Below are 45677 nucleotides of genomic sequence, written 5' to 3'. Positions count from 1 at the left end.
CTGCCTATCTCCTGGCCACCCCCCCCGCCGAGTACCAACACTCGTCCGTCGCGGTGGGCCACACAGCCACAGCCGGACGCGGCCCCGGGCCGCCCCGCCCCGAGCAGCGTCGCGGCCCGCGGCCATTCCTGAGCATCGTGGAGAACACCCGGGAGGATCAGGCCTCGGACTGACCCACCCCGGCCTTCACCACCGCCGGGTGCTTCGGGCAGATCTGCAACGCCCTCGCCCGCGCCTTCACGTACGCGGACCGGACGTGCTTCTTGTCCGTGCCCCAGGCCCGCGCCTCCGTCTGCGCGGCGAGCCCCGGCCGGTGCTGCGCCTCGTACCGCGCCGGCGAGGTGGTGTAGCCGTCCTCCCACTCCCACACCCACACCTCACGCAGCTCGTGAGCGTCCGGCGTGGTGGCCTGCTGCTCGCCGTCAGGGCCGTAGACAGCCGGCCCGAGGGCCCAGACCTTCACACGGCCGGGCATGGCCGGGTGGACGCCGTCCAGGCTTCCGTGGCGGGCCTCCCACAGCGACGCCGACCGCTCCTCAACACGTACCTCCTGGCGCCGCTCCAGCTTCCACACATCGGCGACCAACCGCGCGAAGACGTCCTGCCAGAACGCCTCTTGGTGACCGCCCGGGAACACCGCGACGTATACCGTGCTGCCCGGCGCGGCCGGGGCCACGGGAGGTTTCGGGCCGCCGCCGGGCGAGCGCTGAGCTGGCGGCCTGTCGCCGCCGGTTCCCCCGCGGTTCAGTGAGCGGTCGATGGCCTCCATCGCCTCGTCGTCGGCCTCCGGCAGCAGGTGCCCGTACGTGTCCGACGTCGTCTTGATCGACTCGTGGCCCAGCCGCCGCTGGACGTACGTGAGGCCGCGCCCCTCCGACAGCAGCACGGCCGCGTGGCTGTGACGAAGGTCGTGCGGGGTCGGGCTCTTGTGGCTCGGCAGCAGCCCGAGCGCCTTCGCCCGGTGCACCGCCCGCTGCCACCGGTCGTAGAACGTCGAGTAGTGCAGCCGCTTGCCGTGGTCGCCGGTGAAGAACAGCCGGCCCGGCTCGTCGTTGTCCTCGCCGCCCAGCTCCTCGACGGCGTCCACCACGACCGAGGACACCCGCAGCGTGCGCCGGCCGCGACGCGACTTCGGCGCCCCGATGTAGTAGCCGCCGTTGCCGTCTTTCTTCCAGGCCCGCTTGACCCGGATCTTCGGCTTGTCCGCGCGCCAGTCGACCAGGCACTCCGGTGCCAGCGCGGAGATCTCGCCCCACCGCATGCCGGTGCCGTACTTCACGATCGCCAGCAGCTGGTCGGCACGGCGCTCCATGCAGGAGATGACCCCGTCGACCTCGTCGGGGGTGAGGAACTCGATGTCCTCGCCGCCGTCCGCGCCATCGTCGTCCGTACGCGGCAGCGACGTCAGCTCGCAGGGGTTGCGCGAGCGCAGCGGCGGCTCCGAGTTCACCGCCTTCTGCAGCACGGCCGACACCAGGCCGTGCAGGTTGCGGATCGTCTTGGGCGACATGGGATGCAGCTTCGGCGTGCCGTTCTTCGGCGCCCGCCCCTTGTGGACCTTGGTCTTCTCCAGCTGGCGCACCCACGCCTGCACCGTGTCGTGCGAGAAGTGCTCAGGCGAGCGGACGTCGCAGTGGCCGAACGTGGGGAAGACGTACCGCTCCAGGTCGCGGACGCAGTCCTTGCGGTACTGCTCCTGGATGCCCGTCTTGTTGTCGAACATGGCCAGCGCGTACGTCCGGAACCGGTAGCGGTCCTCGTCGGGGACTTCCGCGTCGGGGGCGATGTACCCCTGGCCCTTCACCCAGCCGAGGGGCCACTGCTGCCCGGCCTCGTTGACTGCCTCGCAGAACACCTCGGCCGCCTTCTCGCCGGCCTCGTCTCCGTCGAATCTCTCGCTCTGCCACTCGCCGTCTCTGGCGCCCCCGAGGCGCCAGCGGACGCGGTGGCTCGTGACCACCCCATCCGCGTTCTTCATCGGTTTCACGTATGCCATGAAGAGCAAGTTAGAGAAGCGGTGCGCCAGCGGTGCGCCAGCGACACGAAAGAGCGACCACGAGTCCCGGACTTTTCACCAGGTCAAACCGCATTTGCGGTTCAGCGCCCGGAGCCGGACTCGAACCGGCACGCCCGCGAAGGGGCAGCGAGGTTTAAGCTCGCCGTGTCTGCATTCCACCATCCGGGCAGGCCATGGGCTCCGCTTCGAGGTTCGAGCCTATCGGGACCCATCCCCCGAACAGCGGACGGGCGGACCGATGTTGTCTTATTTTATTGACGTCTGAGGGAGCATCAGCCGACGGTACGCGCCATCCGCACTTGCCAATAGCGTGACGTGACGGCTGTGCGCGCGTACGCGAAATGACGGAATTTCACCGTCCGAACGAGGGCGGTCCACCTGTTCTCTGCAAGCTCTCCGTGCGCGACGGGAGTCAGGGTCGCCCGTCCTCCCCAGGTATGACACCGGGCCGCTCCGTCCGACCCGAGTCGCCCTCCGGAACCGGAACAGCGGCTGACTACACGCGCGTCTCGCGCCGAGACGATGGAGCGGTCCCCAGGAACACACGTCATCCCGACAGGAGCACCCTCCCGTGACCACCACACCCACCGCCGGCCGGACCACCGCCGTGGCCGCACGCGCCACGGAGCTGTCGAAGATCTACGGGCAGGGTGAGACCCGGGTGGTCGCCCTGGACCGGGTCTCGGTCGACTTCCGTGCGGCCGAGTTCACCGCGATCATGGGCCCGTCCGGCTCCGGGAAGTCCACGCTGATGCACTGCGTGGCCGGACTGGACACCTTCTCCTCCGGGTCCGTCCGCATCGGTGACACCGAGTTGGGCTCCCTGAAGGACAAGCAGCTCACCAAGTTGCGCCGGGACAAGATCGGCTTCATCTTCCAGGCGTTCAACCTGCTGCCGACGCTGACCGCCCTGGAGAACATCACCCTCCCGATGGACATCGCCGGCCGGAAGCCGGACAAGGCGTGGCTGGACCGGGTCATCCAGATGGTGGGGCTGTCCGGGCGGCTCGGCCACCGGCCCGCGCAGCTGTCCGGCGGCCAGCAGCAGCGCGTCGCCGTGGCCCGGGCCCTCGCCTCCCGGCCCGAGATCATCTTCGGTGACGAGCCGACCGGAAACCTGGACTCGCGCTCCGGCGCCGAGGTCCTCGGCTTCCTGCGCAACTCCGTGCGCGAGCTGGGCCAGACGGTGGTCATGGTGACCCACGACCCGGTGGCCGCCGCCTACGCGGACCGCGTGATCTTCCTGGCCGACGGGCGGATCGTCGACGAGATGTACGCCCCGACGGCCGACTCCGTCCTCGACACGATGAAGCAGTTCGACGCGAAGGGCCGTACCAGCTGATGTTCCGCACCGCCCTGCGCAACGTCCTCGCGCACAAGGCCCGGCTGCTGATGACCGTGCTCGCCGTCATGCTCGGCGTGGCCTTCGTCTCCGGGACGCTCGTCTTCACCAACACCATCTCCGACGCCTACCAGAAGAGTTCCGCCAAGGGCTTCGACCGGGTCGACGTCGCCGTACAGCCCGAGTACCAGGACTCCAAGGGCGACCAGGTCGGCAAGAACCCCGAGCTGACCCAGGCCCTGCTGAAGAAGGCCGCCCGGGTTCCCGGCGCCGCCTCCGCCACCGGTGTGGTCACCGGCTTCACCGCCGTCGCCGACAAGGACGGCAAGCTCGTCGGCGGCGACTGGCAGTCGGCCGGCGGCAACTACTGGGGCTCGAAGGACCCCCGCTACCCCCTGGTCGGCGGCCACGCCCCGCACGGCAGGGACGAGGTGCTGATCGACTCCGCGACCGCGAAGCGGGCCGGCTACCGGGTCGGCGACACCGTCCGCCTCTCCGTCGACGGTCCCGTCCTCACCCCGACCGTCAGCGGCATCTTCACCACCGACGACGGCAACGTGGCCGCGGGCGGCAGCCTCACCCTGTTCGACACCCCGACCGCGCAGGCCCTGTTCGGCAAGAAGGGCACGTACGACGAGATCGACGTGCAGGCCGCGCCCGGCACCAGCCAGACGGCGCTCAAGGCCGAGCTGGACAAGGCGCTGCCGGCCGGGCTCGTGGAGACCACCACCGGCAAGCAGCTCGCCGACGACCAGGCGCGGGCGATCTCCTCGTCCATGAGCAGCCTGAAGCAGCTGCTGCTGGTGTTCGCCGGTATCGCCCTGTTCGTCGGCACGTTCATCATCGCCAACACCTTCACCATGCTGGTCGCCCAGCGCACCCGCGAGCTGGCCCTGATGCGGGCGGTCGGCGCCTCCCGCCGGCAGGTCACCCGCTCGGTGCTCATCGAGGCGTTCGCGGTCGGCGCGGTCGCCGGTGTGACCGGTCTGGCCGCCGGTGTCGGCATCGGTGCGGGGCTGCGGTCCCTGCTGGGCTCCTTCGGCGAGAGCGTGCCCGACGGGCCGCTGGTGATCAGCCCCGGCACGGTGGCCTCCGCGCTGGCCGTCGGCATCGTCGTCACCATGCTGGCCGCCTGGCTGCCCGGCCGCCGGGCCGCGAAGATCCCGCCGGTGGCGGCCATGAGCAGCGTGCACGCCAAGGCGACCACCAAGTCGCTGGTGCTGCGCAACACGCTGGGCTCGCTGTTCGCGGCGGCCGGCGTCGCGGTGGTCCTCGCGGGCACGAGGATGGAGGCCGACACCGGCCAGGGCGCGCTGGGCATCGGCGCGGGCCTGCTCATCATCGGCGTGTTCGTGCTGACCCCGCTGCTGTCCCGCCCGCTGATCGCCGCAGCCGCACCGGTGCTGCGTGCCTTCGGGGTGTCGGGCAAGCTGGCCCGCCAGAACTCGGTGCGCAACCCGCGCCGGACCGCGGCCACCGCCTCCGCGCTGATGATCGGCCTGACCCTGATCACCGGCATGACGGTGATGGCGGGCAGCCTGCAGAAGTCCATCGACAAGATGGCCTCCTCGGCGATCCGCGCCGACTACGTCGTCTCGATGGCCAACCGCGGCCCGCTCTCCCCCGAGGTGGAGAAGAAGCTCGCCGGCGCCGCCGGGGTCACCGAGAGCAGCCCGCTGCGCAACGGCGAGTCCCGTATCGACGGCGAGACGGAATACCTGACCGGCGTCAACGGCGCGGCGATCGGCAAGCTGACGGACCTGAAGGTGACCGACGGTTCCTTCACCGTGGGCGGCACGCGGGTGGTCGTGGACGAGGACCGGGCCAGGTCGTTCGGCTGGAAGGCCGGTTCGCGCTTCACCGCGCACTTCGAGGACGGCAGGGCCGAGCGGCTGACGGTCGCGGGGGTCTACGAGGGCAACGACATGCTCAACGGGATCATCCTCGACAACAAGGTCCTCACCCCGCACCTGACCGACCCGGCCGACATGCAGGTCATGGTCAAGACCGCCGACGGCGCCTCCGACGGGGCCAAGGACGGGCTGGAGAAGGCCCTCGGCTCCAACCCGGCGATCAAGGTGCAGGACAAGCAGGACATCTCCCACGAGATCGGCAAGATGTTCACGCAGGTGCTGAACATGGTCTACGGCCTGCTCGGCATGGCGGTGATCGTCGCGGTGCTCGGCGTCATCAACACGCTGGCGATGTCCGTCTTCGAGCGCGCCCAGGAGATCGGCATGCTCCGCGCGATCGGCCTGGACCGCCGGGCGGTCAAGCGGATGGTCCGCCTGGAGTCCCTGGTGATCTCCGTGTTCGGAGGGGTGCTGGGCATCGGTCTGGGCGTGTTCTTCGGCTGGGCGGCCGGTGAGCTGCTGGGCACGAAGATGTCGACGTACGAGCTGGTGCTGCCGTGGGGCCGGATGGCGGTGTTCCTGCTGCTGGCGGGCACGGTGGGCGTCCTGGCCGCGCTGTGGCCGGCCCGCCGGGCGGCCCGGCTGAACATGCTGGCGGCCATCAAGGCCGAGTAGGCGGCCGTACGACGGCGAAGGGGGCCCCGCGGGACGGGGCCCCCTTGTGCCGTGCCGTACCGCTGTCAGCCGTGCCAGGTGCGGGGCCGCAGCGGGAGTCCGGAAGTGCCGGACTCGGGGGTGCGGACCGCCAGGACCTGGTTGACGCCGATGCGGTTGCCTTCGAAGGCGAGCGCGCAGGCGGCCATGTACAGCCGCCAGACCCGGGCGCGGCCGGGGCTGGTCAGCCGGACCGCGCGGTCCCAGTCGGCCTCCAGGTTGGCGACCCAGCGGCGCAGGGTGAGGGCGTAGTGCTCGCGGATGGACTCCACGTCCCGGACCTCGAAGCCGGCCCGCTCCAGCTGGGTGACGGTGGTGCCGACGGGGGCGAGTTCGCCGTCGGGGAAGACGTAGGAGTCGATGAACTCGTCCACCTCGTACGCCGACTCGTCCCGCTGCGGGCGGCGGCCGATCTGGTGGTTGAGCAGCCGGCCGCCGGGCTTGAGCAGGTCGTACAGCTGGCGGGCGTACTCCAGGTACTTCTCGGCGCCGACGTGTTCGGCCATGCCGATGGAGGAGATCGCGTCGAAGGGGCCGTCCACGACGTCCCGGTAGTCCTGGACCCTGATCTCCACCCGGTCGGTCAGCCCCTCGTCCGCGACGCGCTTGCGGGCGTACGCCGCCTGCTCCTGGGACAGCGTGACGCCGACCACGCCGACGCCGTACTCGCGGGCCGCGTGGATGGCCATGGAGCCCCAGCCGCAGCCGACGTCCAGCAGCCGCTGACCCTCCTTCAGGCCCAGCTTGGCGCAGATCAGTTCGAGCTTGTCGCGCTGGGCGGTCTCCAGGGTTCCGGCCTCCTCCCAGTAGGCGCAGGAGTACACCATGGAGGGGCCGAGGACGATCTCGTAGAAGTCGTTGCCGACGTCGTAGTGGTGGCTGATGGCCCGCTTGTCGGTGCGGCGGGTGTGCAGGCGCCGGCGGGGTCTGCGGATCTCCTCGCGCGGTGGCGCGGGCGGGATCGGCGGGCCGGCCAGTTTCAGCAGCTCCCGGGCGGCGGCCCGGACCTCGGGGTCGCGCACGGCCTGGAGGAGGCCGCGGGCGTCCTCCCCGCGCTCCCAGACCAGGCCCGCCAGCACGTCGAGCGCGGCGTACAGGTCGCCCTCGATCTCCAGGTCGCCGGAGACCCAGGCGCGGGCCAGGCCCAGTTCGCCCGGTCTGAACAGCATGCGGCGCAGGGCGCGGCGGTTGCGCACGACGAGCGCCGGCGCGTCGGGCGGGCCGGCCTGCGACCCGTCCCAGGCTTTCAGGCGCAGCGGGAGCGGGGCTCCCAGCATCTGCTCGGCAAGACTCCTCAGCCGCGACGCGGCGTCGGCCATGGCGCACACCTCCAAGACGACGATCCCGGATGCCGGATACCACGTAAACATCACGCGTCCGTCGGCGCAGTCCCGCAAAGGAGTTACGACTGGGCAAAACGGTTGCAGAAACCATGCGGATGGGTGCCCGGAAACGCCGGAAGACCTCCCGCACCACGGATGGCGGGAGGTCTTCCGAACCGGTCGGTGACCGGAGGGACTATCGGTGACCGGGAGTCAGGAGGCCTTGGCCTTCTCCTCGGACTTGCTCGCGGCGGCGACCGGCGCGGGCTTGGCGGCCTCGTAGAACTCCTCGCGGGGGTTCTCCATGGCGCCCAGGGAGACGACCTCGCGCTTGAGGAACATGGCGAGGGTCCAGTCGGCGAAGACGCGGATCTTGCGATTCCAGGTCGGCATCGCCAGACCGTGGTAGCCACGGTGCATGTACCAGGCGAGGCGGCCCTTGAGCTTGATCTTCATCTTGCCCATGACGATCATCGCCACGCCCTTGTGCAGGCCGAGACCGGCGACCGCACCCTTGTTGGCGTGCTCGTACTCCTTCTGCGGGAAGCCCCGCATGCCGGAGACCACGTTGTCGCCGAGGACCCGGGCCTGGCGCAGCGCGTGCTGGGCGTTCGGCGGGCACCAGGCGTTCTCGTTGCCCGCCTTGCGGCCGACGAGGTCCGGGACCTGCGCGTTGTCGCCGGCGGCCCAGATGTAGTCCGTGCCCTTGACCTGGAGCGTGGGCTCGCAGTCGACGTGGCCGCGCGGGCCGAGGGGCAGGCCGAAGCGGGCGAGGGCCGGGTTCGGCTTGACGCCGGCGGTCCACACGATCGTGTTGGAGTCGACCTCCAGCCCGTTCTTCAGCACGACGTGGCCGTCGACGCAGGACTCCATCGAGGTGGAGAGGTAGATCTCCACACCGCGGCCCTCGAGGTGCTCCTTGCCGTACTGGCCGAGCTTGGGGCCGACCTCGGGGAGGATCTTGTCGGCGGCGTCGACGAGGATGAAACGCATGTCCTCGCGGGACACGTTCTTGTAGTACTTGGCGGCGTCCCGCGCCATGTCCTCGACCTCGCCGATGGTCTCCGCACCCGCGAAGCCACCGCCGATGAAGACGAAGGTGAGCGCCTTGCGGCGGATCTCCTCGTCGTTCGTGGAGTCGGCCTTGTCCAGCTGCTCCAGGACGTGGTTGCGCAGGCCGATGGACTCCTCGATGCCCTTCATGCCGATGCCCTGCTCGGCGAGGCCGGGGATCGGGAAGGTGCGGGAGACCGCGCCCATCGCGATGACCAGGTAGTCGAAGGGCAGCTCGTACGCCTCGCCCACCAGCGGGGCGATCGTGGCGACCTTGCGGTCCTGGTCGATGGTGGTGACCCGGCCGGTGAGGACCTCCGCCTTCGGCAGGACGCGTCGCAGCGGGACGACGACGTGCCGAGGGGAGATGCTGCCGGCGGCGGCTTCGGGGAGGAAGGGCTGGTAGGTCATGTACGACCGGGGGTCGACGACCGTGACGGTCGCCTCTCCGTAGCGCATCTTCTTGAGGATGCGCCGAGCTGCGTACAGGCCTACGTACCCACCGCCTACTACGAGGATCCTGGGACGCTCCGTGGTGCTCATGCCATCGAGTATCCACCCGCCAACGGGGGGTCGCTCGTGCGCCCCTTCACAAGCTCCGACAGGGCCTGTGTTAAACTCCGCGACCCGCGTGACGCAGGTCATGTGGACAGCGGGGAACCGCTGGGTGCTTCGCCCCGTTGTCAAGGCCGCGTGAGCTGCCTCTCCGGCCCTTCGGGGTGGCCGTGAGGGCATCGTGACACCTTCGGAACAACCCCTTCCGGGCCCCTCCCGCGCCCCTCATCTGAACATGTTCAAACGGCCCTTGACCCCCCGGAAGGGCCAATGGACCCCCTTCCGGGGACCGACCGGCGGGAATTCCTTGTGAAGAACTTCACGAACTTTTCCGCCCGGCTGCGACAGAGGGCCCCTCAAGGGGGCCCTCGACCGCGCTCAGACGTTATCCAACCTGCTCAGCAGATGGCTACCGACGGGTAACAAAAGAGAGCTACGCCACCGACCACGCGATGCCGTCGAGGATGTCGTGCTCGCTCACCACGACCTCCTCGGCCCCGATCCGCTCCATGATCGACAGCAGGACGAGGGCGCCCGCGCCGATGACGTCGACCCGGCCCGGGTGCATGGAGGGGACCGCGGCCCGCTCGGCGTGCGTGGAACGCAGCAGCCACTCGGTGATCTCCCGCACCCGGTCCCGGGAGATCCGGGAGTGGTGGATGCGCGCGGAGTCGTACGCGGGCAGCTCCTGGGCGATCGCGGACACCGTGGTGACGGACCCGGCCAGGCCCACCAGGGTGTGCGCCTCGCGCAGCGGGACCGTCTGCTCGGCGAGGTCCAGGGCGGCCTCGATGTCGGCCCTTATCGCGGCGATCTGCTCCTCGGTGGGCGGGTCGCTCACCCGGCCCCCGTGCGCCAGGTGCCGCTCGGTCATCCGCACGCAGCCGACGTCCACCGAGCGGGCGGCGCGCATGTGGTCGTCGCCGACGACGAACTCGGTGGAGCCGCCGCCGATGTCCACGACCAGGTAGGGCCGGGTCAGGTCGGTGCGGCCGGTCAGTTCCTTCGTGGCGCCGGTGAAGGAGAACTCGGCCTCCTGGTCGCCGGAGATGACCTCCGGCTCGACCCCGAGGATGTCCAGCACGCCCTGCACGAAGTCGTCCCGGTTCTCGGCGTCGCGGGAGGCGGAGGTGGCCACGAAGCGGAGGCGCTCGGCGCCGTACTCCTTGATGACGGCCGCGTACTCGCGGCAGGCCGCGAAGGTGCGCTCCAGCGCCTCGGGCGCGAGCCGGCCGGTGCGGTCGACGCCCTGGCCGAGCCGCACGATCGTCATGCGGCGGTCCAGCTCGGTCAGTTCACCCGTCGCCGGGTCGGCGTCGGCGACCAGCAGGCGGATGGAGTTGGTGCCGCAGTCGACGGCGGCGACGCGGGTCACTTCCCCTCCCCCTCACCGTCGTCGAGCGTCACGCAGGCGCCCTTGCTCCACCACTCCGGAAGCATCGCCAGGGCCTCGTCGCCGAGCGGGTTCACGCCCGGTCCGGCGGCCAGCGAGTGGGCGACGAGCACGTGCAGGCACTTGACCCGGTCCGGCATGCCGCCGGCGCTCGGGAAGCCCTGCAGGACCTCGATCTCGTCCCGGCGGCGGATGTAGTCCTCGTGCGCGGCCCGGTAGGCGGCGGCCAGCTCGGGATCGGTCCCCAGCCGCTCGGTCATCTCCTTCATCACGCCGTTCGCCTCCAGCGTGCCGATGGCGGAGGACGCCTTGGGGCACGTCAGGTAGTAGAGCGTCGGGAAGGGGGTGCCGTCGGGCAGGCGCGGAGCCGTCTCCACGACGTCCGGCTGGCCGCACGGGCAGCGGTGCGCGATGGCCCGCAGGCCCCGCGGCGGGCGGCCCAGCTGCTGCTTGAAGGCCTCTACGTCCGCGTCGGTGGGCTCGGTGCGCGGAGTGGGCGGCGGAGGCGTTTCCATGACTGCTTTCAGAGTGGCTTTCTGGTCGTACCGGCCGTGACGCCGGCTCACTGGTCGGACGCGTCGGACTTGTCGACGCCGTCCCAGACGTTCGCGTACCAGGGCCGGTGGGCGGCCCCGAGGTCGGCGCGGGACGGTCTGGCCGCACCCGGGTCGACGACCACGTACCCGGTCTCGCCGGGCTTCACGTAGTGCAGCCGGCGGCGGATCTGCTGCTCGGCGTAGGCGTCGTCCTGCCAGCGCGCCTTCAGGTCACGCAGCTGCTCGACGCGCTCGCGGGCCTGCTCCCGCTGCCGCTGGAGGTCGGCGATCTCCGCGCGCTGGGAGACGTACTGACGCATCGGGTAGGCGAGGGCGACGATCAGGGAGCACAGCACCAGCGCGAGCAGCGCCGCGCGGCCGGTGAGGCGGGAGCGGCGGGCCTGCCGCTTGGTCTGGGAACGGTAGACCCGGGCCGCCGTCTGCTCGCCGAGCAGCCGCAGCCTGGTCGCGGTGGAGAAACGGTCCCGGTCCTTCACGGCCATCTGGCTCTCCGCCTCCCCTTTCACACGTGCGTACGTCCCCGGACACGGTACGGGACCGGGTACGGGGACGTACGTACGACTGGCTGAGACTTAGCCCGGGCTGGCTCAGCCCTTGCTGTGCCTACTGGTTCGCGGAGCGAAACCGCGGGAAGGCGCTGCGGCCGGCGTACACCGCGGCGTCGTCGAGGATCTCCTCGATGCGCAGCAGCTGGTTGTACTTGGCGACGCGCTCGGAGCGGGCCGGGGCGCCGGTCTTGATCTGGCCGCAGTTGGTGGCGACGGCCAGGTCGGCGATGGTGACGTCCTCGGTCTCGCCGGAGCGGTGGGACATCATGCACTTGAAGCCGTTGCGCTGGGCCAGCTCGACGGCGTCCAGGGTCTCGGTCAGCGAGCCGATCTGGTTCACCTTCACGAGCAGGGCGTTGGCGGTGCCCTCCTCGATGCCACGGGCCAGGCGCTCGGGGTTGGTGACGAACAGGTCGTCACCGACCAGCTGGACCTTGTCGCCGAGACGGTCGGTGATGACCTTCCAGCCGGCCCAGTCGTCCTCGAACAGCGGGTCCTCGATGGAGACGAGCGGGTAGGCCGCGACGAGCTCCTCGTAGTACTCCGTCATCTCGGCGGCGGAGCGCTCCTTGCCCTCGAAGAGATACTTGCCGTCCTTGTAGAACTCGGAGGCGGCCACGTCGAGGGCGAGGGCGATCTGCTCACCGGGGGCGTAGCCGGCTTCCTTGATGGCCTCGAGGATGAGGTCGAGGGCCTCGCGGTTGGAGCCGAGGTTCGGGGCGAAGCCGCCCTCGTCGCCGAGGCCGGTGGACAGGCCCTTGCTCTTCAGGACCTTCTTCAGGGTGTGGTAGACCTCGGTGCCCCAGCGCAGGGCCTCGGAGAAGGACTCCGCGCCGATCGGGGCGATCATGAACTCCTGGATGTCCACGTTGGAGTCGGCGTGCGAGCCGCCGTTCAGGATGTTCATCATCGGCACCGGCAGCAGGTGCGCGTTCGGGCCGCCCAGGTAGCGGAACAGGGGCAGGTCGCTGGCCTCGGAGGCGGCGTGGGCGACGGCGAGCGAGACGCCGAGGATGGCGTTGGCGCCGAGGGAGCCCTTGTTGTCGGTGGCGTCCAGGTCGAACATGGCCTGGTCGATCAGGCGCTGCTCGGTGGCGTCGTAGCCGACCAGCTCCGGGCCGATCTGCTCGATGACGGCGAGGACGGCCTTCTCGACGCCCTTGCCCTGGTAGCGGTTCGGGTCACCGTCGCGGAGCTCGATGGCCTCGAAGGCGCCGGTCGAGGCGCCGGACGGAACGGCGGCACGACCCGTGCTGCCGTCGTCGAGGCCGACCTCGACCTCGACCGTGGGGTTGCCTCGGGAGTCCAGGATTTCCCGGGCTACGACGACGTCGATGGACGGCACGAGCATCTCCTTCTTGGATGTGACGCTGGAAGTGCGGGGCTGGTGTGCCTTGCGCCTAGAGCCTAACCGTCCCGGGGGCGTCGGCCACCGACCGACCGTCCCGTGGACAAGGCGACGCTACCTTTTGTTCCCGCCTGAAACAAAGGGGGTGGCGGGAGGCATGAAAAAACCCCGCCCCGGTGCGTACGGGGGAACACGCACCGGGGCGGGGAGCCCGTGGGGACCGGGGGGTGGCCCGCACGGGGGTCTTCAGGGTGGCCCGCACGGATGTGCGGGCCCGGTGATCCGGCCGGCAGCCGGGTGTCACTTCAGGTGCAGCTGCTGACCCGGGTAGATCAGGTTGGCGTCCTCGACGATGTCCTTGTTCAGCTCGAACAGCTTCTTCCAGCCGCCCTGCACGTGGTGCTTCTGGGCGATGGTGCTGAGCGTGTCGCCGGTGACGACCTTGTACTCGCCGTCGCCCTTCTTGACCTTCTTGCCGGTCGGGGTGGTGACGGTCTTGCTCTGGCCCTTGCTCGCGCTCGCGGCCGGACGCTCCGCGGAGCGGGAGGCGCTCTGCTGCTCGGTGGAGCGGGTGGTGGTGGTGCCGGTGCCGCTGCCCGAGTTCGAGGAGGTGCTCGGCGCCGAGCCGTTGTACGGGGTGCCGGACAGGCCCGTGCCGCAGACCGGCCAGGCGCCCTTGCCCTGCGCGGCGAGGACCTTCTCGGCGACCGCGATCTGCTGTGCCTTGCTGGCCTGGTTGGCCTGCGGGGCGTAGGCGGTGCCGCCGTACGCGGCCCAGGTGGAGGCGGAGAACTGCAGACCGCCGTAGTAGCCGTTGCCGGTGTTGATGGACCAGTTGCCGCCGGACTCGCACTGGGCGACCTTGTCCCACTCGGCGGAGGTGGCGGCGGAGGCGTTGCCGGCCGCCATCAGCGGGGCGGCGACGGCGGCACCGGTGACACCGGCGAGCGTGATGGCGCGAACGGCCTTGGACGGACGACGGTGCTTGCCCTTGCCGGTAAACAGCATGGATCGATCCCCTCACCGACGCCTGCGAGGTGAGCTGTCGGGTTCGGGCCGGTTGAGTTGCCCGGCCGCGCTCCCGCTGTCGCGGGTGGCGCGGCTTCACCCCCAGCCGGTCCGGCAGTCAACTGCCGGGCCCGGCACTTACCTTGGGTCCCCCGCTCCTGCCTACGGCGCTTGACGCGACGACTGTTCCCGGGCAACCGCTGGCAGGATTCGGCGTTGCGACTGCCGGGGCTCGTGGTGACGAGCGGCCTCGACCGTAGACACGCGATCCGCGGAATTTCAAAGACGATCAGGGCTTCTGAGACTCATCCCACACTTTCGCCAAACCGGACATTAAGGCGCTAAGTGGGGCGTCAACTCCGGCTACTTCGCGTCGGTTTCGCCCTCGACTTCCAGGGTCTGACCGGCGCTGATGTGGTTCGGGTCGGCCCCGATGGCCTTCTTGTTGCCGACGTAGAGCGCGTGCCACCCGCCGTCGACCTCAAGGGAGTCGGCGATGGAGGCGAGGGTGTCGCCCTCGCGGACGGTGTACGTGTCCGTTTCGCGCGCTGCGTGCCGTCCGGAAGAGGTGACTTCCTGACCGCTCGTCACGTTTTCGTCCGCGCTCGCCCCGCGGTGGCGCCCGCCACTGAGGGCCCCGGTGTCGACCAGGCTCCAGGAACCGGCGGCCTGCTGGGGGTTGTCCGCCGCACCGGTGCCCGGGGTGGCCGTCGGGGCGGATCCCCGCGAGTCTCCGGCGTCCGGCGAGGCGGACTTGTCCGACTTGGGGCCCTTGGTCCCCTTGGAGCCGGTGTCCGTACCGGCACCCTTGTCCGGCTTCCCGCCCGGCTCGGCGGTCGCGTCCGACGAGGAGCCGGAGCCCGAGCCGGAGTTGGCGTCGGAGCCGGCACCGGTGGAGGGCGACGCGTCCGGCCGACCGGACGGGCCGGAGCCCTCGGAGGCGTCGGAGGAGCCGGAGTTGCCGGATGTATCGGACTTCTCGGTCGATCCGGACGAGTCGCCCGAACCGTCCGTGTCACCGGAGCCGCCGACGCCCGTGTCGACGTCCACGGAGGAGCCCGAGCCCGTGGTCAGCCCGGACAGCAGGGCGCAGGTGGCCCACGGGGAGGTGCCCTTGTCGGCGAGGATCTTCTCGGCGACGGCGATCTGCTGGTTGCGGCTGGCCTGGTCGGGGCTGGCCGCGTACTGGCCGCCGCCGTAGGCGTTCCAGTCGTCCTGCGAGATCTGCAGGCCGCCGTAGTACCCGTTGCCGGTGTCCGCGCTCCAGGAGCCGCCGCTCTCGCATTCGGCCACCTTGTCCCACGTGGTGCCGTCGGCCGCGTTGGCGCTCGCCGCGCCGAGGAGCGGGATGGCGATGGCGGAGCCGGTCACGCCGGCCGCGACGAGGAGGGCGGGGGCCTGGCGGGGGCGACGGTGTCGACCGTTCCCGGAGAGCATGCAGAAGCCTTTCGAGCGACAGCAGAGCCGGCGCGGCGGATGGAGCCGGTCGCCGCGCTGATGGGTGAACGTATCGGCAGACGATCACTTGTCACAAGTTCATGCCGCGCAGATCACGTGAAGATCACAGAGTTGAGATGTTGTCATCTTCCGGCTGAGGGGCCGTCACCATTCGCTCCCACACCCCGCCGTCACCCGTCGGGAACGGCGCCGTCGCACCGCGGGCCGGGGCGGCAACCGGAACCATGGACCCGACATGACCTGGGGGGCTTCCCAGCCAGGAGGGACCACGATGTTCCGGCACACCCGACTTCCCGGCGAGTCCGCGGAGTACCTCGCCGCCCGCGAGGAACTCCGCCACGCCGAGATCGACCTCATGCGCCACCGCGAAGAAGTCGCGGCCCGGCGCAGGGCGCTTCCCCCGGGCCCCGAGGTCGACGACTACGTCTTCCTCGAAGGCCCCGCCGACCTCGACGCGGGCGACACCCCGGTGCGCGAGGTCACCCTGAGCCGGCTGTTCACCGGCCCCGGCCGGCCGTTGATCGTTTACCACTTCATGTACGGCAAACGGCAGACCAGTCCGTGCCCGATGTGCACCCTGTGGATCGACGGCTACAACGGCATCGCCCACCACCTCGCCCAGAACGCCGACCTCGTCGTCGTGGCCGCCGCCGACCCGCCCGTCCTGCGGCAGCACGCCCGCACCCGCGGCTGGTCCCGGCTGCGCCTGCTGAGCTGCGGGGACAGCACCTTCAAGTACGACCTGGGCAGCGAGGACGCGGACGGCGTCCAGGACTCCACGGTCTCCGTCTTCACCCGGGACGCCGACGGCACGGTCCGCCACTTCTACTCCGCCCGCCCCCGCATGGCCGAGGACGTCGACCAGCGCGGCATCGACCTCCTCTGCCCCGTCTGGCACCTGCTCGACCTGACGCCGGGCGGCCGGGGCGAGTGGTTCGCGGAACTGGACTACTGACCGCCGCCGTCCCCGCCGACCGGCGTGAACTCCACCGGCAGGGTGCGCAGGCCGCGCATGATGAGCCCGCCGCGCCAGCGCAGCTCCGCCGGGTCCGCGGCGAGCCGCAGGTCCGGCAGCCGGGTGAGCAGGGTCGCGAGCGCGGTCTGGCCCTCCAGGCGGGCGAGCGGCGCGCCCAGGCAGTAGTGGATGCCATGCCCGTACCCGAGGTGCTGGTTGTCGCGGCGGGCGAGGTCCAGCACGTCCGGGTCGGCGAACCGCTCCGGGTCCCGGTCGGCGGCGGCGAGGACGACGAGCACCGGATCGCCCGCCGCGACGTCCTGCCCGCCGATGGTCAGCGGCTCGGTGGCGAACCGCCAGGTGGCCAGCTCCACCGGGCCGTCGAAGCGCAGGAGTTCCTCCACGCCGGTCGCCAGCAGGCCGGTCTCGTGGCGGGCCAGGGACTCCTGCAGCCGGCGGCGCTGCCCGGGGTGGGTGAGCAGGGCGTAGGTGCCGTTGCCGATGAGGTTGACCGTCGTCTCGAAGCCGGCGAACAGCAGGATGAAGGCCATGGCGGCGGCCTCGTTCTCGGTGAGGTGCTCGCCGTGGTCGGAGGCCCGGATGAGGCCGGAGATCAGGTCCTCGCCGGGCGCGGGCACGGCGGGCAGCGCCTCCCGCTTCCGGTGGATCAGCTCGCCGAGATAGCCGCGCATCTTCTTCACCGACCGGGCGACCCCGCCCCGGGGGCCTCCGCCGTGCCGGATCATCATGCCCGCCCAGTCCCGGAAGTCGTCCTGGTCCTCGCGCGGGACGCCGAGCAGGTCGCAGATGGCGTAGATGGGCAGCGGGAAGGCGAACTCGTGGATGAGGTCGGCCGAGCCGCTCTGCGCGAACCGGTCGATGAGGCCGTCGGTCAGCTCCTGCACCCGGGGGGCGAACTCGGCGACCCGGCGGGGGGTGAACGCCTTGCTGACCAGCCTGCGCAGCCGGGTGTGGTCCGGCGGGTCGATGTTCAGCAGGTGCGTCATCAGCTCGGCCTTGCGCTCACCCGGGATGCCGGTCTTGCCCTTGGCGTGCGCGGGCTCGTCGTGATGCGCCGGGTTCTTGCTCAGCCGCTGGTCGGCCAGCGCCTGCCGGGCATCGGCGTACCGGGTGACCAGCCACGCCTCGACACCGCTCGGCAACCGCGTCCAGTGCACCGGCGCGTGCTCGCGCAGCCAGGCGTAGGCGGGGTACGGATCGGCGGCGAACTCCCAGGTGAAGAGGGCGGGGGCGGTCGGGGGGCCGGGCTCGTTGGTCACTCCCTGACGGTATCCGGCCCGGCGGGCACCTCGCCGAGCGCCTTCAGGGCGGCGGGGTGGCCCAGCTCGGCGGCCTTGCGGTACCAGCCACGCGCCGCCTCCCGGCTGCCCTGCTCCTCCAGCAGGACGGCCAGGCGGTAGGCGCCGTAGGCGTCACCCTGCTCGTAGCCCACGCGGTAGTGGTCGCGTGCGTCCTCCGTGCGGCCCGCGGCCTCCAGCACGGCCCCGTAGTGGGCGCGGTCCAAGGGGTAGAGGGCGCTGGGCTCGAAGTAGCTCAAGGCGTCCTCCAGCGTGTCCGGCCGTTCGGCGTGCTCGAGCATGTCGGCGGCCTCCTCGTCCCCGGCGTCCGCCGCGCGGCGCAGCCAGGCCTGGCCGGCGATGCGGTGGTTCCACACCAGGAGCCACATGCCGATGCTCCGGGCCACCTCGGTCCGTCCCGCGGCCGACGCCGTGTGGTACAGATCCCACAACTGGTCGGCCCCGCCGCTCGTCATCAGCAGATCGGCCAGCAGGTGCACGGCCTCCGGGTCCTTCCGGGCCGCCCCCGCCCGAAGCCACTTCGCCGCGCGGTCGCGCAGCAGCTTTCCGAGCAGCGTCGCCGCCCGGCCGTCCCCGGCCTCGGCGGCCCGCTCCAGGTACGGCTCCGCCTCCTTGCCCTCCCCGCGCTCCGCCAGAAGTCGTCCGAGCCGGCCGGCCGCCTCGGCCACCCCGGCCCCGGCCGCCCTGCGGAACCAGGCCTCGGCCTCCTGCCGGTGCCCCTCGTACTCCTCCAGCAGCCCGAGCCGGTACATCGCCTGCCGGTCCCCCGCCTGGACGGCCCGTTCGAACGCGGCGCCCGCCAGGGTGGTCACCAGCCCGGCGTCGTGCCCCTCGCCCGTCCGCGCGACGTCCAGCGCCCGCTGCCACAGCGCGCCGTCCACCGGCGGATACTCCTCGTCGTGCCGGGCGGCGCCCACCAGCGGCCCCGCCGCCGCCCAGGCCCGCGGTCCGACGCGCCGCAGCAGCGGCAGCACCCCGTACCGCTCCCTGGCGGCCCACTCCAGGGCCTCCTCGACCGTCTCCGTCTGCGTCCCGGCCGCCGGCCCGTAGCCCTCGGCCACCTCTTCGAGCAGGTCCTGCGGCAGCGGTCCGCGCAGGCCGCAGCGCGCCAGGTCGATCGCCGCCCGCACCAGCGCCTGTCCCCGCGGGTGCTTGCGCCGGGCGCGCCGGAAGTCCGCCCACAGCGGCGGTTCCACGGCGAGGTGGGCCGCGATCCCCTCCGCCTCGCAGTCCCCCGCGGCTTCCGTCAGCCGCGGGTCCTTCGACGCGGCGGCGCGGGCCCGCTCGGCGTCCGTCCACTCGCGGGGCAGCTCCACGATCTGCGCCAGGTCCAGCACCCGGCCGCGCGGGGTCTGCCGGTACTCGTCGTAGGCGTCCTCCCGCAAGGTGGCGAGTACGACCGTTCCCAGGCCGGCCAGCCGTGCCAGCAGCCGCGGCTCCAGCCCGCCGTCCCCGAGGTGGCCGTCGAGGTCGTCGAGCCACAGCACGTGGTGCTCCGCCGCGCCGCGCAGCATGTCGGGCAGGCCGCGCAGGTCCGCCCCGGCGTCCGGCGCATACACCCGGGCCGTCGGGAGCTCGGCCGCCAGGATCGCGAGCGCCGTGCGCGACTTGCCCGCGAACGGCTCCCCGAGCACCACCACGAGCCCGCCGTCCGCCAGCGCCGTGCCGACGGCGCCGTCGGCCTCCCGCTCGACGTAGGGCGGCAGCTGCGGCAGCCCCTTCACCCGCCGGGCCGGCCGCACCCCGTGCGCGAGCGGCTCCAGCTCGGTCGCCGTCGGCCAGTCGGCCGGCCCGGTGCCGGCGAAGGCCTGCGGGCCGCCGTAGGCGTGCTGGATCTGGACGCCTACCACCTGCCCGTGGAAGGTGCCGTTGCGGAAATCGACGTGGTCCGCGGGGCGGGCCGGGCTCTGCTCCGCCTCCGGTAACACCTCGCCCCTCTCCCTGATCAGCTCGCGCAGTTGCTCCTCCGCCGCCTCCCCGTCCAGGGCGAACAGGAGCGTGCTGACCAGACGGTTGCGCCAGGTCCGCTCCTCCAGCCCGGAGACGCTGGTGGCGGACAGCCGGGCGGAGGGGAGTTTGGCCGCGAACGCGGGGGCGTCGTGCTTGCGGAACCACTCCGCGAACCGGTCACGCACCCCCGCCCACTCCACCGAGCGCAGCCCCGCCACGAGCACCTGGGCCCCCACGCCCGTCAGATCCAGCCCCACGCAAGCCCCCAACGCATCGCCGTCACGCTCTACGCCAACGGTACTGACGCCGGCGTTCCGACGTCCCGTGAGGAGACCGACGCTCCTTCCCGACACCTCCTTCCCGACTGCCTTTTCCCCCTCCTTCCCCTCAGCTGCCGCACGCGCCGTCGCTCACTCGGCCCCGCTCCCGCCGTCGCGCTCCGCCGCGCGTATCGCGTCCCGGTACGCCCGTGCCGCCGCGCGGAGTGCCGCCTCCGGGTCGATGCCGTCCGCCTCGGCGCGTACCGCCAGCGCCAGCAGTTCGTAGCCGATGCCCTCTCCCCGCGGGAGCGGGACGTCCAGGCCGGCCGTCCGGGTGCGGGAAGCGAGCTTGGCGGCGAGGGCCAGGCCGGGCTGGCCGAGCGGGACGCCGTCGGTGACGGAGGTGCGCTGCTTCTCCTCGGCCTTGGTGCGCAGCCAGTGCTCCTTGACGTCCTCGGGGGTCTCGGCCTGCTCGTCGCCGAAGACGTGCGGGTGCCGGTGGATGAGCTTGGCGACGATGCCGCCGGCGACGTCGTCGACGGAGAACGGCGCGTCGGGGTCCTCCTCGGCGATCCGGGAGTGGAAGACGACCTGGAGGAGGACGTCGCCCAGCTCTTCGCGCAGCTCCTCGCGGTCGCCGGCCTCGATCGCCTCGACCAGTTCGTACGCCTCCTCGATGCCGTACTTCGCCAGGCCCTCATGGGTCTGCCGGGAGGACCAGGGGCATTCGGCGCGGATGCGGTCCATGACCTGCACGAGGTCCAGCAGGCGGGCGCCGGGCAGGTCGTAGGAGGCGGGGAGCAGCTCCAGCTCCGGCATGGCGACCCGGCCGGAGCCGGCCAGCCGGGCGAGGCCGTCGGTGAGCGCCGGCTCGCCCTCGCCCGTCGCCACGACCACCACCGTGCGCCCGCCGGCGCAGGTGTCCACCAGCTCCTGGGCGGTGGGGGACGCCTGCGCCACCGCTATCCCGGCCTCGCGCAGATACGGCAGCTGTGGATGGGCGCCGTCCGCGCACAGCACGGCGTCGGCGGTGCGCAGGGCCTGCCAGGCGGGCCAGGACAGCAGGCCGGGGGCGACGCGGTGGCTGGTGGTGAGCAGGACGATGCGGCCGGGGGCGGCCTGCGGGGCGGCGTCCGGACCGGGCTGCGGGCGGGTTCCGGGGCGGGGTTCGGGGCGGGGTTCGGGGCTGATTCCGTTCACGAACCGAACGTAACCCACGGCCCCGGGGAGCGGATCGCGTTGTCCACAGGGCCGAGGGGATCGTGTGATCGTATGACCGGACCCGCTGCTCGGGCCCCCGGCCCGCCTACGCCGCGGTCGGCCTACGCCGTGACCGGCTGGCCGCCCGCCGTCGTGACCTCCCGCACCCACGGTGTCTCGGCGTCCACCCGGCTGCTCTTCTGCACGTCCCAGGAGCCGTAGCGCGGGTTGAGGTCGACGTGGAGCTCCTCCGAGGCCTTGGACAGGGCCTTCCAGAAGGCGGGCTGGCTGGTGTCGGTGCCGAGCCTGGAGGCGAGTTTCTGCGCCTCCAGCTGCAGGCGCAGGTTGTCGTCGAGGCGGGCCGGGGCGATGCCGTACTTCTGCAGCCAGGCCGTCTCCAGGCCCTTGCTGCCGCCGGCCTGCCGCTCCAGGTCCCCGCGCATCTGCTGGATCTCCTTGCGGGTGACCGAGATGCCGTGGTCCCGCGCGGCACGGTGCAGCACCCGGTCGAGCACCATGTTGTGCAGGGTGTCGCGGGTCAGGCTGCTGGTGGAGGAGACGACCTGCTGGTACTGCGTCTCGTTCGGCACCGCGGCCCGCTGGGCCTTGCGGACCTCGTCGACCCGGTTCTCCAGCTGGGCGACGGTGATCCGCTGTCCGCCGACGACGGCCGCGGCGCCCGGATGCGCATCGTTTCCGCAGGCGGTCAGCAGGGGTGCCGCGGCGGCGATCGCGGCGGTGAGGACGAGCGCGGTGCGACGGCGGCGGTGCAAGGAAACCTCCTGAGGAGATTGTGCGACGGTGCACAAAGTCTTGCGGTGATCGATGGTAGGCAGTGGGCGGGCCGCGGCCAACCCATTCGACCAACGATTCGCCCGCGCTTCGGGCACCGCCGCGTACCTATCCGCGCACCTGTCCCAGCCACTGGAGGGTCCGGCGGACCTCCATGGCCATCGGATGGCCGGGTCCGTGCAGCCGCTCCACGTCCAGGCACAGCCGGGCGAGCGTGTCGTGCGCGGCCGGGCGGTCGCCGAGGGCGAGCAGGAGGTGGCCGATGCGGCGGCGGACCTCGTGGGCGAGCTGCGGGTCCCCGGAGACGTACTGGTTCTCGTAGTACGGCAGCAGCGCGCGGTACTCGGCCAGCGCCGCCGCCGGTTCGCCCAGCTGCTCCAGGCACTGCGCGGCCTCGTAGCGGTAGCGCAGCGACTGCGGGTCGGCCTGGCCGGCCTCGGCGGCGCGTTCGTCGGCGAGGCGGCGCAGTTCGGGCAGCGCGCGCCGGTACTGGCCGTCGTCCATGAGCGTGGCCGCGTACTGCTTGCGCAGGGTGCGTACGACCGGGGAGTGCTCGCCGTGCTGCTCGGCGGCGGCCGGCAGGATCGCGCCCAAGATGTCGACGGCCTGCGTGATGCGGCCCTCGCCCAGCAGGCGCTTGACCTCGTCCACGGCGGCGGCGACGTCGGGCTTCTCGGCCACCGGCGGGGCGGGCGCGACCGGGGCGGGCTGCGGCGCGGGGGTCCTGGCGCGGTCCGGCCAGGGGGCGTGCGGGCGCAGGAAGGGGCGGGTGGGGTCCAGGGGCGCGCCCGTGGGCGTCCCGCGCGCGGGCAGCAGCAGTGCCAGGTCCTCGTACACCTCCTGCGCGGACGCTGGGCGGTGCTGGGGGTCCTTGGCCAGCAGCCGCAGCACCAGCGTCTCCAGCGCCTCGGGCACCTCGGGGCGGATCCGGCGCACGGGCAGCGGCGGTTCGTACAGGTGCCGGTGCAGCACGCCCAGCGCCGTGGAACCGGCGAACGGGACCTCCCCGCTCAGCAGTTCGTGCATCAGCACACCCAGCGCGTACAGGTCGGTGTACGGGCCGACCGCGCCGCCCATCGCCTGCTCCGGCGCCATGTAGGCGGGCGAGCCGATCGGGGAGCCGGTGTGCGTGAGGCGGGTGGTGTCGGTGTCCATGACCGAGGCCACGCCCAGGTCGAGGACGGTGACCATGCCGTCCTGCTTCACCATCACGTTGCGCGGCTTGAGGTCGCGGTGCACGATCGGCACCGCGTGCACGGCGCTCAGCACGGCGCACAGCTGCGCGGCCACCGCGACCGCCCACTGCCACGGGTACGGGTCGTGCTCGGCGAGGTGGTCGGAGAGGTCGGCGCCGTCGACGTACTGCATGACGAGGAACAGCTCCTCGCCCTCGCTGCCCGCGTCGTGCACCGTCACCAGACCGGGGTGGTCCACCTGCGCGGTCACCCGGCACTCGCGCACGAACCGGCGGCGCAGTTCGTCCGCCTCCTGGCCCGCCACCTTGTCCGGGCGCAGCAGCTTCACCGCCACGCGCCGGTCGAGCCTGCGGTCGTACGCCGTCCAGACCTGGCCCATGCCGCCCTGCCCGATGAGCGTGGACAGTTCGTAGCGGCCGGCGACCATGCGCCCTGTCGCCACGGTCACCGCCCGCCCTCGCCGCGGCCCTCGGGTCCGTCGTGCCGGCGCAGGTAATCGCTCAGTTCGTCGAGTTCGGCGCGCACCTGGTCGATGCGGGCGGGCGCGGGGCGCTGCGGCGGCTCGGCCCGCGGCACGGGGGGTACCGGCGTGTGGTGCGCGGGCGGCTGGGGCACCGGCGTGTGGTGCGCGGGCGGTACGGGCTGCTGCGGTACCGGGCCGGGCGTCGCGTACGGCGGTGCCGGGTGCCCGTAGCCGTAGGGCCCGGCCACGGTGGGCGCCTGCGCGTACCCGGCGAACGTCCGCTGCTGGTGCACCCGGATGTCCACGACCAGGTAGTACACCGCGGACACCACGCCGAGGAGCAGGAGCAGCGCCAGCGCGACGTCGCTGCGCGGGTCCGTCTCCGGCACTGCGCCGACCACCACCAGCCCGGTGATGGACAGCGGCAGGCTCAGCCAGGCGATCAGCCAGTCGAACCAGCGGCCCCGCACGAAGGCCACCCGGAACAGCGGGAGGCAGGACAGCAGTCCGCACGTGAGGGCCCCGGCCGCCGCGAACAGCACGCGCAGGGATATGACCGTTCCCGCGCTGCGAGGAGGCGGCGTCGTGCCGTGGCCGTACATGACTGCTCCTGGACCGAGTGGGACCGATGGGGACGGGACGCCGACGGGACGGTGTCCGGGTCGGAGTCCGAGCGTATAGGCCGACAAGGACAACCGGTCACGGGTTGTACCGAACCGTTGTCGCACTGATCACTTTCGTCCGCCGGGGCCGGGTTCAGTCGGGTGCGACCGTGCCGTCCGTCAGTCCGTCGTACATCCCGCGTACGAGTTGCTCCCCGAGCCGGCTCGCCTGCCGCAGCGCCCGCTCGAACTCGTCGAGGGCGCGGAACCGTGCGCCGTAGCGCCGCTGTTCGTCCAGCGTGAGCCGGGGCAGCTGCAGCCGGCGCACGTCCAGTCGGGTCGCCGTGGAGGCGTAACTGCTGGCCTGCCGGTTGTTGGCGGTCCCGCGCAGGAACCCGGCGAGGAACCACGGGTCGAGCGCCGTGCGATCGGGGCGCAGCAGGACGAGGTTGCGCCCCAGGGCGGCGCCGGCCGTCGCCTCGTCGATCACGCGCGTCACCGCTCCCCCGCCGAGCACCGGTACGACGACGTCGCCCGGCTCGGTCAGCACGGCCTCCTCCTCGCTCTCCGGGAGCGTGCCCGACGGTGCCGTGCCGGCCAGGACGTCGTGGTCGGTGAGGACCGGTACGCGCGCGGGGCCGCCGTTCCCGCCGGTGCGCATCACCAGCGCGCCCCCGCGCGCGAGTTCGCCGACGGTGGTGAGCGGCCAGCGCGCGGGCGGTGCCGGGTCGGCGGGGGGCGGGGTGAGGTCGGCGGTCAGGCGCAGGGTCGCGCCGAGGCGGTCGCGCACCCGCGTGAGCTGCTCCGCACCGTCGGCGACGGCCGGCGGCAGGTGGCGGGCGGGCGCGAGGTCCACGTCGTCGTCGAGGAGTTCGATGACCGGCACCGAACGGGCCAGCCCCGGCCGCTCCGTCAGCCGCCCCGCGCGCGTGAAGGCGCGCCAGGCGTCCGTCACCGCCTCCCGTACCGCCTCCCAGTCCGGCCCGCCCCGCCCCTCCCCGGCGAACCTCCCGGTGTCCACGAGCAGCACCTCGGGCGTCGCCGGCATCCGGTCGGGCCGGCGCAGCACCCACAGGTGCAGCGGGATGTTGTACGGCGGTGCCGCCCCGACCGGCAGCGCCACGACGGCCCGCAGCGCGCCCCGGCGCAGCAGGTCGGCCCGGATCCGGCGCCCGGAGCGGCGGGAGGCCGCGGCCGGCGGCATGAGCAGGACGGCGGTGCCGCCGTCGGTCAGCCGGGCCAGCGCGTGCTGCACCCAGGCCAGCTCCGACTCGGTGCGCGCGGGGAAGCCGTACTCCCAGCGGGGGTCGTAGGCGAGCTCGTCGTGGCCCCAGTTGCGCTCGTTGAACGGCGGATGGCACAGGACCACGTCGGCGCGCAGGCCGGGGTGGGCGTCGGCGCGCAGGGTGTCGCCGGCGGCGGCGCGCACGGTGGCCCGGCTGTGCAGCGCGAGCCGGAGCGCGCTGAGCGCGGCCGGCTCGGGGGCGCTGTCCTGGGCGTACAGCTCCTGGTCGGGGCGGGGGTCGACGGCGCGCAGCAGGGCGCCGGTGCCGCAGGCGGGGTCCAGCGCGGTACGGGCCGGACCGGCGAGGTCGGCCATGAGGCCGGCGAGTTCGGCCGGGGTCAGCGTGTACTGGCGCGGGTTGGCGTCCAGGTGCCGGCCCAGCAGGAACTCGAACGTCTGCCGCGCCCCCACCTCGGCGGCCAGCTCGGCGACCCCGCGGAGGAGGGGGGCGGAGGGGAGGAGTTGGGGGCCGGTGGGGGTGCGGAGGGCGGGGGTGGCTGGGGTGGTTTGGGTGACTGACGCGGCTGGGGTGGCTTGCGGGGCGCGGGCGGCCGCGCCGGAGGCCTGCGCGGCGGTGTGCGCTGCGGAGTCGGCGGTGCGCCCGGCTGTGTCCGAGGCGTACGCGGCGGCGTCGGAGGCCTGCGCGGCTGCCGCGGGGTGTCCGGTTGGCGTGCCGTGAACAGTCGGGGGTCTGTGAACAGTCAGCGGGGTGTTCACGGCCGGCCGCGCTGGTGACGCGTTCACAGCGGGATCCGTGACAGCGGCGTTCACACCGGCTGCCGTGGCCGAAGCGTTCACACCGGCCGCGGCGGCAGCAGGGTTCACACGGCCGGCACCGCCCGGCGCGTTCACACCGCCCCCCGCGACCGCGGCGTTCACACCGCCGGCCTGAGCCCCCGACTTCACACCCCCGGCCGCGCCCGCCTCCTTCACACCCCTCCCCCCGCGCCCGCTCGCGCCGCCGAAGCGCGAGGTCAGCACCTGCTCCAGCGCCCCCGGCAGCACCGCGGCCAGCCTCGCGTCGGAGCCCGCGCTCGCGTCGAGCCACACGGTGGGCCGTTCATGGATGAGCAGCAGCACACAGCCGGCGTGCACCAGGGCGGTCAGCGGGCCTTCCGGGTGGCCGGCGAGCTGCTGCCAGACCCGCTCGCGCAGCGGGACCTCGGCGAGTTTGCCCTGCTTGCGCAGCCAGGCCTCGACCTCGGCGAGGGCGAAGGACGGGCTGGTCTCGGTACCGCCGACCGGCTTCGGGAAGTCGGCGTGCCGGCGGCGCCAGTTGCTGACGGCGGCGCGGCCCACCCCGGCGAGCCGCGCGATACCGGCTGCGGTCACCTCTGTCGCGTTGTCCTGCACCGGCCCTGCTCCCCTCGTCCCGTGTGTGCGCCGAGCATACCGGCGTACACAAGATCCATGGGTTCACGGCGTGTACAGCTCTCCTCTTGTGAACCGTGTTGACTCGGTTCACAAGCTCTGCTCTTATTGACCCAGCGAACAGCGGCCACCGGAGGGGGAGGCCGCAACACTCGGGGAGGGGTTCGCCATGGGTATCAAGGCCAAGGTCGCGCTCGGTGCCGTCGTGGGGCTCGTCGTCATCGGCGCCGTGTCCGCGAACGCCGGAAACGACGGCAAGGGCGGCGGTTCCGGCGCCGGCAACAAGGGCTCCTCGGCTTCGGCCGAGCACGAGTCTGGCGGCAAGAAGGAATCCGGCGGCGCCGCGGCGGCCGAGGAGAAGAAGGTCGCGTTCGGGGGCGACGGCGAGTACCGGGTCGGTACGGATGTGAAGCCGGGGACGTACCGCACGACCGGCAACTCCGACGGCCTGTGCTACTGGGAGCGCGCCAAGGACGCCTCCGGCGAACTGGACTCCATGCTCGCCAACGACAACGTCAGCGGCACGAGTTACGTGACCATCAAGCCCACCGACAACCTCTTCAAGTCCAGCGACTGCGAGGACTGGGAGGCGGTGGACCCGAAGGCCAAGGGCACGCCCGGTTCCTCCATGGACGGCGACGGGGGCATGTACAAGGTCGGCACCGACATCGCGCCGGGCACCTACAAGTCGACCGGGAACACGGACGACGGCTGCTACTGGGAGCGCGTGAAGGACGCCGGTCACGGTCTGGACTCGATCATCGCCAACAACAACGTCAAGGGGACGGCCGTCGTCACCATCAGCGCGTCGGACGCCTACTTCAAGACGAACGACTGCGGCGACTGGAAGAAGGCCTGACCCGTCCGCTCGTCCCCGGTTCGTCCCCGGCGCGGGGGCACCGCCCCCCGCGCCGGTCCCGCACCACTCCGCACCACTCACCCCGCGAAGCCGGACGGCCCTCGCCCGGCACCCGCTTCTCTCAGCCACTCCTCTCAGCCACTTCTCCAAGCAAGGAACTGTCATGCGTCGTACCGCACTTGCCGCCCTCTGTCTCGCCGCCGCGGCCACCGCGGGACTCACCACCGGCTGCCTGCCGGGGCAGGACTCGGCGGACAGCGAGCCGAAGGGCCCGTTCGCCGGACTGAGCGGCGGCCAGATCGCCGAACGCGCGCTGAAGGCCACCACGGGTGCCTCGTCCGTGCGGCTGAAGGGCCGGATCACCGACGACGAGAGCAAGGGCACCATCGACATCGACATGGCGCTCAACGGCAAGGGCGAGTGCGCCGGCACGCTCAGCATGGACGGCCAGGGCAAGGCCGACCTGATCAGGACCGGCAGCAGCGTCTACATGAAGTACGACGAGAAGTTCCTGCGCGCGCAGAGCGAGGGCGAGTCCAAGGAGGACACCGACGCCGCGGTGGACATGCTGGCCGGGAAGTGGACCAAGATGGCCATGAAGGGCCAGGACGCCAAGGACCTCGCGAGCTTCTGCGACCTGGACTCGGTGCTCGGTGACATAAGCGACGGCGACTCGGCGGACACCACCCGCGGGAAGACCACGCGGATCGACGGCGCCCCCGCGATCGCCCTGCACGAGAAGGACGGCAAGGAGCGCTACACGGCCTACGTGGCGACCGAGGGCAAGCCGTACCTGCTGCGGATCGACACCGCGTCCGGCGCGAAGGAGCCGGAGCACCTGTCGTTCGTGGAGTACGGCAAGCCGGTCCCCGCGCAGAAGCCCGCGGGGAAGATCATCGACCTGGACGCGCTGTAGGCACCGGTGCCGGGCCGGGCCCGGCGCACGGTCACAGCGGGTGCCGCATCCAGACGTTGGGTTCGACGTAGACGGCGTACCCGTGCTCCGGTTCGCAGCGGACCGGGACCAGTGCGCCGGGCACCTCGACGTCGCCCGCGGTGTCGAAGGGCAGGCCGGTCCAGCGGCGCCACTCCTCCAGCGAGCCGGTCACGGTCATGGAGGCCGGGGCGACGGAGTCGATGGTGGCGCCGGCCCGGGCGTGGACGCGCAGCCACGGGTCCTCGGGCAGTCCGTCGGGGCGGACCCGGTGGGCGTACTCGGCGATCGGGGTGTGCGGTTCGCGGTGCTTGGCGTTCGGGCGGACGGGGGCGACGACCTCGCGGAAGCCGCGGGCGCGGGCGGTGTCCCGCATCGCCGAGAGCATGACGGCCGACAGTCCACGGCCCTGGGCGTGCGGGGCGAGGGTGACCGAGATGGCGCTCACGGTGTCCGGTGGGGTGCCGCGGCGCAGGTCGGCGAAGGCCCATGCCAGGACCTGGTCCCAGCCCCGGGCCGGCAGGGTGCGCCGGCCGTCCGTGTCGAGGGCGAACGGCACGCAGTAGGCGTGGGCGACGACCTGGCCGTCCTCGTCCTCGGCGAACAGGGCGTACTCCGGGAGTTCGGTGGGGATGCGGCCGTAGTGGGCGTTGCCCATGAGGTCGTGGGTGACGAACTCGGGCCAGGTGTCGGTCATGCCGAGCACCGCCGGCAGCCGGTCGGGCCGCTCGGCGAGGCTGCTCACCTTGATGTCCATGGCGGACACGGTAGGCGGCACACCCCCGGGCGGACAGCGATTTACCCGGCTACCGGGCGGGTCACCGGGCCTGGAAGCGCTCGGGTGCCCGGGTGGGGTTGCCGCCGGTGGGCAGCTTCTGGTCCGGGCAGCCGGCGAGGACCTTCTTCATGGCCGCCTTTTCGGCGGCGGTGACCCACAGGCCGTACTTCTTCTTGACGGCGACCTGGGCGGCGACATACGTGCACCGGTAGGCCTTGTTGGGCGGGAGCCAGGTGGCCGCGTCGCCGTCTCCCTTGCCGCGGTTGGTGCCCGCGTCGACGGCGAGGAGGTTGAGGGGGTCGTTGGCCAGCGCTATCCGCTTGCTGGGCTCCCAGTACTTGGCGCCCTTCTGCCAGGCGTCGGACAGGGCGACGACGTGGTCGATGTCGACCTGGCTGCGGCCGCGCCGGTAGGTGATCTCCTTGCCGGAGTAGGGGTCGTGCTCCAGCAGGCCGTAGGAGACCTTGCAGCTGCCGCCGGTGAACCTGACCTTGTCCAGGTCGCGTTTGAGGATGTCGTCGCGGGTGTCGCAGGAGTTGGAGTCGGTGTCGGCCCAGGCGGTGCCGAACCGGTCGCGGGAGTAACCGGTCTTCGGCGCACGGCCCTTGACTGCCAGTGAGTCGGCGGCGGCCAGGGCCGCGCCCCCGCCTCCGGTGCGCTCGGGCCCGGACGTCCCCTCGTTCTGCCCGTCCTTGCAGCCGGCCACGGCGACCAGCATGGCCACGGCGGTGACCGCTCCGACCCTCAGACGCGTCACGGCACGTCCCCCTCACTCACCCTGGTCCGCCCTCCGGCGCCGGGCGGATGGTTCCGCTTCCCACGGTAACCGCCCGTCGCCGCACAGAAGATGGGACGTAAAGGGGTGATCAGGGGACAAGTCGGGCTTCCTGTGCGAGGTTTCCCGGCCGTCGGCTTGACCTTGTCACCGGCGTCAGGGTCCGACGATCCCGGCATGAGCGAGAACAGCACCCCGCAGAGCCCCCGTACCGTCCTCGTGACCGGCGCCGGCACCGGCATCGGCCGTGCCACCGCCCGCGCGTTCGCCGCCGAGGGCGCCCGGGTCGTCGCCGTCGGCCGCCGGGCCGCGCCGCTGGCCGGGACCGCCGCGGGACACCCCGGCATCACGCCCGTGTCCGCCGACCTGACCGCCGAGGACGGGCCGCAGACCGTCGTACGGGCCGCCCTGGAGCGGTACGGCCGGATCGACGTGCTCGTCAACAACGCGGCCGTCGTCACCGCCGACTCCCTGCGCAGCTACACCCGCGCGTCGGTACGGCCGCTGCTGGAGACCAACCTCCTCGCGCCCGTGCTGCTCACGCAGGCCGCGCTGCCCGCGCTGACGGAGAGCCGGGGCGTGGTGGTGAACGTGACGACCTCGATCGGCCAGCGGGGCTGGCCCGGCAACTCCCTGTACGCGGCGGGCAAGGCGGCACTGGAGGTGCTGACCCGCAGCTGGGCGGTGGAACTGGCGCCGCAGGGCATCCGGGTGGTCGCCGTGGCCCCGGGCGCGATCGAGACACCGATCGCCGACCACTCCCGCTACACCCCCGAGCAGCGGGCCGCCATCCGCAAGTGGCAGCTCGACCACACCCCGCTCGGCCGGATCGGCCGCCCCGAGGAGGTCGCCTGGGCCATCACCCACCTCGCCTCGCCGCAGGCGTCGTTCGTGACGGGGGTGGTGCTCCCCGTGGACGGCGGGGCGGTCGTCGCCTGACCCGGCCGTCCGGTCTCCCCTGACACGGCCCGCCCGGACTCCCCTGACGCGGCCCCTTCAGGGAACCTCGTCGCCCGCCGCTCGCAGCGCCGACGCCAGGCGGTCCCGTACCGTCGTCTGGGCCGCGATGCGGGCGTCGAGTACGGCCAGCCGGTCCCGGGCGACCTTGAGCGCCAGGGGGGAGGCAGGGACGGCGGCGACGTCGCCGCCGTCCAGGCAGGGCAGGAAGACCCGTACGTCGTCCAGGGTCAGGCCCGCCTCCAGCAGCCGGCGGATGTTGCGGACCCGGACCGCCGTACCGGGGTCGTACGCGCGGTAGCCGTTGGCCGCGCGCACGGACGTGATCAGGCCCTGCTGCTCGTAGTGGCGCAGGGCGCGCGGTGTCGTCCCGGTCGCCTCGGCCAGCTCACCGATCCGCACGCGCGCCCCCTCCCCCGTACACCGGCCGTCAGCCCAGGACCGAGGTGAGGAACTCGCCGACCCAGGCCAGCAGTTCGCGGCCGACCAGCGGCTTGCCGCCGACCTTGGCGGTCTTCGGGCGCGGGACCAGCACCTGGTGCACGGTGGGCTTGACGACCGTGCCGGGGTAGAGGCGCTTGAGGCGCAGTTCCTGCGACTCGCGCAGCTCCACCGGGGCGAAGCGGATGTTGGTGCCCTGCAGGACGATCTCGCCGACGCCGCACGCGCGCGCGAGCATCCGCAGCCCGGCCACCAGCAGCAGGTTCTCCACCGGCTCGGGCAGCTTGCCGTAGCGGTCGGTGAGTTCCTCGCGGACGGCCTTGATGTCCTCCTCGCTGTTGGCGGAGGCGATGGACCGGTAGGCCTGGAGGCGCAGGCGCTCGCCGGGGGCGTAGTCGTGCGGGACGTGCGCGTCGACGGGCAGCTCGATCTTGACCTCGAGCGGCGCCTCCTCCTCGATCTCGCCGGTCTCCAGCTGGCGCCGGTAGTCGGCGACGGCCTCGCCGACCATGCGGACGTACAGGTCGAAGCCGACGCCCGCGATGTGCCCGGACTGCTCGCCGCCGAGCAGGTTGCCCGCGCCGCGGATCTCCAGGTCCTTCATCGCCACGTACATGCCCGCGCCCATCTCGGTGTGCTGGGCGATGGTCGCGAGGCGCTCGTGCGCGGTCTCGGTGAGCGGCTTCTCCGGCGGGTACAGGAAGTAGGCGTAGCCACGCTCGCGGCCGCGGCCGACGCGGCCGCGCAGCTGGTGCAGCTGGGACAGGCCGAAGGTGTCGCCGCGCTCCACGATCAGGGTGTTGGCGTTGGAGATGTCGATGCCGGACTCGACGATCGTGGTCGACACCAGCACGTCGAACTTCTTCTCCCAGAAGTCGACCACGACCTGCTCCAGGGCGGCCTCGGACATCTGGCCGTGGGCGGTGGCGATGCGCGCCTCGGGGACGATCTCGCGCAGGCGGGCCGCCGCGCGGTCGATGGACTCGACCCGGTTGTGGATGTAGAAGACCTGGCCCTCGCGCAGCAGTTCGCGGCGGATGGCGGCGCCGATCTGCCGCTCCTCGTACGGCCCGACGAAGGTGAGCACCGGGTGGCGCTCCTCCGGGGGCGTGGTGATCGTGGACATCTCGCGGATGCCGGTGACCGCCATCTCCAGGGTGCGCGGGATCGGGGTCGCGGACATCGTCAGGACGTCGACGTTGGCGCGGAGCTTCTTCAGCTGCTCCTTGTGCTCGACGCCGAAGCGCTGCTCCTCGTCGACGATGACCAGGCCGAGGTCCTTGAACCTGGTCTCGGAGGAGAACAGCCGGTGGGTGCCGATGACGACGTCCACCGAGCCCTCCTTCAGGCCCTCCAGGACGGCCTTGGCCTCCGTGTCGGTCTGGAAGCGGGACAGCGCCCGCACGTTGACCGGGAACTGCCCGTACCGCTCGGAGAACGTGCCGAAGTGCTGCTGCACCAGCAGGGTCGTGGGGACGAGGACGGCGACCTGCTTGCCGTCCTGCACGACCTTGAAGGCGGCCCGGACGGCGATCTCGGTCTTGCCGTAGCCGACGTCGCCGCAGACGAGGCGGTCCATGGGGACCGACTTCTCCATGTCCTCCTTGACCTCGGCGATGGTGGTGAGCTGGTCGGGGGTCTCCGCGTAGGGGAAGGCGTCCTCCAGCTCGCGCTGCCAGGGGGTGTCGGCGCCGAAGGCGTGGCCGGGGGCGGCCATGCGCGCGCTGTACAGCTTGATCAGGTCGGCGGCGATCTCCTTGACGGCCTTCTTCGCGCGGGCCTTGGTCTTGGTCCAGTCGGCGCCGCCGAGGCGGTGCAGGGTGGGGGCCTCGCCGCCGACGTACTTGGTGATCTGCTCCAGCTGGTCGGTCGGGATGTAGAGGCGGTCGCCGGGCTGGCCGCGCTTGGCGGGCGCGTACTCCACGACGAGGTACTCGCGGGTGGCGCCCTGGACGGTGCGCTGCACCATCTCGATGTAGCGGCCGACGCCGTGCTGTTCGTGGACGATGTAGTCGCCGGGCTCCAGGGTGAGCGGGTCGATGGTCTTGCGGCGGCGGGCCGGCATCCGGGCGCCGTCGCGGGTGGCGGTGCGCTGCCCGGACAGGTCGGTCTCGGTGAGCACGGCGAGTCTGAGCGCCGGGTCCACGAAGCCGTACTCGATCGAGCCGCAGGAGACGTGCACCACGGAGGGGCTCAGCTCGCCGAGGTCGGCGTCCAGGCGGGCGGCGATGCCCTCCCCGCCGAGCACCTCGACGGTGCGGGCGGCCGGGCCGTGGCCCTCGGTGACGAACACCGCGCGCCAGCCGTCGGCGAGCCAGCCCTTGGTGTCGGCGAGGGCCCGCGCGGTGTCGCCGCGGTAGGACTCGGGGGCGTGCATGCCGAGCTTGAGGGTGTCCGCCTCCAGTTCGAGATCGGCCGCGAACGGGGACACCGACCACCACATCATGTCCAGCTCGCGGGCGCGGTCGCGGACGTCGGCGATGGACCACAGGGAGGCCGCGCCGACGTCGATCGGGGCCTCGCCGCCGCCGGCGGTGGCCGCCCAGGAGGCCTGGAGGAACTCCTGGCTGGTGGCGACGAGGTCGGCGGCGCGGGTGCGGACCCGCTCCGGGTCGCAGACGACGGCCATCGCGCCCTTGGGCAGCACGTCGAGCAGCAGCTCCATGTCGTCCACCAGGACCGGGGCGAGGGACTCCATGCCCTCGACCGCGATGCCCTCGGCGATCTTGTTCAGGAGCTCGCCCAGCTCCGGGTGCTCCTCGGCGAGGGCACGCGCGCGGGCCCGGACGTCGTCCGTCAGCAGCAGCTCGCGGCACGGCGGCGCCCACAGGCCGTGCTCGGCGACCTCCAGGGAGCGCTGGTCGGCGACCTTGAAGTAACGGATCTCCTCGACGTCGTCGCCCCAGAACTCGATACGCAGGGGGTGTTCCTCGGTGGGCGGGAAGACGTCCAGGATGCCGCCGCGTACGGCGAACTCGCCGCGCTTCTCGACCAGCTCCACGCGCGCGTACGCCGCCGCAGCGAGGGCTTCGACCACGTCGTTCAGATCCGCGGTCTGGCCGGTCCTCAGGGCCACCGGCTCCAGGTCGCCCAGGCCCTTGACCTGCGGCTGGAGCACGGAACGCACGGGCGCCACGACGACGGAGACCGGGCCGGTCTCGGGGTCGTCCGGGCGGGGGTGGGCCAGGCGGCGCAGGACGGCGAGGCGGCGGCCGACGGTGTCGCTGCGGGGGCTGAGCCGCTCGTGCGGGAGGGTCTCCCAGGAGGGGTACTCCACGACGCCGTGTTCGGGCAGCAGGGAGCGCAGGGCGGCGGCCAGGTCCTCGGCCTCCCGGCCGGTCGCGGTGACCGCGAGCACCGGGCGGCCGGCCTCACGGGCCAGGGCGGCGACCGCGAAGGGGCGGGCGGCCGGGGGGCCGACGAGGTCGACGTGCGGGCGGTTGCCGTCCGCCGCCGCCTGGATCGCTTCCGCGAGGGCGGGGTCCTTGACTACGGCGTCGAGCAGACCGTGCAGGCTCATGAGGGCTTCCATCCGGGCAGGGGCAACGCAGACAGCCCGACACGTCTCACGGGCCGGGGCTGCCCAGCCTACGACGCCGACGCCGACAGCGCGGCGCGCGCACGACATCGGCCGAGGACCCCGGGTGCCCTCCGCACCGCGGGAACAACCTCATCACCGCCGCCAGAACCCGCACCGGACGACCGGACCACGCCAGGCCCCGACCCGAACCCGCCACGACCCACCGGCACCGGGCACCCCCACCACCCACCGGCACCGGGCACCCCCTCCGCCTACCGGCACCGGCCGCCCCCTCCGCCTACCGGCACCGGCCGCCCCCTCCGCCTGCCGGCACCGGGCGCCGCCCCCGCACCGCCCAGCCGCCTCCGCACTGCCGGAACGACGTCATCGCTCCCACCGGGACCCGCGCCGCACGACCGGACCACGACAAGCCCCAGGCCGAACCGCCACCCACCGGCACCGGCCGCCCCCTCCGCCCTGCCGGCTCCGGGCGCCGCCCCCGCACCGCCCAGCCGCCTCCGCACTGCCGGAACGACGTCATCGCCCCCACCGGAACCCGCGCCGCACGACCGGACCACGACAAGCCCCAGGCCGAACCGCCACCCACCGGCACCGGGCACCCCCTCCGCCCTGCCGGCACCGGGCACCACCAAGGCACCGCCCAGCCGCCTCCGCACTGCCGGAACGACGTCATCGCCCCCACCGGAACCCGCGCCGCACGACCGGACCACCAGACGGCCCGGCGCGGACCACGAGACGGCCCACGCCGAGTCCGCCGCCGGCCCCGCCCCCGCACCGCCCAGCCGCCTCCGCACTGCCCGGACGCCCGCACCGCCCGGACGCCCCCCGGCCGCCCAGCCGCCCCCGCGCCGTCGTCAGGCCGCTTCGTCGCTGCCGGGGAAGGCGACCGTCACGCCGCGTCCGGGTTCGACCGACACGAGCAGGGCCGAGCCGAAGGCCTCGGCGATGCGTTCCAGCAAGGCGAAAGTCGGCATGCATTTCCCGTGTTCCAGCCGGGAGATCGCCGCCTGGGTCAGCCCGGAAAGTTCCGCCAGTTGCGTCTGGGTCATTCCGGTTCTTCCGCGGCATTCACGGACGGCCCGCCCCACGGCTTGCTCCAGTTTTTCGTCGGGAATTTCCTCGTGCTCGGCACACGTCCAGATAATCCCCCGTGGATGACGCTGCACCTTGACTCCCGGATCGCTCGATGCCGATACATATCGGCCCAGATGTCGACGCAAAGGCTAGCCGCGGACCGGCCTCGCGCGACCTCCGCTTGAGCAACATCTGAGCTTGCCCGCCCTCCGCGGACAACATGCGGAATCACTCCGTCCACGGCGTATAGCGAGAGTGGTATAGCGGCTATCGGAAATCTATAAGCCAAGCTCAGAACTCCGGAAGTATATATTCCGTTTTCTCCTCGACTGCTCCCGGCAGAAAGGCGATTGCCCGCCCGGTTACGGACATGCCATGCTCACCGCCGTCCTCCACGGGAAAGGAAAGCAGCCTTGACCAAGTTGCGCACCACACTGTCCGCCATCGCCCTTTCGGGCGCCGTTCTCGCCGTCGGGGCCGCACCCGCGCTGGCGGATTCCGCGCCGGGTGCCACTTCGGTGACCGCTTCGGTGACGAAGGCGCAGAAGCTCTCGAAGCTGAAGAATCTCACCGAGGATTCCAACGCGTCGACGGGCAGGTGGCTCGACGCCATGAACCAGCACATGGCGCACAAGCAGGCGATCGAGAAGTACAAGTTCAACTGGAAGACCGATTACTGCACCCACTCCCGGGACACCCTGCCCGGTGGCTACGACTTCAAGATGGCCTGCTGGCGGCACGACTTCGCCTACCGCAACTACAAGGGCCTGATCGGCAACTACTACTTCAAGAAGAACGGCCACAAGAAGCGCGTCGACAAGGCCCTCCTGCGGGACCTGTACAGCGCGTGCGACTACAAGCCGTGGGCGGACCCGCTGCCGGCCTCGGAGCGCAAGCGGCTGAGGGCGGCCTGCCGCAAGACCGCGAAGACGTACTACAACGCGGTCAGCGCCGCCGGCTGATCCACCGGCAGCCACCGCACCGGAACGGCGGGGCACGGAGTCGATCTCCGCGCCCCGCCATTCGGGCTTTTCCGGCGTCCTGGCTTGTCCGACGTCCTGGCCGGACCGCCGGCCCCGGGTGCCTAGTCGGTCGCGATGGCGTTCAGCACGTTCATCCGTGCCGCCCGGAACGCCGGCACCAGGGCCGCGAACAGGCCCACGAAGGCCGAGCCGACGAAGACGCCGGTGATCGTCGGCCAGGGGATCTCCAGGATCTTCAGTCCCTGCAGGGCGAGGAGCTTCTGGGCGGTCGCGCCCCAGCCCATGCCGAGGCCGAGGCCGAGCAGGGCGCCGAAGACGGCGATCACCACGGACTCCAGGCGGATCATGCGGCGCAGCTGGCGGCGGGAGAGGCCGATGGCCCGCATGAGGCCGATCTCCCGGGTCCGCTCGACCACCGACAGAGCCAGGGTGTTCACCACACCGAGGACCGCGACGATGATCGCGAGTGCCAGCAGGCCGTAGATCATGTTGAGCAGCTGGCCGATCTGGTCCTTCAGGTCCTGCTTGTAGTCGGTCTGGTCGCGCACCGTCAGCTGCGGGAAGTCGTCGTGCAGCGCGGCCTTGAGCGCCGTGTAGGCGGCGGCCTGCCGTCCGTCCTCGGCGGTGGCAAGGACCATCTCGTCGAGCGGCATCCGGCCGGCCGGAACGTACTTCGCGAGCGTGTCGATGGAGGTGTACACCGCGCCCGAGTCGATGAGCGTGTCGCTGCGGGTGATCGCCCGGACCGTCAGGCGGGCGGTGCGGCCGTCCTCGTAGGCGACGGTGATCGTGGAACCGAGCCGGACGCCGTGGTCCTTGGCGAACTTCTCGGGCACCGACATCGAGTCGATCCGGTAGGCGTCCTTCACCTCGCCGGCCACGGTCTCGGTCCGTACGTCGGTCGCGTAGGACGGGTCGACGGCCATGATCGCCCTGTTGGGCAGCCGCTTGCCGTCCGGGGTGGTGAAGGCGGCCTCCGTCCACTTGTACTCGGTGACCCGCTTCAGGCCCGGGGTGCCCTTGACGGCCTGCACCGCCTGCCGGGCGACGAGCCCGTCCTCCTGGTCGCTGCGGATGATGAAGTCCGCCCCCACGGTCCTGTCCAGCTCTTCCGTGGCCGAGGCCACCATGGAGGAGCCGACCACCGACAGGCAGGCCACCAGGGCGAGGCCGATCATCAGGGCGGCGCCGGTGGCGCCGGTGCGGCGCGGGTTGCGCAGCGCGTTGCGCTCGGCCATCCGCCCGACCGGCCCGAAGGTCCGCAGCAGGACCGCGCCGAGGACCCGGACCAGGCCGCCGGCCAGCAGCGGGCCGATGACGACGAAGCCGATCAGGGTGAGCACCACGCCGAGGCCCAGCCAGCCCGAGCCGGTCTTGGCCTGGTCGGCGGTGGCGGCGACGTACAGGCTCCAGCCGCCGGCGGCGGTGAGGAGCAGCCCGAGGCCGGCCCGGACGGCGCCGGCCCTGGCGTCGGCCGGGGCGCCGGCGTCGCGCAGGGCGGCCATCGGGGAGACCTTGCCGGCGCGCCGGGCGGGCAGGTAGGCGGCGAGGACGGTGACGATCACGCCGAGGAGCAGGCCGGTCGCGGGGGTGGTCCAGGCGACGGTCAGGTCATCGGTGGACAGGTGCATGCCCATCCGGCCCATGAGCTTCATCAGGCCGACGGCGATGCCGACGCCCGCGCCGACGCCGAGCACGGAGCCGAGCACGCCGAGCAGCAGCGCCTCGACCAGCACGGACCGGTTGACCTGCTTGCGGGAGGAGCCGATGGCGCGCATCAGGCCGATCTCCCGGGTGCGCTGGGCGACCAGCATGGAGAAGGTGTTGATGATCAGGAAGATGCCGACCAGGAAGGCGATCCCGGCGAAGCCGAGCATCGCGTACTTCATGACGTTCAGGAAGCTCTGGACGTTCTTCTGGTTGGCGTCGGCGACCTCCTTGGCGGTCTGCACCTTGTAGTCGTGCCCGAGGACGGCGAGGACGTTCCGCTTCAGCCGGGCGTCGGACACGCCCTGGGCGGCGGTGACGTTGACGTCGGTGTAGACGCCGGTGCGGCCGACGAGGGTCTGCTGGGCGGTGCGGGTGTCCAGGTAGAAGATGGCCGCGCCGGGGTTGGTGACCTTGAAGGCGGCGATGCCGGACACGCGCGCGTGGTGCGTGCCGACGGCCGTGATCACGCCGATCTCGTCGCCGAGCTTGAGATGGTGCTTGCCGGCGGTGTCGGCGTCGACCATCACCTGGTCCGGGCCCTTGGGTGCCGTACCGGAGGTGATCTCCATGGTGCGGGCGTCGTTGCCGTTCCAGTTGCCGACGATGGTGGGGGCGCCGCTGCTGGGCGACAGCTTGTCCTTGTCGGCGTCGACGACGGTCACCGAGGTGGAGAACACCGTGCCCTCGGCCGAGCGCACACCCGGGGCCCTGCGGATCTCGCCGACCACGGAGGCGGGCAGCACGGGCGGCCTGCCGGTGCGGGAGGTGGTCTGCCCGGTGTCGGAGGAGCCCTTGGCGCTGACCTGCACGTCCGCGGAGGTGGCCTGGAACAGCTTGTCGAAGGTGGTGTTCATGGTGTCGGTGAACACGAGCGTGCCGCACACGAACGCCACCGAGAGCAGGACCGCGACCGCCGACAGCGCCATGCGTCCCTTGTGCGCGAGGAAGTTGCGCATCGAGGTCTTCAGGACGGTCATGACGTACGCCCTCGGGAGTCGAAGTCCTTCATGCGGTCCAGGACCTGTTCGGCCGTCGGCTGGTACATCTCGTCGACGATCCGGCCGTCGGCGAGGTAGAGCACGCGGTCGGCGTAGGAGGCGGCCACCGGGTCGTGGGTGACCATCACGATGGTCTGGCCGAGTTCGTCCACCGAGCGGCGCAGGAAGCCGAGGACTTCGGCGCCCGCGCGCGAGTCGAGGTTTCCGGTCGGCTCGTCCCCGAAGATGATCTCGGGGCGGGCGGCGAGGGCGCGGGCCACGGCGACGCGTTGCTGCTGGCCGCCGGAGAGCTGGGTGGGGCGGTGCTTGAGGCGCCCGGCGAGGCCGACGGTCTCCACCACGCGGTCCAGCCAGGCCCGGTCGGGCTTGCGGCCCGCGATGTCCATGGGCAGCGTGATGTTCTCCAGCGCGTTGAGCGTCGGCAGCAGGTTGAACGCCTGGAAGATGAAGCCGATGCGGTCCCGGCGCAGCTGGGTGAGCTTCTTGTCCTTCAGGCCGGTGATCTCGGTGTCGGCCAGGTGGATGTGACCGCTCGTCACCGTGTCCAGGCCGGCGAGGCAGTGCATCAGGGTGGACTTGCCGGACCCGGAGGGGCCCATGATCGCGGTGAACCGGCCGCGGGCGATGTCCACGTCGACGTGGTCCAGGGCGACGACACGGGTCTCGCCGGACCCGTACGCCTTCACGACCTGCCGCGCCCGCGCGGCAACGGCCGTAGTCCCTCCAGTGCCCCCGTGCCTGGGAATGGTCACAGCCGATGTCACGGTATGTCTCCTATGTCGGTTGACAGGTCGTGGTCGATGTCCCGGTGGTCCGGGCGTCGTCCTGGGTTACGCCGATGAGTCTCGCGGTCGGCGAGGGCGTCGCGCGCTGGTGCGGAGCCCCGTCTTTCCGGGGGGAAAACCCCACCCCCGCCGGTGCGGTCCGCCGCCCCCCAGCGGCGTACAGCCAGATTAGGGAACGTGCCCGGCCGGGCTCGTCCTCCGGTGGGACGACCCCTCCCCGAGCCGTAGTACGGAGGAACCCCTAGGGGTGCTCCACCGACGGGTGGAGCCGTTCCCCGGCGCCGTCTCCACCCTTCGGCGCGGAAAGCCTCCACCCTTCCGTCGCGTCGGGGTCAAGCCGGCCGCCCCGTGGGAAGCTTCGTCCCGGACATAGATGCAGGGGCCACCGGATGGTGTCCGGCGGGGAGCACGGGAGGGGTGTGCGGTGGGGAGTACGACACCGGCGATACGCGGCGGAGCCGGCCGGCGCCAGGGCACCGGGAGGCGGGGCGCGGTGGTCGCCGCGCTCATGCTGTCGATGGCCCTGGCGGCGCTCGACTCCACCGTGGTCTCCACGGCCGTACCGCAGATCGTCGGCGACCTCGGCGGGTTCTCCGTCTTCTCGTGGCTGTTCTCCGGCTATCTGCTCGCGGTCACCGTCACGCTCCCCGTCTACGGCAAGCTGTCCGACACCTTCGGCCGCAAACCGGTGCTGGTGGTGGGCGCGGCCGTGTTCCTGCTGGGGTCGCTGCTGTGCGCGGCGGCCTGGAACATGGGGGCGCTGATCGCGTTCCGGATCCTGCAGGGCCTGGGCGGCGGGGCGTTGCAGGGCACGGTGCAGACGCTGGCCGCCGACCTGTACCCGCTGGCGGAGCGCCCGAAGATACAGTCCAAGCTGTCCACGGTGTGGGCGGTGTCCGCGGTAGCCGGCCCCGGGCTCGGCGGGGTGCTCGCCGCGTACGCCGACTGGCGCTGGATCTTCCTGATCAACCTGCCGATCGGCGCCGCCGCCCTGTGGCTGATCGTCCGTCACCTGCACGAGCCGCAGCGGGAGGGGGCGCGTCCCGTGCGCGTGGACTGGGCGGGGGCGCTCGCGGTGTTCGCGTGCGGCGGGGTGCTGCTGACCGCGCTGGTGCAGGGCGGGGTGGCGTGGCCGTGGCTGTCGGCGCCGTCGCTGACGCTCCTCGGCACCGGTCTGGCGCTGGCCGGGGTGGTGGTGGCGGTGGAGCGGCGGGCCGCGGAGCCGATCATCCCGGGGTGGGTGTGGCGGCGCCGGACGATCGCGGCCGTCAATCTGTCGCTGGGCGCGCTGGGGCTGCTGATGGTGGCACCGGCGGTGTTCCTGCCGACGTACGCGCAGTCGGTGCTCGGGCTCGCGCCGGTGGCCGCCGGGTTCGTGCTGTCGGTGTGGACGCTCAGCTGGCCGGTGTCGGCCGCGCTCAGCCAGCACGTCTACCGGCGGATCGGCTTCCGGGACACCGCGCTGCTCGGCATCGGCCTGGCGGCGCTGATCCTGTGCGCGTTCCCGTTCCTGCCCTACCCCGGGTCGTGGTGGCAGCCGACGCTGCTGATGCTGCTGCTGGGCGGGGCGCTGGGGCTGTTCCAGCTGCCGCTGATCGTCGGGGTGCAGTCGACCGTGGGCTGGTCGGAGCGGGGCACCACGACCGCGTCGGTGCTGTTCTGCCGGCAGACCGGCCAGACCCTCGGCGCCTCGCTGTTCGGTGCCGTCGCCAACGGGGTGCTGGCCGCGCGGCTGGGCGGGGCCGGCGACCTGGACTCGGTCACGCGCGCCCTGGACGCCGGTACGGTCCCGGAGGCGACCCGGCGGGCCATCGCCGACGCGGTCCACGCGGTCTACCTCGGCGCGGCGGGCGCGGCGGCCCTGGCGTTCGTGGTGCTGCTCCTGGTGGCTCCCCGGCGGTTCCCGGTGCTCCAGGACTGAACCCGGCGGGTTAACGCGGGTAACACCCCAGGTGGGAGCGGTTTTCCCGGGGAAAGCGCATACCGACCGGCCAGTTCGGGGAAAACGCCGCGCGGTCCCGGCTCCGCGAGTAGCGTGCGTGGCTCAGCTCCCCCACCTCCCTGCGGTCCGCCGTCACGGACCCGAGCCACGCAAGGAGCCCCGGGATGTCCTACGACCCGCCGCACGCGTCGTACCCCTCCCCGCAGCCGTCCTCCCCGTCGTACCCGACCTATCCCTGGCAGCCGGTCGCGCCCCCCGAGCCGGCCCCGCCGGTCCGCCGGCCCCAGCGCGAACCGCTCGGCCACCACAGCGACCTGCGGGTGCTGCGCAGCGCCTACCGGTGGCAGCGGCGCACCGCCACCCTCACCGCGCTGGGCTACTTCACCCTGTTCCTCGTCCTGTCGGCGTACGCGCCCGGCGTCATGACGAGCACCGTCGCCGACGGCATCCCCGCCGGCCTGCTGCTCGCCCTCGTCCAACTCCCGGTCACCTGGCTGGCGATCGCCCTGTACGAGCACACCGCGCGCCGGTACGTCGACCCGCTCGCCGAGCGGATCCGCCGGCACGCCGAGCTGGACGCGCGGCGAGGAGCGGCACGATGAACGGCGCCGGCGGCCCGGGGTTCACCGGCTTCAGCGCCTCCGCCCAGACCATGTCGCTGGTCGGCTTCTCCACCGCCGCCACCGTCACCCTGCTGCTGTGCGTGATGACCGGCCCCGACCGGGACGACCTCGACGAGTTCTACACCGGCTACGGCTCCCTGTCCCCGCTGCGCAACGGCCTCGCCATCGCCGGCGACTACATCTCCGCCGCCACCGTCCTCGGCACCGGCGGAGTCATCGCCCTGTGCGGCTACGACGGTGTCGTCCTCGCCCTCAGCACGGCGCTGTCGCTGATGCTGCTGATGTTCCTGCTGGCCGAACCGCTGCGCAACGCCGGCCGGTTCACCATGGGCGACGCGCTCGCCCGCCGGCTGCCGGGCCGCTGCGTGCGCATCACGGCGTGCGCGGTGACCATCGCCGCGCTGCTGCCGCTGATGCTGGTCCAACTGGCCGGGACCGGACAGCTCATGGCCTTCATCCTGGGCTTCACCAACGAGTCCCTGAAGACCGGGTGCCTCGTGGGAGTCGGCGCCCTCATGATCGCCTACGCGGCGATCGGCGGCATGAAGGGCACCGCCGTCATCCAGATCCTCAAGATCGTGATGCTGATGGGCTCCGGCGCCCTGATCGCCGCCCTGGTCCTGCACCGCTTCGACTGGGACCCGGGCGCCCTGTTCACCGCCGCCGCCCGGCGCAGCGGCGCCGGCCCCGCCTTCCTGCGCTCCGGGCTGCAGTTCGGCACCACGCCCGGCTCCCGCGTCGACATGATCGCCTCGCAGCTGACCGTCGTACTCGGCGGCGCCTGCCTGCCGCACATCACCATGCGCATGTACACCGCCTCCAGCGCCCGCCAGGTGCGCCGCTCGATGTCCTGGGCGGTGTCCCTGGTCGCCGCGTTCGTCCTCGTCATCACCGTGGTCGGGTTCGGCGCCACGGCCCTGCTGGGGCGTACGGCGGTCGCGGCGGCCGACCCGCGGGGCAACACGGCGTACCTGCTGGGCTCGCGCGCGGTGTTCGGCACCGACGTGACGACGGCGGAGACCTTCCTGTTCACCCTGGTCACCACCGCGATCTTCCTGACCCTGCTCGCCTCGGTGGCCGGGATGATCCTCGCGTGCGCCAACTCCCTCGCGCACGACGTGTTCGCCGCCCGGGTGCAGGAGATGCCGGCCCGCCGCGAGATGACCCTGGCCCGCGTCTCGGCGCTCGCCATAGGAGTACCGACGATCCTGCTGGCCACCCTGGTGCAGCACCACAGCCTGCAGCCCCTGGTCACGCTCTCCTTCTGCCTGGGCGCCTCCGCCCTCGCCCCCGCCCTGGTCTACGGCCTGTTCTGGCGCCGCTACACCCGCAGCGGCCTGCTGGGCACGCTGATCGGAGGCTCGCTGACCGTGCTGCTGCTGATGCCGGGCACCAAGCTCGTCTCCGGGTCGCCCGTGTCGGCGTTCCCGCACGCCGACTTCAACTGGTTCCCGTTCACCACCACCGGCATCGTCTCCATCCCGGCCGGCTTCTTCTTCGGCTGGCTGGGCACGGTGCTGTCCGGCCATGCGAAGGCGGAGCGGCAGCGGCACCAGTACGAGGCGGTGGAGGGACGGATCCTGGCGGGCGCGGTCCGCAAGGACAACTGACCCGGCGTCACTCCCGGGCCACCCTGCCGGTCAGGGTGATGAGCCGGTCGCGTACGGAGTCCATGTGCGCCTGCATGTCGTCCCAGACCTCGCCGTGCTCGCGCAGCACCCGTTCCGTCTCCTGAGCGATGTGCTCCTCGCGCGCATGGGCTTCGGCGAGGATGTCGGCGGCACGCGCGCGTGCCTCCTCCTGGGAGCGGCGCGCGTACTCCTCCGCCGCCCCGACGGCCTGCCCGGCCTCGGCCAGCGCCGCCTCGGCCCGGGCGACCCGTTCGGCGTACCCGGCGTCCAGCGCGGCCAGTCGCTCGGCCTCCGCGCGTTCGGCCTGCGTCCAGCGTTCGGCCTGCTCCCGGGAGTGCTCGGCGAGCAGGCCGACGGTGCGCCGGCGCGTCTCGCGCAGGGCCGCGAGCGTCTCGGCGCGCCCCGCCTTCACGTCCTGGCGGGCGCCGACGCGGATCTCCTCGGCCTCCGCCTGCGCGGCGAGGAGCCGCTGACGGGCGTGTTCGTCGGCCTCCGCGCGCAGCGCGTCCGCCGCCTCCCGCGCCTCCCGGCCCAGGCGCTCGGCGTCCGCCTCGGCCTGCGCCACCTGCTCCTCGGCCGCGCGACGCGTGCGTTCCCGCAGGTCCGCCGCCTCCTCCAGGACGAGCCGGTACACGCGCCGCGCGCGGTCCCCGAGCGCCTCGTACGTCTGCGGCACGAGCTGCGCGACGGCCTCGCGCAGCTCCACCACCTCCGCCTCCATGTTCTTGGCGAGCACGGTCAGCCGGGCGGCCCGCTCCCAGGCGGCGTCCCGGTCGTCGGACAGCGCCTCCAGGTACGCGTGGACCTGCTCGGGGCGGTAGCCACGCCCCCGGACGGTCGCGAAGCCGTGCGGCGGCATCGATGCGCTGCTCACCCTGGGGACCCCTCTCCACCGGACCTGCACGACAGGATGATTTCGCGCATATCTTGAAGGATCGGATGTAAGCGTTCATAACGCGACACTCCGCAGTCACGTCACGGCTTCCCCCACAACGCGTCGGGGGCGACACCCGCCCGCGGGGTGTGGGCGGAAGAGTGAAACCCCACCCGCGGGGCCCCCCCGGGGGGCAAAATCCCGCAGATAG

34 protein-coding genes, 1 tRNA gene and 1 riboswitch are annotated in these 45677 nt (G+C 72.3%); of the genes, 10 read left to right on the top strand and 25 right to left on the bottom strand.

Features of this window, described 5'->3' with window-relative positions:
* Positions 1-157 precede the first annotated feature (157 nt).
* Both ABZ923_RS28205 and ABZ923_RS28200 read right to left on the bottom strand, forming a co-directional pair.
* On the bottom strand, positions 158-1996 hold the full coding sequence (locus tag ABZ923_RS28205) for a site-specific integrase (RefSeq protein WP_361476772.1): 1839 nt from the start codon (positions 1994-1996) through the stop codon (positions 158-160).
* Between the two features lie 105 nt (positions 1997-2101).
* Positions 2102-2185 (bottom strand) — tRNA-Leu (locus tag ABZ923_RS28200).
* Positions 2186-2588: 403 nt separating this feature from the next.
* Between ABZ923_RS28200 and ABZ923_RS28195 the strand changes: the two genes are divergently transcribed.
* Positions 2589-3359, top strand: coding sequence for an ABC transporter ATP-binding protein (locus ABZ923_RS28195; protein ID WP_361476770.1), 771 nt, complete (start codon positions 2589-2591; stop codon positions 3357-3359).
* Positions 3359-5887 carry an ABC transporter permease gene (locus ABZ923_RS28190; RefSeq protein ID WP_361476768.1) on the top strand — a complete coding sequence of 843 codons (2529 nt, stop codon included), beginning with the start codon at positions 3359-3361 and terminating at the stop codon, positions 5885-5887. The genes ABZ923_RS28195 and ABZ923_RS28190 overlap by 1 nt, the downstream gene beginning before the upstream one ends.
* Before the next feature lie 65 nt (positions 5888-5952).
* On the opposite strand, the gene ABZ923_RS28185 is transcribed toward ABZ923_RS28190, so the two are convergent.
* The 8 genes from ABZ923_RS28185 to ABZ923_RS28150 all read right to left on the bottom strand — a co-directional run bounded on the left by ABZ923_RS28185 (position 5953) and on the right by ABZ923_RS28150 (position 15147).
* Positions 5953-7245 (bottom strand): cyclopropane-fatty-acyl-phospholipid synthase family protein, encoded by a 1293-nt coding sequence (locus ABZ923_RS28185; protein ID WP_361476766.1) that lies wholly within the window; start codon positions 7243-7245, stop codon positions 5953-5955.
* A gap of 216 nt (positions 7246-7461) precedes the next feature.
* A complete protein-coding gene (locus ABZ923_RS28180; RefSeq protein ID WP_361476764.1) occupies positions 7462-8844 on the bottom strand; it encodes an NAD(P)/FAD-dependent oxidoreductase in 1383 nt (460 codons plus the stop codon).
* A 445-nt stretch (positions 8845-9289) separates the two neighbouring features.
* Positions 9290-10231 (bottom strand): Ppx/GppA phosphatase family protein, encoded by a 942-nt coding sequence (locus tag ABZ923_RS28175; RefSeq protein ID WP_361476762.1) that lies wholly within the window; start codon positions 10229-10231, stop codon positions 9290-9292.
* The gene (locus tag ABZ923_RS28170; protein WP_361476760.1) at positions 10228-10764 is read right to left on the bottom strand and encodes a DUF501 domain-containing protein; all 537 of its coding nucleotides are present in this window, start codon (positions 10762-10764) and stop codon (positions 10228-10230) included. The genes ABZ923_RS28175 and ABZ923_RS28170 overlap by 4 nt, the downstream gene beginning before the upstream one ends.
* Positions 10765-10811: 47 nt before the next feature.
* Positions 10812-11288, bottom strand: coding sequence for a septum formation initiator family protein (locus ABZ923_RS28165; protein WP_361476758.1), 477 nt, complete (start codon positions 11286-11288; stop codon positions 10812-10814).
* Between the two features lie 121 nt (positions 11289-11409).
* Positions 11410-12705: a phosphopyruvate hydratase gene (gene eno, locus ABZ923_RS28160; protein ID WP_361476756.1), complete on the bottom strand. Its 1296-nt coding sequence runs from the start codon at positions 12703-12705 to the stop codon at positions 11410-11412.
* 297 nt (positions 12706-13002) lie between these two features.
* The gene (locus ABZ923_RS28155; RefSeq protein WP_361476754.1) at positions 13003-13710 is read right to left on the bottom strand and encodes a transglycosylase family protein; all 708 of its coding nucleotides are present in this window, start codon (positions 13708-13710) and stop codon (positions 13003-13005) included.
* A 4-nt stretch (positions 13711-13714) separates the two neighbouring features.
* Positions 13715-13890, bottom strand: a riboswitch (cyclic di-AMP (ydaO/yuaA leader).
* A 183-nt stretch (positions 13891-14073) separates the two neighbouring features.
* The gene (locus ABZ923_RS28150) at positions 14074-15147 is read right to left on the bottom strand and encodes a transglycosylase family protein (protein WP_361476752.1); all 1074 of its coding nucleotides are present in this window, start codon (positions 15145-15147) and stop codon (positions 14074-14076) included.
* Positions 15148-15439: 292 nt separating this feature from the next.
* On the opposite strand from ABZ923_RS28150, the gene ABZ923_RS28145 reads away from it, so the two are divergent.
* Positions 15440-16123 (top strand): DUF899 family protein, encoded by a 684-nt coding sequence (locus tag ABZ923_RS28145; RefSeq protein WP_361476750.1) that lies wholly within the window; start codon positions 15440-15442, stop codon positions 16121-16123.
* Here the strand turns inward: ABZ923_RS28145 and ABZ923_RS28140 are convergent.
* From ABZ923_RS28140 to ABZ923_RS28110, 7 genes are all read right to left on the bottom strand, one after another.
* Complete coding sequence (locus ABZ923_RS28140) at positions 16117-17403, bottom strand: cytochrome P450 (RefSeq protein ID WP_361476748.1); 1287 nt, start codon at positions 17401-17403, stop codon at positions 16117-16119. The two genes, ABZ923_RS28145 and ABZ923_RS28140, sit on opposite strands and share 7 nt — an antisense overlap.
* Positions 17400-19649 (bottom strand): hypothetical protein, encoded by a 2250-nt coding sequence (locus tag ABZ923_RS28135; RefSeq protein ID WP_361476746.1) that lies wholly within the window; start codon positions 19647-19649, stop codon positions 17400-17402. The genes ABZ923_RS28140 and ABZ923_RS28135 overlap by 4 nt, the downstream gene beginning before the upstream one ends.
* A gap of 153 nt (positions 19650-19802) precedes the next feature.
* Positions 19803-20843 carry a nucleoside triphosphate pyrophosphohydrolase gene (locus ABZ923_RS28130; RefSeq protein WP_361476778.1) on the bottom strand — a complete coding sequence of 347 codons (1041 nt, stop codon included), beginning with the start codon at positions 20841-20843 and terminating at the stop codon, positions 19803-19805.
* Positions 20844-20974: 131 nt separating this feature from the next.
* Entirely contained in the window at positions 20975-21625 is a 651-nt protein-coding gene (locus ABZ923_RS28125; protein WP_361476744.1) for a SurA N-terminal domain-containing protein, read from the bottom strand.
* 127 nt (positions 21626-21752) lie between these two features.
* Positions 21753-23267, bottom strand: coding sequence for a serine/threonine-protein kinase (locus ABZ923_RS28120; RefSeq protein WP_361476776.1), 1515 nt, complete (start codon positions 23265-23267; stop codon positions 21753-21755).
* A gap of 17 nt (positions 23268-23284) precedes the next feature.
* Positions 23285-23905: a hypothetical protein gene (locus ABZ923_RS28115; protein ID WP_361476742.1), complete on the bottom strand. Its 621-nt coding sequence runs from the start codon at positions 23903-23905 to the stop codon at positions 23285-23287.
* Positions 23906-24059: 154 nt separating this feature from the next.
* Complete coding sequence (locus ABZ923_RS28110; protein ID WP_361476740.1) at positions 24060-26543, bottom strand: N-6 DNA methylase; 2484 nt, start codon at positions 26541-26543, stop codon at positions 24060-24062.
* A 187-nt stretch (positions 26544-26730) separates the two neighbouring features.
* On the opposite strand from ABZ923_RS28110, the gene ABZ923_RS28105 reads away from it, so the two are divergent.
* Entirely contained in the window at positions 26731-27420 is a 690-nt protein-coding gene (locus tag ABZ923_RS28105; RefSeq protein WP_361476738.1) for a hypothetical protein, read from the top strand.
* A gap of 163 nt (positions 27421-27583) precedes the next feature.
* Positions 27584-28336 (top strand): hypothetical protein, encoded by a 753-nt coding sequence (locus tag ABZ923_RS28100; protein WP_361476736.1) that lies wholly within the window; start codon positions 27584-27586, stop codon positions 28334-28336.
* Between the two features lie 31 nt (positions 28337-28367).
* Here ABZ923_RS28100 and ABZ923_RS28095 read toward each other — a convergent pair whose 3' ends face one another.
* Together ABZ923_RS28095 and ABZ923_RS28090 are read right to left on the bottom strand one after the other, a co-directional pair.
* Positions 28368-29111 (bottom strand): N-acetyltransferase, encoded by a 744-nt coding sequence (locus ABZ923_RS28095; RefSeq protein ID WP_361476734.1) that lies wholly within the window; start codon positions 29109-29111, stop codon positions 28368-28370.
* Positions 29112-29172: 61 nt separating this feature from the next.
* Positions 29173-29889 (bottom strand): HNH endonuclease family protein, encoded by a 717-nt coding sequence (locus ABZ923_RS28090; protein WP_361476732.1) that lies wholly within the window; start codon positions 29887-29889, stop codon positions 29173-29175.
* A gap of 195 nt (positions 29890-30084) precedes the next feature.
* On the opposite strand from ABZ923_RS28090, the gene ABZ923_RS28085 reads away from it, so the two are divergent.
* Complete coding sequence (locus tag ABZ923_RS28085) at positions 30085-30846, top strand: SDR family oxidoreductase (RefSeq protein WP_361476730.1); 762 nt, start codon at positions 30085-30087, stop codon at positions 30844-30846.
* Positions 30847-30903: 57 nt separating this feature from the next.
* On the opposite strand, the gene ABZ923_RS28080 is transcribed toward ABZ923_RS28085, so the two are convergent.
* From ABZ923_RS28080 to ABZ923_RS28070, 3 genes are all read right to left on the bottom strand, one after another.
* The gene (locus tag ABZ923_RS28080) at positions 30904-31266 is read right to left on the bottom strand and encodes a MerR family transcriptional regulator (RefSeq protein WP_361476728.1); all 363 of its coding nucleotides are present in this window, start codon (positions 31264-31266) and stop codon (positions 30904-30906) included.
* A gap of 28 nt (positions 31267-31294) precedes the next feature.
* Entirely contained in the window at positions 31295-34825 is a 3531-nt protein-coding gene (gene mfd / locus ABZ923_RS28075; RefSeq protein ID WP_361476726.1) for a transcription-repair coupling factor, read from the bottom strand.
* Positions 34826-35700: 875 nt separating this feature from the next.
* The gene (locus ABZ923_RS28070) at positions 35701-35934 is read right to left on the bottom strand and encodes a helix-turn-helix transcriptional regulator (RefSeq protein WP_361476774.1); all 234 of its coding nucleotides are present in this window, start codon (positions 35932-35934) and stop codon (positions 35701-35703) included.
* Positions 35935-36333: 399 nt separating this feature from the next.
* Here ABZ923_RS28070 and ABZ923_RS28065 point away from each other — a divergent pair, with 399 nt between their 5' ends.
* Entirely contained in the window at positions 36334-36882 is a 549-nt protein-coding gene (locus ABZ923_RS28065; RefSeq protein ID WP_361476724.1) for a phospholipase A2, read from the top strand.
* Positions 36883-37004: 122 nt separating this feature from the next.
* On the opposite strand, the gene ABZ923_RS28060 is transcribed toward ABZ923_RS28065, so the two are convergent.
* Both ABZ923_RS28060 and ABZ923_RS28055 read right to left on the bottom strand, forming a co-directional pair.
* The gene (locus ABZ923_RS28060; RefSeq protein ID WP_361476722.1) at positions 37005-39590 is read right to left on the bottom strand and encodes an FtsX-like permease family protein; all 2586 of its coding nucleotides are present in this window, start codon (positions 39588-39590) and stop codon (positions 37005-37007) included.
* A complete protein-coding gene (locus tag ABZ923_RS28055) occupies positions 39587-40375 on the bottom strand; it encodes an ABC transporter ATP-binding protein (RefSeq protein ID WP_361476720.1) in 789 nt (262 codons plus the stop codon). Before ABZ923_RS28055 ends, ABZ923_RS28060 begins: the two co-directional genes overlap by 4 nt.
* 445 nt (positions 40376-40820) lie before the next feature.
* Between ABZ923_RS28055 and ABZ923_RS28050 the strand changes: the two genes are divergently transcribed.
* From ABZ923_RS28050 to ABZ923_RS28040, 3 genes are all read left to right on the top strand, one after another.
* Positions 40821-42317 carry an MFS transporter gene (locus ABZ923_RS28050; RefSeq protein ID WP_361476718.1) on the top strand — a complete coding sequence of 499 codons (1497 nt, stop codon included), beginning with the start codon at positions 40821-40823 and terminating at the stop codon, positions 42315-42317.
* A 185-nt stretch (positions 42318-42502) separates the two neighbouring features.
* Positions 42503-42940 (top strand): DUF485 domain-containing protein, encoded by a 438-nt coding sequence (locus ABZ923_RS28045; RefSeq protein WP_361476716.1) that lies wholly within the window; start codon positions 42503-42505, stop codon positions 42938-42940.
* A complete protein-coding gene (locus ABZ923_RS28040; protein ID WP_361476714.1) occupies positions 42937-44571 on the top strand; it encodes a cation acetate symporter in 1635 nt (544 codons plus the stop codon). Before ABZ923_RS28045 ends, ABZ923_RS28040 begins: the two co-directional genes overlap by 4 nt.
* Positions 44572-44578: 7 nt before the next feature.
* Here the strand turns inward: ABZ923_RS28040 and ABZ923_RS28035 are convergent, their stop codons facing one another.
* Complete coding sequence (locus ABZ923_RS28035) at positions 44579-45466, bottom strand: cellulose-binding protein (protein ID WP_361476712.1); 888 nt, start codon at positions 45464-45466, stop codon at positions 44579-44581.
* Positions 45467-45677: the final 211 nt, after the last annotated feature.

This window comes from Streptomyces sp. NPDC046881, assembly GCF_040645015.1.
GTDB lineage: Bacteria > Actinomycetota > Actinomycetes > Streptomycetales > Streptomycetaceae > Streptomyces.
Note: the sequence above shows the minus strand (reverse complement) of the source record. Positions and strands in the feature narration are given on the sequence as shown.

Bases quoted from the DNA above. Each gene is read 5' to 3' on its own strand.
- ABZ923_RS28205 (WP_361476772.1), bottom strand. From the start codon at position 1,996: ATGGCATACGTGAAACCGATGAAGAACGCGGATGGGGTGGTCACGAGC.
- ABZ923_RS28190 (WP_361476768.1), top strand. From the start codon at position 3,359: ATGTTCCGCACCGCCCTGCGCAACGTCCTCGCGCACAAGGCCCGGCTG.
- ABZ923_RS28185 (WP_361476766.1), bottom strand. From the start codon at position 7,245: ATGGCCGACGCCGCGTCGCGGCTGAGGAGTCTTGCCGAGCAGATGCTG.
- ABZ923_RS28180 (WP_361476764.1), bottom strand. From the start codon at position 8,844: ATGAGCACCACGGAGCGTCCCAGGATCCTCGTAGTAGGCGGTGGGTAC.
- ABZ923_RS28170 (WP_361476760.1), bottom strand. From the start codon at position 10,764: ATGGAAACGCCTCCGCCGCCCACTCCGCGCACCGAGCCCACCGACGCG.
- ABZ923_RS28165 (WP_361476758.1), bottom strand. From the start codon at position 11,288: ATGGCCGTGAAGGACCGGGACCGTTTCTCCACCGCGACCAGGCTGCGG.
- eno (WP_361476756.1), bottom strand. From the start codon at position 12,705: ATGCTCGTGCCGTCCATCGACGTCGTCGTAGCCCGGGAAATCCTGGAC.
- ABZ923_RS28155 (WP_361476754.1), bottom strand. From the start codon at position 13,710: ATGCTGTTTACCGGCAAGGGCAAGCACCGTCGTCCGTCCAAGGCCGTT.
- ABZ923_RS28150 (WP_361476752.1), bottom strand. From the start codon at position 15,147: ATGCTCTCCGGGAACGGTCGACACCGTCGCCCCCGCCAGGCCCCCGCC.
- ABZ923_RS28145 (WP_361476750.1), top strand. From the start codon at position 15,440: ATGTTCCGGCACACCCGACTTCCCGGCGAGTCCGCGGAGTACCTCGCC.
- ABZ923_RS28120 (WP_361476776.1), bottom strand. From the start codon at position 23,267: ATGGTCGCCGGCCGCTACGAACTGTCCACGCTCATCGGGCAGGGCGGC.
- ABZ923_RS28115 (WP_361476742.1), bottom strand. From the start codon at position 23,905: ATGTACGGCCACGGCACGACGCCGCCTCCTCGCAGCGCGGGAACGGTC.
- ABZ923_RS28105 (WP_361476738.1), top strand. From the start codon at position 26,731: ATGGGTATCAAGGCCAAGGTCGCGCTCGGTGCCGTCGTGGGGCTCGTC.
- ABZ923_RS28100 (WP_361476736.1), top strand. From the start codon at position 27,584: ATGCGTCGTACCGCACTTGCCGCCCTCTGTCTCGCCGCCGCGGCCACC.
- ABZ923_RS28095 (WP_361476734.1), bottom strand. From the start codon at position 29,111: ATGGACATCAAGGTGAGCAGCCTCGCCGAGCGGCCCGACCGGCTGCCG.
- ABZ923_RS28085 (WP_361476730.1), top strand. From the start codon at position 30,085: ATGAGCGAGAACAGCACCCCGCAGAGCCCCCGTACCGTCCTCGTGACC.
- mfd (WP_361476726.1), bottom strand. From the start codon at position 34,825: ATGAGCCTGCACGGTCTGCTCGACGCCGTAGTCAAGGACCCCGCCCTC.
- ABZ923_RS28060 (WP_361476722.1), bottom strand. From the start codon at position 39,590: ATGACCGTCCTGAAGACCTCGATGCGCAACTTCCTCGCGCACAAGGGA.
- ABZ923_RS28045 (WP_361476716.1), top strand. From the start codon at position 42,503: ATGTCCTACGACCCGCCGCACGCGTCGTACCCCTCCCCGCAGCCGTCC.
- ABZ923_RS28040 (WP_361476714.1), top strand. From the start codon at position 42,937: ATGAACGGCGCCGGCGGCCCGGGGTTCACCGGCTTCAGCGCCTCCGCC.